Origin of the sequence: Bacillus sp. FSL K6-1033 (assembly GCF_038630765.1) — a bacterium.
In the GTDB taxonomy this organism is placed as follows: domain Bacteria; phylum Bacillota; class Bacilli; order Bacillales; family Bacillaceae; genus Bacillus; species Bacillus altitudinis.
Map to the genome: position 1 here is coordinate 715,344 of NZ_CP152041.1, position 57,671 is coordinate 773,014.

The 57,671-nt window shown below is 42.3% G+C and carries 52 protein-coding genes (2 of these 52 cut by a window edge); 34 read left to right on the top strand and 18 right to left on the bottom strand.

Annotated features, from left to right (window positions below; all coding sequences use genetic code 11):
* Positions 1 to 710 carry the 5' portion of a penicillin-binding transpeptidase domain-containing protein gene (locus tag MHH31_RS03545; protein ID WP_342495290.1) on the bottom strand. The gene continues 1,330 nt to the left of window position 1, outside the view, so 710 of the gene's 2,040 nt are visible here — the first part of the coding sequence; its start codon is at positions 708 to 710; its stop codon lies beyond the left edge, outside the window.
* Between the two features lie 231 nt (positions 711 to 941).
* Here MHH31_RS03545 and MHH31_RS03550 point away from each other — a divergent pair, with 231 nt between their 5' ends.
* On the top strand, positions 942 to 2,372 hold the full coding sequence (locus MHH31_RS03550; protein WP_024718600.1) for a DASS family sodium-coupled anion symporter: 1,431 nt from the start codon (positions 942 to 944) through the stop codon (positions 2,370 to 2,372).
* Here MHH31_RS03550 and MHH31_RS03555 read toward each other — a convergent pair.
* A complete protein-coding gene (locus MHH31_RS03555) occupies positions 2,304 to 2,708 on the bottom strand; it encodes a hypothetical protein (protein WP_056705609.1) in 405 nt (134 codons plus the stop codon). The two genes, MHH31_RS03550 and MHH31_RS03555, sit on opposite strands and share 69 nt — an antisense overlap.
* Before the next feature lie 91 nt (positions 2,709 to 2,799).
* On the opposite strand from MHH31_RS03555, the gene MHH31_RS03560 reads away from it, so the two are divergent.
* Positions 2,800 to 3,027 carry a hypothetical protein gene (locus MHH31_RS03560; RefSeq protein ID WP_142154338.1) on the top strand — a complete coding sequence of 76 codons (228 nt, stop codon included), beginning with the start codon at positions 2,800 to 2,802 and terminating at the stop codon, positions 3,025 to 3,027.
* Here MHH31_RS03560 and MHH31_RS03565 read toward each other — a convergent pair.
* Positions 3,008 to 3,487, bottom strand: coding sequence for an Hsp20/alpha crystallin family protein (locus tag MHH31_RS03565; protein WP_008344182.1), 480 nt, complete (start codon positions 3,485 to 3,487; stop codon positions 3,008 to 3,010). The genes MHH31_RS03560 and MHH31_RS03565 overlap by 20 nt on opposite strands.
* 65 nt (positions 3,488 to 3,552) lie before the next feature.
* On the opposite strand from MHH31_RS03565, the gene MHH31_RS03570 reads away from it, so the two are divergent.
* Both MHH31_RS03570 and MHH31_RS03575 read left to right on the top strand, forming a co-directional pair.
* Positions 3,553 to 3,810, top strand: coding sequence for a hypothetical protein (locus MHH31_RS03570; protein ID WP_008344180.1), 258 nt, complete (start codon positions 3,553 to 3,555; stop codon positions 3,808 to 3,810).
* 6 nt (positions 3,811 to 3,816) lie between these two features.
* Positions 3,817 to 4,050 carry a hypothetical protein gene (locus tag MHH31_RS03575; protein WP_008344178.1) on the top strand — a complete coding sequence of 78 codons (234 nt, stop codon included), beginning with the start codon at positions 3,817 to 3,819 and terminating at the stop codon, positions 4,048 to 4,050.
* A 35-nt stretch (positions 4,051 to 4,085) separates the two neighbouring features.
* Here the strand turns inward: MHH31_RS03575 and MHH31_RS03580 are convergent, their stop codons facing one another.
* Both MHH31_RS03580 and MHH31_RS03585 read right to left on the bottom strand, forming a co-directional pair.
* Positions 4,086 to 5,477, bottom strand: coding sequence for an amino acid permease (locus tag MHH31_RS03580; protein ID WP_008344176.1), 1,392 nt, complete (start codon positions 5,475 to 5,477; stop codon positions 4,086 to 4,088).
* A 179-nt stretch (positions 5,478 to 5,656) separates the two neighbouring features.
* A complete protein-coding gene (locus tag MHH31_RS03585) occupies positions 5,657 to 6,730 on the bottom strand; it encodes a glycosyltransferase family 2 protein (RefSeq protein WP_024718596.1) in 1,074 nt (357 codons plus the stop codon).
* Positions 6,731 to 6,863: 133 nt separating this feature from the next.
* Here MHH31_RS03585 and MHH31_RS03590 point away from each other — a divergent pair, with 133 nt between their 5' ends.
* Positions 6,864 to 8,756, top strand: a complete 1,893-nt coding sequence (locus MHH31_RS03590; RefSeq protein ID WP_079919636.1) for an ABC-F family ATP-binding cassette domain-containing protein — start codon at positions 6,864 to 6,866, stop codon at positions 8,754 to 8,756.
* Between the two features lie 28 nt (positions 8,757 to 8,784).
* On the opposite strand, the gene folE2 is transcribed toward MHH31_RS03590, so the two are convergent.
* Positions 8,785 to 9,681: a GTP cyclohydrolase FolE2 gene (folE2, locus tag MHH31_RS03595; protein ID WP_342495291.1), complete on the bottom strand. Its 897-nt coding sequence runs from the start codon at positions 9,679 to 9,681 to the stop codon at positions 8,785 to 8,787.
* Positions 9,682 to 9,824: 143 nt separating this feature from the next.
* Here folE2 and MHH31_RS03600 point away from each other — a divergent pair, with 143 nt between their 5' ends.
* Positions 9,825 to 10,250, top strand: a complete 426-nt coding sequence (locus MHH31_RS03600; protein WP_144680070.1) for a MerR family transcriptional regulator — start codon at positions 9,825 to 9,827, stop codon at positions 10,248 to 10,250.
* 57 nt (positions 10,251 to 10,307) lie between these two features.
* The gene (locus MHH31_RS03605) at positions 10,308 to 11,498 is read left to right on the top strand and encodes an MFS transporter (RefSeq protein WP_035391389.1); all 1,191 of its coding nucleotides are present in this window, start codon (positions 10,308 to 10,310) and stop codon (positions 11,496 to 11,498) included.
* Positions 11,499 to 11,546: 48 nt separating this feature from the next.
* Here MHH31_RS03605 and MHH31_RS03610 read toward each other — a convergent pair whose 3' ends face one another.
* Positions 11,547 to 13,100, bottom strand: coding sequence for an ABC-F family ATP-binding cassette domain-containing protein (locus MHH31_RS03610; protein ID WP_008343192.1), 1,554 nt, complete (start codon positions 13,098 to 13,100; stop codon positions 11,547 to 11,549).
* A 152-nt stretch (positions 13,101 to 13,252) separates the two neighbouring features.
* Between MHH31_RS03610 and MHH31_RS03615 the strand changes: the two genes are divergently transcribed.
* Positions 13,253 to 14,395 (top strand): DEAD/DEAH box helicase, encoded by a 1,143-nt coding sequence (locus tag MHH31_RS03615; RefSeq protein WP_342495292.1) that lies wholly within the window; start codon positions 13,253 to 13,255, stop codon positions 14,393 to 14,395.
* 35 nt (positions 14,396 to 14,430) lie between these two features.
* Here the strand turns inward: MHH31_RS03615 and MHH31_RS03620 are convergent, their stop codons facing one another.
* Both MHH31_RS03620 and MHH31_RS03625 read right to left on the bottom strand, forming a co-directional pair.
* Positions 14,431 to 15,435 carry an NADP-dependent oxidoreductase gene (locus MHH31_RS03620; RefSeq protein ID WP_024718590.1) on the bottom strand — a complete coding sequence of 335 codons (1,005 nt, stop codon included), beginning with the start codon at positions 15,433 to 15,435 and terminating at the stop codon, positions 14,431 to 14,433.
* 121 nt (positions 15,436 to 15,556) lie between these two features.
* Positions 15,557 to 15,934, bottom strand: a complete 378-nt coding sequence (locus tag MHH31_RS03625) for a YfmB family protein (protein WP_017366799.1) — start codon at positions 15,932 to 15,934, stop codon at positions 15,557 to 15,559.
* Positions 15,935 to 16,156: 222 nt separating this feature from the next.
* Here MHH31_RS03625 and MHH31_RS03630 point away from each other — a divergent pair, with 222 nt between their 5' ends.
* From MHH31_RS03630 to MHH31_RS03685, 12 genes are all read left to right on the top strand, one after another.
* Positions 16,157 to 16,504, top strand: coding sequence for a general stress protein (locus MHH31_RS03630; protein WP_017360406.1), 348 nt, complete (start codon positions 16,157 to 16,159; stop codon positions 16,502 to 16,504).
* 933 nt (positions 16,505 to 17,437) lie between these two features.
* Entirely contained in the window at positions 17,438 to 18,094 is a 657-nt protein-coding gene (locus MHH31_RS03635; protein WP_008343184.1) for a methyltransferase domain-containing protein, read from the top strand.
* Positions 18,095 to 18,611: 517 nt separating this feature from the next.
* Entirely contained in the window at positions 18,612 to 19,337 is a 726-nt protein-coding gene (locus tag MHH31_RS03640) for a GTP cyclohydrolase II (RefSeq protein ID WP_017360404.1), read from the top strand.
* 32 nt (positions 19,338 to 19,369) lie between these two features.
* Positions 19,370 to 20,173, top strand: a complete 804-nt coding sequence (locus tag MHH31_RS03645) for an SUMF1/EgtB/PvdO family nonheme iron enzyme (RefSeq protein ID WP_342495293.1) — start codon at positions 19,370 to 19,372, stop codon at positions 20,171 to 20,173.
* A 4-nt stretch (positions 20,174 to 20,177) separates the two neighbouring features.
* Positions 20,178 to 21,935 (top strand): WD40 repeat domain-containing protein, encoded by a 1,758-nt coding sequence (locus MHH31_RS03650; protein WP_342495294.1) that lies wholly within the window; start codon positions 20,178 to 20,180, stop codon positions 21,933 to 21,935.
* Positions 21,936 to 22,216: 281 nt separating this feature from the next.
* Positions 22,217 to 23,299, top strand: a complete 1,083-nt coding sequence (ribD, locus tag MHH31_RS03655; protein ID WP_342495295.1) for a bifunctional diaminohydroxyphosphoribosylaminopyrimidine deaminase/5-amino-6-(5-phosphoribosylamino)uracil reductase RibD — start codon at positions 22,217 to 22,219, stop codon at positions 23,297 to 23,299.
* A gap of 116 nt (positions 23,300 to 23,415) precedes the next feature.
* Positions 23,416 to 26,580, top strand: coding sequence for a collagen-like repeat preface domain-containing protein (locus MHH31_RS03660; RefSeq protein ID WP_342495296.1), 3,165 nt, complete (start codon positions 23,416 to 23,418; stop codon positions 26,578 to 26,580).
* 141 nt (positions 26,581 to 26,721) lie between these two features.
* On the top strand, positions 26,722 to 28,317 hold the full coding sequence (locus MHH31_RS03665) for a sensor histidine kinase (protein ID WP_342495297.1): 1,596 nt from the start codon (positions 26,722 to 26,724) through the stop codon (positions 28,315 to 28,317).
* 3 nt (positions 28,318 to 28,320) lie between these two features.
* Positions 28,321 to 29,019 (top strand): response regulator, encoded by a 699-nt coding sequence (locus MHH31_RS03670; protein ID WP_212361155.1) that lies wholly within the window; start codon positions 28,321 to 28,323, stop codon positions 29,017 to 29,019.
* Positions 29,020 to 29,021: 2 nt separating this feature from the next.
* Positions 29,022 to 29,999 (top strand): tripartite tricarboxylate transporter substrate-binding protein, encoded by a 978-nt coding sequence (locus MHH31_RS03675; RefSeq protein WP_342495298.1) that lies wholly within the window; start codon positions 29,022 to 29,024, stop codon positions 29,997 to 29,999.
* A gap of 190 nt (positions 30,000 to 30,189) precedes the next feature.
* A complete protein-coding gene (locus MHH31_RS03680; protein ID WP_024719341.1) occupies positions 30,190 to 31,488 on the top strand; it encodes a citrate:proton symporter in 1,299 nt (432 codons plus the stop codon).
* 181 nt (positions 31,489 to 31,669) lie between these two features.
* Positions 31,670 to 33,301 carry a M14 family metallocarboxypeptidase gene (locus MHH31_RS03685; protein ID WP_342495299.1) on the top strand — a complete coding sequence of 544 codons (1,632 nt, stop codon included), beginning with the start codon at positions 31,670 to 31,672 and terminating at the stop codon, positions 33,299 to 33,301.
* Positions 33,302 to 33,374: 73 nt separating this feature from the next.
* On the opposite strand, the gene MHH31_RS03690 is transcribed toward MHH31_RS03685, so the two are convergent.
* Positions 33,375 to 33,860 carry a phenolic acid decarboxylase gene (locus MHH31_RS03690; protein WP_008341777.1) on the bottom strand — a complete coding sequence of 162 codons (486 nt, stop codon included), beginning with the start codon at positions 33,858 to 33,860 and terminating at the stop codon, positions 33,375 to 33,377.
* A 113-nt stretch (positions 33,861 to 33,973) separates the two neighbouring features.
* On the opposite strand from MHH31_RS03690, the gene MHH31_RS03695 reads away from it, so the two are divergent.
* The 3 genes from MHH31_RS03695 (at position 33,974) to MHH31_RS03705 (ending at position 36,268) form a co-directional block, all read left to right on the top strand.
* Positions 33,974 to 34,531, top strand: coding sequence for a PadR family transcriptional regulator (locus MHH31_RS03695; protein ID WP_039168079.1), 558 nt, complete (start codon positions 33,974 to 33,976; stop codon positions 34,529 to 34,531).
* A gap of 104 nt (positions 34,532 to 34,635) precedes the next feature.
* The gene (locus tag MHH31_RS03700; protein ID WP_342495300.1) at positions 34,636 to 35,742 is read left to right on the top strand and encodes a nitric oxide synthase oxygenase; all 1,107 of its coding nucleotides are present in this window, start codon (positions 34,636 to 34,638) and stop codon (positions 35,740 to 35,742) included.
* Between the two features lie 100 nt (positions 35,743 to 35,842).
* Complete coding sequence (locus tag MHH31_RS03705) at positions 35,843 to 36,268, top strand: hypothetical protein (protein WP_024719346.1); 426 nt, start codon at positions 35,843 to 35,845, stop codon at positions 36,266 to 36,268.
* Positions 36,269 to 36,282: 14 nt separating this feature from the next.
* Here MHH31_RS03705 and MHH31_RS03710 read toward each other — a convergent pair whose 3' ends face one another.
* A complete protein-coding gene (locus MHH31_RS03710; protein WP_017358776.1) occupies positions 36,283 to 36,555 on the bottom strand; it encodes an acylphosphatase in 273 nt (90 codons plus the stop codon).
* Positions 36,556 to 36,677: 122 nt separating this feature from the next.
* Here MHH31_RS03710 and MHH31_RS03715 point away from each other — a divergent pair, with 122 nt between their 5' ends.
* On the top strand, positions 36,678 to 37,328 hold the full coding sequence (locus tag MHH31_RS03715) for an MOSC domain-containing protein (RefSeq protein WP_017358777.1): 651 nt from the start codon (positions 36,678 to 36,680) through the stop codon (positions 37,326 to 37,328).
* Positions 37,329 to 37,369: 41 nt separating this feature from the next.
* Here MHH31_RS03715 and MHH31_RS03720 read toward each other — a convergent pair whose 3' ends face one another.
* From MHH31_RS03720 to map, 3 genes are all read right to left on the bottom strand, one after another.
* Positions 37,370 to 37,507, bottom strand: coding sequence for a YflJ family protein (locus MHH31_RS03720; RefSeq protein ID WP_008341771.1), 138 nt, complete (start codon positions 37,505 to 37,507; stop codon positions 37,370 to 37,372).
* 134 nt (positions 37,508 to 37,641) lie between these two features.
* Positions 37,642 to 37,803 carry a hypothetical protein gene (locus tag MHH31_RS03725; RefSeq protein ID WP_008341770.1) on the bottom strand — a complete coding sequence of 54 codons (162 nt, stop codon included), beginning with the start codon at positions 37,801 to 37,803 and terminating at the stop codon, positions 37,642 to 37,644.
* A gap of 123 nt (positions 37,804 to 37,926) precedes the next feature.
* Positions 37,927 to 38,676 (bottom strand): type I methionyl aminopeptidase, encoded by a 750-nt coding sequence (gene map, locus MHH31_RS03730; protein ID WP_008341769.1) that lies wholly within the window; start codon positions 38,674 to 38,676, stop codon positions 37,927 to 37,929.
* 190 nt (positions 38,677 to 38,866) lie between these two features.
* Here map and nagE point away from each other — a divergent pair, with 190 nt between their 5' ends.
* Positions 38,867 to 40,231, top strand: a complete 1,365-nt coding sequence (gene nagE / locus MHH31_RS03735; RefSeq protein ID WP_282916944.1) for an N-acetylglucosamine-specific PTS transporter subunit IIBC — start codon at positions 38,867 to 38,869, stop codon at positions 40,229 to 40,231.
* A gap of 18 nt (positions 40,232 to 40,249) precedes the next feature.
* Here the strand turns inward: nagE and MHH31_RS03740 are convergent, their stop codons facing one another.
* Entirely contained in the window at positions 40,250 to 41,008 is a 759-nt protein-coding gene (locus MHH31_RS03740) for a DUF817 domain-containing protein (RefSeq protein WP_138278235.1), read from the bottom strand.
* Positions 41,009 to 41,202: 194 nt separating this feature from the next.
* Between MHH31_RS03740 and MHH31_RS03745 the strand changes: the two genes are divergently transcribed.
* On the top strand, positions 41,203 to 41,706 hold the full coding sequence (locus MHH31_RS03745) for a DoxX family protein (protein WP_017366814.1): 504 nt from the start codon (positions 41,203 to 41,205) through the stop codon (positions 41,704 to 41,706).
* Positions 41,707 to 41,748: 42 nt separating this feature from the next.
* Here the strand turns inward: MHH31_RS03745 and MHH31_RS03750 are convergent, their stop codons facing one another.
* Entirely contained in the window at positions 41,749 to 42,336 is a 588-nt protein-coding gene (locus tag MHH31_RS03750; protein ID WP_060780873.1) for a YjgB family protein, read from the bottom strand.
* Positions 42,337 to 42,438: 102 nt separating this feature from the next.
* Positions 42,439 to 44,421: an LTA synthase family protein gene (locus MHH31_RS03755; protein WP_008341764.1), complete on the bottom strand. Its 1,983-nt coding sequence runs from the start codon at positions 44,419 to 44,421 to the stop codon at positions 42,439 to 42,441.
* Between the two features lie 578 nt (positions 44,422 to 44,999).
* Between MHH31_RS03755 and MHH31_RS03760 the strand changes: the two genes are divergently transcribed.
* The 8 genes from MHH31_RS03760 (at position 45,000) to MHH31_RS03795 (ending at position 54,898) form a co-directional block, all read left to right on the top strand.
* Positions 45,000 to 46,658: a pyridoxal-dependent decarboxylase gene (locus MHH31_RS03760; protein WP_008341763.1), complete on the top strand. Its 1,659-nt coding sequence runs from the start codon at positions 45,000 to 45,002 to the stop codon at positions 46,656 to 46,658.
* A 31-nt stretch (positions 46,659 to 46,689) separates the two neighbouring features.
* Entirely contained in the window at positions 46,690 to 48,414 is a 1,725-nt protein-coding gene (locus MHH31_RS03765) for a methyl-accepting chemotaxis protein (RefSeq protein WP_050827056.1), read from the top strand.
* 82 nt (positions 48,415 to 48,496) lie between these two features.
* Positions 48,497 to 48,883, top strand: coding sequence for a DUF1992 domain-containing protein (locus MHH31_RS03770; RefSeq protein WP_008341761.1), 387 nt, complete (start codon positions 48,497 to 48,499; stop codon positions 48,881 to 48,883).
* A gap of 162 nt (positions 48,884 to 49,045) precedes the next feature.
* On the top strand, positions 49,046 to 50,479 hold the full coding sequence (treP, locus tag MHH31_RS03775) for a PTS system trehalose-specific EIIBC component (protein WP_008341760.1): 1,434 nt from the start codon (positions 49,046 to 49,048) through the stop codon (positions 50,477 to 50,479).
* A 15-nt stretch (positions 50,480 to 50,494) separates the two neighbouring features.
* Positions 50,495 to 52,195 carry an alpha,alpha-phosphotrehalase gene (gene treC / locus MHH31_RS03780; protein ID WP_342495301.1) on the top strand — a complete coding sequence of 567 codons (1,701 nt, stop codon included), beginning with the start codon at positions 50,495 to 50,497 and terminating at the stop codon, positions 52,193 to 52,195.
* Between the two features lie 19 nt (positions 52,196 to 52,214).
* Positions 52,215 to 52,931, top strand: a complete 717-nt coding sequence (treR, locus tag MHH31_RS03785) for a trehalose operon repressor (protein WP_007496585.1) — start codon at positions 52,215 to 52,217, stop codon at positions 52,929 to 52,931.
* Positions 52,932 to 52,995: 64 nt separating this feature from the next.
* Positions 52,996 to 53,430 (top strand): terpene synthase, encoded by a 435-nt coding sequence (locus tag MHH31_RS03790; protein WP_163116607.1) that lies wholly within the window; start codon positions 52,996 to 52,998, stop codon positions 53,428 to 53,430.
* Positions 53,431 to 53,905: 475 nt separating this feature from the next.
* Complete coding sequence (locus MHH31_RS03795) at positions 53,906 to 54,898, top strand: Two component regulator three Y domain-containing protein (RefSeq protein ID WP_268355662.1); 993 nt, start codon at positions 53,906 to 53,908, stop codon at positions 54,896 to 54,898.
* A 65-nt stretch (positions 54,899 to 54,963) separates the two neighbouring features.
* On the opposite strand, the gene MHH31_RS03800 is transcribed toward MHH31_RS03795, so the two are convergent.
* Positions 54,964 to 57,671: the 3' portion of a multifunctional 2',3'-cyclic-nucleotide 2'-phosphodiesterase/3'-nucleotidase/5'-nucleotidase gene (locus MHH31_RS03800; RefSeq protein WP_342495302.1), read on the bottom strand. Its footprint extends 1,573 nt past the window's final position; only the last 2,708 of its 4,281 coding nucleotides appear in the window; the start codon falls outside the window, past its right edge; it ends in the stop codon at positions 54,964 to 54,966.

The window sequence follows — 57,671 nt, forward strand, 5'->3', positions numbered from 1 at the left end:
AATGTATCATCTGTGACCCATGCTTGTTTCAGCTGATTTTGAATCAGCTCTTCATCTATATCAAAAGCGCTGCTGATTTTTTTGATGTTGCTTTCTTTTTCCGTGTCTGTCCCGAGCTTTCCAGGGATGATGCCAAGTGCGTGTCCACCAGTTGTTTCTGCTAACGTGCGCCCTTTTCGATCTACAATATTTCCGCGTACCGCTGGATCCGTTGTCACTTTGATGGTGTCACCCTTTTCCATTTGCGGGAAGATGAGATTTGGTTTCCAGTCTACTTTCCACTCGTTATCCTCTTCGGAGAGAACGCCCTTGTAAGAGAGTTTGTTCAGTTTTCCAAGTGACGTTTTCATCGTGACTTCATAGGTAAATTGATACCCATTTCCTTTGTCCTGTTTTTCTACGTTGACGTTTGAGACGTTTAGATCATTCGCACCGATGCCGCTAAAGATATGATCGTATTTTTCGGCAAGTTGTTTTTTAGAAAAGTCATTGGCTTTCAGAGAGCCGCTTGTGACCTCATTTGCCAATTTTGTGAATTCTTTTTTCTCCAGATGTTTCGTAAAGGATTCAGCGGCTTTCAGCGCCTCTTTTTCTTTTGAGAAAAGCGTATCTTTTAAGAAAAAGAGAGCAGCAGCAATCGCGATGATGCTAAGAAGGGGAATGATGACTTTTTTCTGTTTCCAAAATGATTTTCGTTGATCTGTATACAATGAAAACACCTCAATTTTTGATTAGATCCTCTATAGTTTACAGTTACTGTGTAGGATTTGTATAGTTTCTCCTATGAATATAGACCAAGACATGAAGTGGAAATATGAAGCAAGACACAGTTGCTGCTTAAGGATCTCTTCATTTTTTCTTATGATTTAAAGGATTTTTTATGTGATCATCGAATGTGAAAAATTAGAAAAAATTAAAAACGTTTTCATGAAGGAGGAATTGTGATCGTTTATAAAAAAGTGAATCTAACTGGACTTGTTCTTGGACCGATCTTCTTTTTGCTTATTTTTTTGCTCATTCCAGAAAGTGAATTGACCTATGCACCAAGAGTGGTACTGGGCGTTACGGCTTGGACTGCGACATGGTGGGTCACAGAAGCTTTGCCTATACCGGCTACCTCTTTATTGCCCATCATCCTTTTGCCAACACTTGGCGGGCTATCGATGGAGCAAACATCAAGAGCTTATGGAGACCCGATTGTTTTTATGTACATGGGCGGATTTATGATTGCCATTGCTATTGAAAAATGGAATTTACATAGAAGAATGGCCTTACATATTTTAAACATCATTGGCACAAGAAGTGACCGCATTGTATTAGGGGTTATGATGGCAACGGCCTTTTTATCTATGTGGATTTCAAATGCAGCCACAGCACTGATGATGCTGCCTGTGGCACTGGCTGTGATTAAAGAGGTGAAGGCGAACGATATTTTGTCTGGTGCATCTCTTGACCGATTCAGCAAAAGCATCCTATTATCGGTCGCTTATTCAGCCTCTATTGGCGGACTGGCGACACTCGTTGGGTCTGTGCCAAATGCTGTTTTTGCAGCGATGTCAAAAAAGCTGTTAGATCGAGAAATTATGTTTTTTGAATGGTTTTTGTTTGGTTTTCCGGTGGCGGCTGTTCTGCTCATTCTCTTATTTCTGTATTTGACCAAGATACAGTTCAAGGTAGAGCACACAGGGGAAATGGGAGCAGCGTTTATACGGAAGGGTTTAGAGGATTTAGGCAAAATGAAACAAGAAGAAAAATGGGTTTTTGCTATTTTTCTTATGACGGCTTTTTTATGGATTTTTAAAATCTTTTTGTTTGGCGGGCTTCCTGTCTCGGATACGTCGATCGCAATCTTTGGGGCGATGCTGTTATTTCTCATTCCAGCGACAAATGGAGAGAGAATACTAGAATGGCAGGATATGAAGCAGTTGCCATGGGGGCTTTTGCTTTTGTTTGGAGGCGGGCTTTCGCTCGCTACAGGATTTGCGGAAACGAATCTAACAGGATGGATCGGGGAAAATTTACAGCATTTAAATGGGCTGTCGTACCTCATGCTGCTAATTATTTTAACGGCTTCTATTTTATTTATGACCGAAATTATGTCTAATACAGCAGTTGCGAACATGATCATTCCAATTACAGTCGGGCTTGGACTTGCAATTGGCATGGAGCCGTACGGCTTAATGGCTGCGGCTGCGTTAGCTTCCTCATGTGCGTTTATGTTGCCAATTTCCACACCGCCAAATGCGGCTGTCTTTAGTGCGGACGTACTGAAAATATCTGATATGGTCAAGGCTGGCTTTTGGCTAAATGTGATCAGTATTGTAGCGATTGTGCTTGCGGTTTATTTCTGGCTTCCTGTCGTGCTGAGATGAAGACTTTGATCGAATGGAGACTTTTGGTGTTTTTGTTTCTTTTGGCTTCGGTACTGAAGCTGCCTTTTTGAGGTGCGGGTCCTTTGGCGTGTAATAGGTGGCCCCAATGTTGAGTCTGCCTTTAAGCTGATCAATGGAAAGCTCACCAAACTCTAAATGGTAGTCAATTTTGTCCACATGCAGTGATTCAATGTGAATGTGCGTATCCTCCGAGACAGGCGGAGCAGGTGCAGACATTTTCTGCTCAAGAGCGGTGAGTCTTTTTTCCAGCTCGACGACAGATGGAGATGGACTGGCTTCGGTTTTTTTAAAGAGTGATTGAATGAAATGTTTCAAGTGGACCACAACCTTTTCTTTCGCCTTGCTCTAGTCTATGGAAAAGCTGCCCGGTATATACTTATAGAGATACATGAAAGGGGAGAAGTGCATGCTGCCTACACGCATTCAGATTACCCATATGAAAACGAATACGATTGGTACAGGGTCCTCGATGACATTCGGTTCAACGATCGTACGAAATCACTGCTCGACGATCAAAAGAAACAATGGTTTTGGTGAACAAAATGCCGATAGCGTGATCACGATCTTGCCGATTGAAACGATTGATGATCGTGATCTAATAGACGCAGTCAGTATCAATATTCGTCATCTATGATTATCGCAGTTGCTTTTCCTTCATCCTTTTGCAGGCGAATGTATAGCACGCCGTCTTTAAAGGCCGCATTCATTTGACCAAGAATCATATCTGGGAGCCGAATTTTTCTTTCAAACGGACCATACTTTCCTTGTTTTTGGCGAAAATCCTGTTCGTTAAAAAAGGAAAAACGCTGTCCTTTCACAACCAAATATTCACCATATGACAGCACCTGAACATCTTCCTTCCGGTAGCCAGGCAGATAAATTAAGTACTGAAATTCAGTAGGGGTTTCCACAATGTCGACTGGTGGAAACGATGCATCTGTTCCTCGCTGATCTTGCTGCGAGAATGTAAATGGAGACGGACCATTTGCCATAAAGGGAGATCTTTGCTCATCATCGAATATCATTTTCCAAAAATCATCTCCATGCATTTGCTGGGCAATGTCCATCCACTGCTTCATTTTTTCGAAGTCCATGTGAAGACCTCCTGTTAACATACTTGATGGGTGCTCGCATATACCTATAAAAAGGAGGTTTATCTGTGGTTCAACCAACTCCGTATATCAATATTAATATTTTCATGTTAAAAATTAATTCCTTTGAAAATGCGTCGGCGGTGAATGTCGGACAAAATTTGTTAGCAGAGTGGCAAAACTCAGATAAAAAAAATCAGGGGTACGGACAGAATTTTGGAGATGCTAGCGGTTTTGTCGGAACAAAGAGCCATGTAGATGATCGAGATCAAGTGGACTCACCTGCCTCTTTTTCGCCAGCAGCTAAACCTATTCCAAGGAAGTGATGTGTGATGTTATTCTCACCCTCAGTCGTCAATGTCGGTGCTTTTAAAATCAATGCAATGGATCGGGGGGCATCACTGACGCTAGGACCTTATCAGCAGATCGATTATTTTCTCTCGATGAAATTGAACCAGGGTTTTGGTGAGGACAATGGAGATTGTTCACCGCTTGTCATTCCAATTTCAAGCGTACTCGATCCAGATATGGTGGATTCGAATTCAGTGAAAAACAGTGTGATTTAAACAAAAAAGAGACCGGGATTCCCCGTGTCTCTTTTCTATTGTGTTTGATTCAGATGGCTTTTTCGTCTTGCGTAGGTAAAATACACAACGACACCAATGGCTACCCAGATGAGGAAGGCTCGCCATGTCTCCCATTTCAGTGTGGCAGCCAATATCATACAAATGACCGCACTAATGATGGGAAGGACAGGGACAAAGGGTACTTTAAACGCTGTCTTCATATTCGGATGTTTTTTCCGGAGTATGATCACAGCGATCGAGATCACCGTAAAGGCCGCAAGTGTACCGATGCTGACTAAATTAGCAAGTGTTGATAAGTTGACGAATCCAACGATACATGCCGCAACAGCGCCTGTCAGCCAAGTGTTGGCAACCGGTGTCTTCGATTTTGGATGAACGTTTGAAAAGATTTTCGGCATGAGTCCATCTCGGCTCATAGCAAAGGTTAAACGCACCTGAGCGTAGACAAGTGCAATTAACACGGTCGTAATCCCGATAATAGCACCTGCCGATATAATACCAGCGACACTATTCAGGCCAACCACTTGAAGCGCAAAAGCGACAGGGTCACTGACATTCAGCTTCGTGTAGTGAACCATGCCTGTTAAGACAAATGAAACCCCGATGTATAAAATCGTACAAACGCCGAGCGCACCGATGATTCCGATCGGCATCGCTTTTTGCGGGTTTTTGACTTCTTCTGATGCATTAGCGATTGCATCAAATCCAAGGTAAGCAAAAAAGACAGTTGCCGCTCCAGCAATCACGCCATGGAAGCCCATTGGCATAAAAGGTGTCCAATTTTCAGGTTTAACGTAAGCAAAGCCTGAAATGATAAAGAGGAGGACAATGGCAATTTTGATGAGCACAATGATGTTATTCAGCTTTGTGCTCTCTTTTACGCCTCTTGAGACAATAAAGGTAATGAGTAAAATAATGAGTGCGCCTGGCAGGTTAAAGATGGCCCCATCAGCGGCTCCGGGTGCAGCCGATAAAGCCTTCGGTATGTGCAGACCAAATCCACTGAGCAGTGATTGAAAATAGGATGACCATCCGCTTGCCACAGCAGAGAGCGCAACAACATATTCAAGCATTAAATCCCAGCCCATTAAAAAGGCGAGGAATTCTCCAAGTGTTGCGTAAGAATACGTATAGACACTTCCTGACACTGGAATGGACGAGGAAAATTCAGCGTAGCAAAAAGCAGCAAGGGCGCATGCGATCGCAGCCAAAATAAAAGATATAATAATCGCAGGTCCCGCATCTTTCGCAGCCGCAACCCCCGTTATCACAAAAATTCCAGTCCCGACCACACAGCCAATGCCAAGCAAGATTAAATCAAATGTATTCAAAGAACGGCTCAGCCGCTTCGTTTGACTTTCAAGCATGAGCTGATCGAGAGACTTTTTTCTAAATAAAGAACTCATGTTGACCTCCTAATGGATAAATCTTTTCGTAAGACGAATGTTAGTATATGCGTAAATGACAATTTAGTCAATTGGTTGAAAAACGCTTTAAATCGCTAAAGTATTAAATGTCACAAAAGGCTAATGTGTATCAAAAGACATCCGCCGGCATGTGACAGGCGGATGTGATAACAGGAGATTTACGTTTGTTCAGCAAATATTTTTTCGTTGTACAGCACACTCGGATGGGTTGGGTAATGGGCTGAGGATGCAAGATGATGGGTTTTGGCTTGAGCCAAATCACCGAGCTGATAATAACAATAGCAAAGCTGAAGGTGAGGATACCATGTTTTATATTGTGTCAGTGTAAAGGCTGTTTCGATTTCAGGTGCCTTCAGTGCCTGCTCATACCAATAGATGGCCGCTTTGTATTTATTTTGTGCTTTGAAATGATCCCCAATCCGGCAGCAAAATTCTGGACGGGGCTGATCATATAAGAAGGATCGCAATAAGGAGGATAAGGCGGCTTCCTCAAAACCCACTGCATAATAGCAGTCAGCTAAATTTTGGCATGTGCGAATTTCATCCTCAATCCAGCATTGTTTTGTGGCTAAAAATTTGTGATAAAAACGAATCGCTTTCACATGCTGCTTGTGATCTCGTAATTCATTAGCGAAGTAAAAGAGATCGCGAGGCGTCATCTCTTCGCCTTTTGCAAGCATGTTTTCATAAATGCGCAGATTGCGTCCAGGCTCTCCAGCGGTTGTTTTCTTACGCTTTTGATGGGTGACGGCGATATCAGCCGGTAAGATGTTGCCATACACCTGAAGAAACTCATGAACGGCCCCATACCACTGAAAGTTCAAGGCACGCTTGACGAGCCGATTTCTTCTATATTTAAAATTCACCTGACCGTCCTCACTAAATCCAACATGGTAAAACATCGAGACGGCATCTACTGCGGGATCAAGCGTCTGTTTGAGCTGAAGAAGTTTTTGCTGGTCCTCTTCAAGTAGGACATCGTCGGCATCCAGCCATAAGATATACTCTTTAGTCGCATGGGAAAATGCGAAATTGCGTGCTTTTGCAAAATGCTGGACCCATTCAAAGTCGAGTACCTTTGCTGAAAAGGAGTGAGCAATGTCCTTTGTTTGATCCGTTGATCCTGTATCAACAATGATCATCTCATCTACAATGTCTTGAACAGAAGACAGGCAGTCAGCCAAAACCTCCTCTTCATTTTTCACAATCATACATAAACTAATGGTTATCATCTTTAGATCACCTCTTCATAGTGTATCGAGCATCAAAAGGAAACATTCTTTTCAGCAGCGGGTTTTTTTAAAACTAGTTTTCTGCTACTGGCTGATTTAAAATAAAGGAAGAATCTATGTAAGGGCTGATAAAATGAGTTTATTGAATGTAGAAGGATTATATAAAACCTATGGCGAAAAAACGCTGTTTGACCATATCTCTTTTCATATAGAACCAAAGGAACGCATCGGGTTAATTGGACCGAATGGAACAGGGAAGTCAACGCTTTTAAAAGTCATTGCAGGACTTGAATCATTTGAGGAAGGCGACATCACAAAGGCAGGGACACTTGATATCGAATTTCTCGAGCAAGATCCTGAAATGAGCGGGGATGAAACGATTCTCGACTATATTTTTTCAGGAACAGCACCAATGATTCAAACGATGAAAGCCTATGAAAAGGCACTGGCTGATTTAGAGCATGATCCACAAAACGAGGCAAAACAAGAAGCGCTTATGCGTATGCAAAATAAAATGGATCAGGACGACGCATGGGATGCGAACCTTTCGGCGAAAACGATTTTGACAAAGCTTGGCGTCAAAGATGTGAGCCGATCTGTTCATGCGTTATCAGGCGGACAGAAAAAGCGTGTGGCGATCGCCAAAAATTTAATTCAGCCTGCGGGTTTGCTGATTTTAGATGAGCCGACAAACCATCTAGACAACGCAACCATTGAATGGCTTGAAGGATATTTGAGTCAATACAGCGGGGCTGTCATTCTTGTCACCCATGATCGTTATTTCTTAAACCGTGTCGCCAATCGGATTTATGAATTAAACCAGGGGCAGCTTTACACATATAAAGGAAATTATGAAGTCTTTTTAGAAAAAAGAGCGGAACGAGAAGCAGAAGCTCAAGTAAAAGAAACGAAACGTCAAAACCTGCTTAGACGTGAGCTTGCATGGCTCAGAAGAGGGGCAAAGGCTCGAACGACAAAGCAAAAAGCACGTATCGGCAGAGTGGAAGAGCTAAAGGATCAAAAGGGACCTGATGCAAAGGGAGAGCTGGATTTTGCGATCGGTTCTCACCGGCTTGGAAAACAAGTGATTGAGGCAGAAGAGATCAGCATCACATTTGCTGGTCAAACCCTTGTGGACCAGTTCAGCGATTTAGTCGTGCCAGGTGATCGTATCGGATTTATCGGACCGAATGGAGTGGGCAAAACGACTTTACTCAATTGCCTGGCGGGTAAAATCGAACCGACGAATGGACAATTGACCATTGGACAAACAGTCCGCATTGGCTATTACACGCAGGACCATAACGAAATGAATGAAGAGCTGAATATCATTGATTACATCAAAGAAACAGCTGAAATTGTCAAAACGGCAGATGGCGTCATTGTGACAGCAGAGCAGATGTTGGAGCGATTTTTATTCCCTAGATCCATGCAGCGCACGTTTATCCGCAAGCTGTCAGGGGGAGAGCGCCGCAGATTGTATTTATTGAAGGTTTTGATGGAAGAGCCGAATGTTCTCTTTTTAGATGAGCCGACGAATGATCTTGATACAGAGACGCTCAGCATTTTAGAGGATTATTTGGAGCAGTTCCCAGGCGTAGTCATCACCGTGTCGCATGATCGTTATTTCTTAGACCGAGTCGTCCATCGTCTGCTTGTGTTTGAAGGAAATGGACGTATTTCACACTTCCAAGGTGCTTACAGCGATTACATGGCGCAAGAAAAAGAACAGAAGCGGACAGAGACAAAACCAGCTGAAAAACAAGTAGAAGCTGCACCGAAAAAGAGGAAAAAACTATCCTATAAGGACCAGCTTGAATGGGATGGGATTGAAGATCGGATACAAGCACTAGAGGACAAACACCAGCAGCTCGAAGCCAGTATTGCTGAGGCTGGCAGTGATTTTGGGAAAATTCAAGAGCTGATGGACAAGCAAAAAGCCGTCGCTGAAGAACTAGAACAAGCAATGGACCGCTGGACAGAACTGTCTATGATGATTGAGGAATTAGAAAGTAATGAAAAATAAAGGCTGGTAAAAAAACTGTAGAGACATTCTACAGTTTTTTTTGATAAGAACATTTGGCATAAGCATCGTGCTGGTGAATGGATTCTTCATTTTGGCACTCAATTTGAAACCCATTAATCCAGTTTTGTTCATATAGCTCTGCGGCAATTAACCTCGCAAAATCCTCTACAAAACGTGGATTTTCATAGGCCTCTTCTGTCACGTGTTTTTCATCTGGTCTTTTGAGTACAGGGTAAAGGGGCGCACTCGCATTAGACTCGATGATCTGCAGTAGATCTGCTTTCATGTCATCAGGGAGTTGACCCTGTTCAAACAGCTCTACCTGAATAGATACAGTGCCGCGCTGATTATGTGCGCCGTATTCACTGATTTCTTTTGAACAAGGACATAACGTTGTCACTTGAGCAGTGCAGCCAATATGACAAATCCATCCGTTTTCTTCATGAAAGTGGATGTCGTATTGCACGTCTGCATGCATCAAACCGGACTTTCCGCTGATGGGACTCTTTTTTTCCATGTACCACGGAAAGGAAACTTGAATCGAGGCAGAAGGCTGATTCATTTGCGTGGCAAGCTGTGCGGTCAATTCTTTTAAGGAATCCACATCAACCGGCTTTCCGCTCTCATAAAATGAGTGAAGCTGCTCGGTGAGACGGCTCATATGAATGCCTTTTTGATGAGCTGGCAAATGTGTACTCAGCGTAAAATTAGCGGAAGCGGTTTGTTGCTGTGGAGCCGTTTTAGACAAAATATGTACAGGGTACGACACACGGCAAATTCCGACCTGTTCCAGATCAAAATAATAGTCTTGTTCGGTTTGTTGGATGTCTATCATGTTCTCTTTTTGACAAGGTTTTGTTCTAGCGCTTGGCGGGACAGAACCGAATTGTGCGTGTCGTTCTTTTTTGGATGGAAATGAACGCATAGGGTACCTCCTTTAAAACGTAATTATTCCTATTTATTCTGCATCAAACCACAATAGAAATCAAGTGATCAAACATTAACGTTTACGTTAAGGTCATAAAGGTGTATAATAAAACATGAATTGATGAGCAGGAGGCACTGGTGATGGAATGGATGAAAATTGATCAAGTGGCGAAAAGAAGCGGTCTGACGAAACGGACCATTCGTTTCTATGAAGAGATTGGTTTATTATCAGCACCAAAGCGGACAGAGGGCGGTGTCAGACTTTACTCAGAGGATGACATGGAAGAACTGGAGAAAGTGATGCAGGCCAAAGAAGTGCTTGGCTTTTCTTTACAAGAGCTTCAGTCGTTTATGGAAATAGGAAAACAGCTTGAGCTGAATAAAGAAGGCTACTTGTTGTCACTTGACCCGAAGGAACGATTAGAAAAACTGTTAGATATTGATGCGCAGCTGACTGTGCAGCATCAATTGATTACAAAAAAGCTTGAAACGATTCAATCCTTTAAAAAGGATCTTGAAACGATGAAAGATAGAGCGGCTCATGCGATTGAGCAATTACAAAAATAAACACCTCAGCGTGTTTATTTTATTTTGTTAAACAACTGTAGGAAAGGTTCTGATGGAATGAAGGAAGAAGAAGTATTGAAACAGCGTACGAGTCTGCTTAGACAGCCAAAAGCCGTCTGGGCGGTGGCCTTTGCTTGTGTGATTTCATTTATGGGCATAGGGCTTGTAGACCCGATTTTGCCAGCCATTGCATCACAATTACATGCATCTCCAAGTCAGGTGTCTCTTTTATTTACGAGCTATTTGCTTGTCACCGGCTTTGTGATGTTTTTTACCGGTTTTATTTCTAGTCGGATTGGTGCCAAATGGACGTTATTATTGGGACTCATCTTTATTATTGTCTTTTCTGCTTTAGGCGGTACTTCTTCAACCATTAATGAATTAATTGGTTTTAGAGGCGGATGGGGCATTGGGAATGCCTTATTTATTTCAACGGCATTATCAGTGATTGTCGGTGTGTCTGTTGGCGGAAGTGCGAAAGCCATCATTTTATATGAGGCTGCACTAGGTCTTGGGATTTCTGTCGGGCCGCTCCTTGGAGGTGAGCTTGGAACGATCTCTTGGCGCGGGCCATTCTTTGGCGTTGCGGTGTTAATGCTTGTTGCTCTTTTAGCCATTACGTTTATGCTTCCGCCTATGCAAAAGCCGCAGAAAAAGGTGAAGTTATTTGAAGCTGTTGGAGCCTTAAAATATAAGGGGCTTTTAACGATGGCATCTGCTGCTTTCTTATATAACTTTGGATTCTTTGTTCTTCTAGCTTATTCGCCATTTGTGCTTCATCTTGATGAGCATGGTCTTGGCTATGTCTTTTTTGGATGGGGATTATTTTTGGCCGTGACATCTGTCTTTTCAGCGCCGGTCATTCATCGCAAATTGGGTACATTAACAGCTCTTGTTGTTCTCTTTGCTTCGTTTGCTGTGATTTTATTCGGCATTGGAATATGGACATCACATGTGGTCGTGGTCATTTGCGGTATTGTCATTGCTGGGGGAATCCTCGGCATGATCAATACGGTGCTTACGACGGCTGTGATGGGATCAGCTCCTGTTGAGCGTTCAATTGCCTCATCTTCATACAGTGCTGTACGATTTATTGGTGGTGCGATTGCGCCTTGGATTGCGGGAGTACTCGCTGAAACTTACACAGCAAGCACCCCTTATTATGTAGGGGCGGCTGTTGTTCTCTTAGGAATGGTCATCCTGCTTCTTGGCCGTAAGCATTTGGTGAATATCCAGGCAGGTCATTAATAGAAAAAAGCCTCATATCTGTTGAAAAGATATGAGGCTTTTTTGTCGTTATAATACTTTGGTTGTCCAGGATTCACAATTCCAAGTTTCAGTGGCCACATCTTGATAAAATTCAGGTTCGTGTGAAATCAATAGGACGCTGCCTTTATATTCTTTTAACGCGCGCTTTAATTCTTCTTTAGCATCGACATCCAAGTGGTTTGTCGGCTCATCGAGAACAAGTAGGTTGGTTTCTTCATTGATCAGCTTACAAAGGCGGACCTTCGCTTTTTCACCACCACTTAAAACAGACACACGGCTTTCAATATGTTTTGTCGTTAAACCGCATTTGGCAAGGGCAGCTCTGACTTCATATTGTGTGTACGATGGGAAGGTGCTCCACACCTCTTCGATACAAGTGTTGCTGTTTTGCTCTTTTACTTCTTGTTCAAAGTAGCCTATATGCAGGAATTCTCCGCGTTCCACCTCACCAGAAATGGGGGAGATTTCTCCAAGAAGACTTCGGAGCAGTGTCGTTTTTCCGATACCGTTGGCACCGTATAATGCAATTTTCTGCCCGCGTTCCATTTTTAAATTCAATGGACGAGAGAGCGGTTCGTCATACCCAATGACTAAATCCTTCGTTTCAAAAATCAATTTCCCTGATGTGCGTGCAGGTTTAAAGTGGAATTCTGGTTTTGGTTTTTCCGCTGCTAATTCAATCATGTCCATTTTATCGAGTTTCTTTTGACGAGACATCGCCATATTTCGAGTGCTGACACGTGCTTTGTTTCTCGCGACGAAATCCTTTAATTCAGCCACTTCTTGCTGCTGCCTTTTATACGCAGCCTCTAGCTGCTGCTTTTTCACTTCGTATACTTGTTTAAATTGGTCATAATCACCAACGTATCGCGTGAGTTCTTGATTTTCGACATGATAAATCAAGTTAATGACACTGTTTAGGAACGGGATATCATGTGAAATGAGGATAAATGCATTTTCATATTCCTGCAAATAGCGCTTCAGCCACTCAATATGCTGTTCATCTAAATAGTTGGTCGGCTCGTCAAGAAGAAGAATTTCAGGCTTCTCTAACAGCAATTTCGCAAGCAGTACTTTTGTCCGCTGTCCGCCGCTCAGCTCTGTCACATCACGATCGAGCCCGAGATCTGTTAACCCAAGACCTCTTGCAATTTCCTCTACCTTGGAATCAATGATATAAAAATCATTGTTCGTCAGGGCATCCTGAATGACGCCTACTTCTTCTAAAAGCTTTTCCAGTTCATCAGGATCTGCTTCACCCATTTTTTCGTAAATGTCATTCATTGCGGCTTCCATTGAGAATAAATAATGGAATGCATCTTGAAGGACTTCACGAATGGTTCTTCCTTTTTCAAGCACGGTATGCTGATCGAGGTAGCCGACACGGACATTTTTTGCCCATTCGACCTTTCCTGCATCTGGCTCAAGCTTGCCAGTAATAATATTCATAAACGTTGACTTTCCTTCACCGTTGGCGCCGATCAAGCCGACATGCTCGCCTTTTAATAACCGGAAGGAGACTTCGTGGAAAATGGCTCTGTCGCCAAAGCCATGACTTAAATCTTTAACAGATAATATCATTTTTTACACCTCAAATAGATTCAAAACGGCTAGTGCCTCTCATGATTATATCGAACTGTACGGCTCGATAAAAGCATCAAAAGAAAAATTGCGTTTCAAAGCTGATTTTGAGATACTTAAGGATAGATTGAATGAGGATAAAGGAGATCAACATGACGGAAAATTGGGCATTTTTGAAAGAAGCAAAGTCATTTATTCAAAAGAACTTTGAAGCGGCTGGCTTTGAGAAGCCAACAGCGATACAAGAACAAACAGCAGAGTGGATTACGGAAAAATGCGATGTGATCGCAGAATCACCGACTGGAACAGGGAAGACACTTGCGTATGTTCTGCCGCTTTTAAATAAAATTGATGTGAGTATCAAACACCCGCAAGTCTTAATCTTGGCACCTTCAAGAGAGCTTGTGATGCAAATTTTTGATGTCGTGCAAGAGTTCAAACAAGGTTCAGACATCAAAGCTATTTCCTTAATAGGCGGGGCAAACATCAAGAAGCAGCAGGAAAAGCTAAAAAAACACCCGAATATCGTGGTGGCGACACCGGGTCGCGTACAAGAGTTAATCAAAATCAAGAAACTGAAAATGCATGAAGTGAAAACGATCGTGTTAGACGAGGCAGACCAGCTTCTTGTCCCAGAGCATATGAAAACGATCCAAGCGATCATTAAATCCACATTAAAAGAAAGACAAATCCTTTGTTTCTCTGCGACGTTGAAAGAGGAAACCGTTCAACTGATCAAAGACATTGCATCTGAACCAGAGGTATTGAGAATTAGCAGAAGCCAAGAAGAAGCGCAGAAGGTAGGGCATTATTACCTGTTATGTGATCAGCGCGACAAGGTGAAATTACTGCAAAAGCTATCACGGCTTGAGGACATGCAGGCACTCGTCTTTGTGCGAGATATTACGAATTTGAGCATTTATGCAGAAAAATTAGCGTATCACCATGTCGACCTCGGTGTGCTTCACAGTGAAGCGAAAAAAGCAGAGCGTGCTGTCATCTTAAAGGCTTTTGAACAGCGTGAATTCCCGCTTCTTCTTGCAACAGATATCGCAGCAAGAGGGATCGATATTGACGATCTGCCTTACGTGATCCATGCCGACCTGCCAAACGAAGAAGGCTATATCCACCGTTCAGGCAGAACCGGTCGCGCAGGAAAAGAAGGGGCTGTTATCAGCCTAGTCACATCTCAAGAGCATTCAATGCTTAAAAAAATGGCGAAAAAGCTAAATCTTTCGCTTCAGGAAATTGTTTATAAGCAAGGTCAGCTGCACCTTGCGCCCAAGCAAGCATAAAAAAGGACCCTGCCGTTTGGCGGGTCCTTTTTGTGTTATGAAATTTTGACAAGTTGTTTTCCGACGTTTTCCCCTTTGAATAGTCCAAGGAATGCATCTGGAATATGGTCAAAACCTTCGATAATGGTTTCTTTGTAAGTCAGTTTGTCTTCTTTTACCCATTGTGCGAGATCTTTTGCCGCCTCTTCAAAACGATCAGAGTAGTTGGCAACAATGAAGCCCTGCATCAATGCACTTGTTTTAATGAGTTTTGTTTGCACACGAGGGCCAATGTCTTCGCTTGCACTAATGTTATAAGAAGAAATAGCGCCGCAGACTGGAATACGTGCAAAACGGTTTAAATGATTCATCACTGCATCAGAGATTTCGCCGCCCACATTGTCAAAGTACACATCGACACCGTTTGGACAGGCTTTTGCAATGGCGTCATCTAAATCATTTGTTGTTTTATAATTAATGGTTTCGTCAAAGCCCAGTTCTTTTAAATAAGCCAGCTTATCATCAGATCCGGCAATTCCAACGACGTGGGCACCTTTGATTTTAGCGATCTGTCCGACAACAGAACCAACGGCACCTGCGGCTCCAGAAATGACAACAGTTTCGCCTTCTTTTGGCTGACCAATCGCAAGAAGTCCAAAATAGGCGGTTTGTCCTGGCATGCCCAAAATCCCTAAGTAATAAGATAACGGCGCAATGGATGGATCAATTTTTGTCAGAGACTCTGCTTTGGCAGTAGAATATTCCTGCCAGCCAAGGAATCCAAGTACAAAATCACCTTTCTCAAATTGAGGAGATTTGGACTCCACGACTTCTCCGACCACACCACCTTGAATGACTTCATTCAGCTTGAACGGAGGTGTATAGGATTTTGTATCTTGCATTCGACCTCTCATGTAAGGATCTACAGACACATATTTCGTTTGAATCAAGACTTCGCCATCTTGCGGCGTTGGTATATCAACTGTTTCAAAATGAAAAACATCTTTAGTAGGTAACCCTTTTGGACGTTTTGCTAATTGAATTTGTTTTTGTTGACTCATGTCAAATCCTCCCTTTCACTTGCAACCTAGATTTACATTAACATGATGCTTCTTTTCGTTCAAAACATACGGTCTTTTCCAAGCACATACAAAAAAGCAGCCACCATCTAAAAGAAGGGGACTACTTTTTTTGAAGAGAGACAGAAAGGAGCGGCGGGAGACAACCAAACAGTTGATACTCATCCGCATCACGTTCTTTTAATAAATATTCATTTGCATTTTGCATGGAGGCTTTCATCATATCGTGCGTCACAAAAGGAAAAAGGATATTTAAATATGAGGACAACAGGTCTTGTGGATCTTGTTCGATTGACTCGATATCTCCAATGTTAATAATAATAGAAAAGAGATAATCGATGCAGATGTGAAAGTGCTGTTCAGCAAACAAAGTAAGCGGCTTTGCTTTTGATTCTTCAGGATTCCATTTTTGAAAAAGCTGTTTCACCAAATCACTGACAACCCATGCATTAAACTGCTGCTCAGCTGAAAAATAATACATCAGCTCCACCCCATTTCTAGCCTCCAGTATAAGAATTGTACAACAAATGACAAGGAATGAATACAATTTTTCAGAAAATTTAGTCATATTCACAGTCTTTTTGTCAAAAATAAGTCCATAGACGCATTAAGTTCACAGAGTAAAAATGGATGTGCTGGAGGAAGGTTTAATGACAAAAGTGACGGGTAAAAGATTCGTAAGACGTTAAAGGAGGAATAATAAATGAAACCTGTTGTAAGAGAGTATTCAAATGATGAAACACTTCAAAGAGATGTGGAGCAATTAAAACAACTCGGTGTTGCAAGAGAGGACATTTATGTTCTGTCCCATGACGATGATCGAACTGAGCGTATTGCAAGCAACACAGATGCCAATACGATAGGTCCAAAAGAAGTTGGACTCAAGCATGCGGTTGGAAACATCTTTAGCAAAAAGGGAGATGAACTCCGCAATAAGATTCATGAAATTGGTTTCTCAAAAGAAGAAGCTGAGACATTTGAAGAACATTTAGACGAAGGAAAAGTTCTTCTCTTTGTGACTGACCATGAAAAAGTGAAAAATTGGGCATAAACGCCATTGTAAAAAGCCCCTTACTTTTGTAAGGGGCTTTTTTTCATGCTGCGATAATTAAAATCTACCATCTGTCTTTTTCACTATAATAAGAAAGGTTGAAAAATTGGGATAAACAGTAAAATGTCTAATTGAAAATATAGAAATATCAAAGGATACCATCAAAAAAATGAAAAAGTAGTGAAAATATCACAAAAAAACATTCGGGAAATAATTATGATATCTTTATTTTTATTTCAAAATGAAATAAAAATCTTGTGTAATTTAGTAGATAAATTTCTTAGTTCTATTGGTTTAAGTTGTATTTTTGTGTAGAAATAAGTGTTTTAAGGTCAAAAAACCACGAAATATACCTGTATTTTCAATTAGAAAATCATTCTAATGTTTAGGAAATAATTTGTTGACAAAATAATCTAAAAACAATATATTTGGCTTAATCAAGTTATTATGGAAGTAGTTGTTAAATTTTCGATAGGTGGATTTCAGGATCAATTCGGTAAATGATGATGCATTAAGACCTAAGGAAGAGCGCTTCTGAGGCAAGGCGATACTGAAGAAATATCTATTAGACAAAAAGAAATGGATGATAGATAGCTTAGAATGGTAGATTCGTTTTTCTACTATGCCTATTTCTCAATGATATGATTCAGGGTATTCAGAGGATCATCATAAAGAAAACGCTTTCTAAACACTGTTAAGGAGGTGAACCCATATGAAGAAAATGTATAACAAACTAAGGCGCTGTAACAGTTGAATGGCTGGGGTTGTATGTGAAGATGAGTGCTGAAAAAGAAGAGTGACATGTGGGATGCTTCTCTCCTTTTTCAGAAAACAGATTTCCTAAAAAATCCATCTTTCATTTTATCATAAGGCTTTTTGCTTGAAAACCACCTTTATTAGGAAAGGTGATTGTGAATTGAAGGAGGTCACGTGATGAAAAAGGCTTTGTATCATGAAGACAGCGGGTTGTATTTAGAGAAAATGCGCATGGCTTTTCAAGAACACTATGAGCAAAGAACAGATATGTGGTCCACTGATCCATCATTAACAGACGCTGCTGTGATGTCTCTGAAGGCATGGCGTTCCAGGGAAAAGGATGCACTTGCTTCGGTGCTGGATATCGGCTGCGGGAACGGCCGGGCTCTTGAACATTTACAAGGACTGTCGGCATATACCGGCATTGACCTTTATGAGCATGAGGAATGGCAAGGATTAAAGAAGAGAAAAGAGGTTCCTGTCCATTTTTATCATCAAGATTTTATGTCCTGGTCGATGAATCAAGGGCGCGAGCTGACGTTTGATTTGATTTTAGATCATGGCTGCTTTCACCATCAGCACCCTGATGACCACGAACGATACTTAAAGCAGATTTCCTCGCTGCTTCATGAAGGTGGTGTGTTTTCCCTTGTTGTATGGGGAGAAGAGTGGAAAACAGGCTTAATCGGAGAAGATGGACGCTTCCATTTTTCATTCTCAGATACTCAGCTTGGAGAAAAGATTTGTACATCAGGACTTGAGCTCGTTTCGATTACACCATTACAAGCGAAGGCTGGGATCAGCCAGCATCATGTCATTGCTGTCAAAATCTAGTGCAAAGGAGGATAAACGCGATGTTTGATGTGATGGTTCTTGGTGCATACCTAGGCGGGTGTCATGCTTCAATCAATGTAGCTGAATTGAAGTACGGACTATTCATCCAATCAAAGGGTACAACCGGATGACGTGCATTTGAAGAACCAGAGCTTCTAGTAAAGGAGAAAGCAGCTCGAAGCTAGCAGAGATATTCTTTTAGAGAAAGAGCATGTCAGTTTCCATTCAAGAATCATCCAATGGTGTTGCTCTCTTACAGAGAATACAGCGTATGAAGCTCGATTTCTGCTCCTTTGTACTGGACAAGTGACAGCCTAAAAAGAGTCTTTATGAAAGGTACTGATGGATGATTGGCATCGCACATCTATTCAGCCAGTATGACAGGAAATTTCTCCTGAGCCATGATTCTAGCTGGAACCGGTGCTCAGGATGCAAAGGGAGTGCATACACATATTCATCACGCCATCACTGCGCTGAGAGAGTTCAATGGGGTGCAGTGATGAATAGGGGGAGACAAATGAACAAGTTTGTAGCTGAACTACAATCAATGATTCATCATTTTACATTTCAAGAAAAACACTATTTGCTCGTGGGGCCAGTGAACCTGCCGATCTCTATTGAACATGAAGAAGTGCAGTTTACATGGTATGCCTTTGCGTCTGTAGAAGCTGATACAACGCCAACGGTTGAGTCTATTGTACAAATGAGTACCGAGCAGCAAACATTTTCCTCTTGTCTCCTTTTTGGCGACTTTGAAAATGAAGTGCCACCGCTTGTGCGAATTCATAGTGTCTGCCAAACAGGGGATGTGTTTGGGTCACTGAAATGTGATTGCGGTCCACAGCTTGCATCATCGCTAAAAAAAATCACCGATTACGGAAAAGGCATGCTTGTGTATATGGCCAATCAAGAAGGGCGCTCTATTGGGTTAATGGCCAAAGCCTTCACGTATAAATTACAGGAAATGAAACTGGATACATTTGAGGCGAACAGGTTGATCGGATGCGGAGATGATGATCGGCATTACGAGGAAGCAGCGGCTGTCTTGCACTATTTAAACAAAGGTAAACCATTGCATCTCTTAACCAATAATCCAGATAAAGTCGATTCCATTGCTGCTTACGGTCTTCCGGTTTTACGGTTTGATCATACGGTAGAAGCCTCTCTCTATAATGAGGCGTATTTAAAGGCAAAAGCAGCATCAGGGCATATGGTCGATGAGAAGAAATTAATTAATCAGTAGATGAGTTTATTTAAAGAAGGCGGGAGAAAAGCGTGAAACTTGATATCAATTGGATTCAAATCCCAAGCGGCTATGCGACGATTGGAAGTAATGAAGAAGATATGAAAAAGGCATCAGAATTTTGGAAGGACAAACTTCTGAATCCAGCCTATGGCCGTGAGAAAAAATTTCAAAAATGGCTGTACAAAGAATTTCCATCTTATCAGCCGTATATGAGCGAATTTTTCATTTCAGATACGGTCGTCACCAATGAATGGTATCAAAGCTATTGCGACGAGACAGGAAAGCCTTATCCAGAGAGCTTGACGAACCTAGAACTTGGCGGGGGAAAAGACCATCCAGCTTGGGGCATGGACATCGAGGAAGCTTTCTCATTTTGTCAGTGGCTGAGCGGGAAGCTTGGATATGAGGTATCGATCCCTACTGAGGAAGAATGGGAATATGCTGCCAGGGGCAATACGAGACATCAATATCCTTGGGGAGATGAGTTTAACCCCTCTTACTGTAATACACACGAATCAAATATTGAAAAAACGACACCTGTCCGTCATTACGAAAAAGGAAGATCTCTATTTGGACTATATGATATGGGTGGCAATGTTGAAGAATGGGTCAACACCAAGTATCACATATATGAAGGCGGAATTGAGGTTGTAGATGATTTAACCGAGACACTCGGCAGTGATTACTACATTTTAAAAGGTGGCTCCTTCGCAAGAGGCGGAGATTTATGCAGAGTCGCAAGAAGACACGGGAAACACCCAGACCCTGTTTTTCGATTTACTGGTTTTCGTGTAGTTACTCGTCAAAAACAACATATAAAGGTGGGAGTGTAAAACCATGCATAGAGGACCGATTACATCCGTTTTATCAACTCAGCATGACCAAATTGTCTACACAGGTGGCTATGACCGCTGTATTTATAAATGGGACCGTGAAACGGGAGAAGGAACATTCATTGGCAGTCACGAGCATATCATCAACTCTTTATCCCTTTCGGAAAATGGAACGTATTTAGCGAGTGCATCGTCAGACTATACCATTCAATTATATGATACTGGCACACATACAAGAATTCGTACGCTATATGGTCATGCGGATGACGTGGAAGCTGTCGCATTTGCAAAGCAGGATACGCTTCTTGTATCGGTGTCCAGAGACAGAAGATGCTTAGTTTGGGATATTGAAACGGGAGCGATTTTAAGAGAATTTCATGGACATAGCAAGGATGTATTAGCTGTATGGATTCATGAGGATAAAGCTTATACAACTGGTGACGATGGCTATGTCCTTGTATGGCTCTATGAAACAGGAGAAATTGTAGGTGAAATTGGCCCGTTTGATTATGAGCTGGATACCATCAGCGGCAGCAATCAAAAAGAAGTATTCGCCCTTGGTAGAGACGATGGCACGGTCATCATTTATGATGCCGCTACATTACAGGAGAAAAAAATCATTAAAGCTCATTTACAAGGTGTGAAACGTGTGAATTTTTCGCCGAGCGGTAACTACTTGCTCACAGCGGGATATGACCATTTAATTAAGCTCTGGAATTATGAAACCGGTGATTTAATTGATACGCTGCTGCCTCATAAATATCAATGGGAGCGCTCGCTTGTTTGGACAGAAGATGAGCAGGCCATTTTAGGAGCCAGCTTTGGGAAAACGTATTGTGAATGGTCCATTCAAGAAGGAAAAGTGATTTCTGATGAGCAGGAATTGGCGACACCTTCTATTAATGATATTGCGTTGACTGAAGCGGGTGATATTATCACTGCATCAGATGACGGAAAATTCAGAAAAAATGGAATCGAAATCGCAAAGTCAACAGGTGTTCTCACAAATGGAGTGGCTGTTGCACGGGATGGAAGCTATTATGCATGGGGCGATCATGCGAGTCAGGTGCATATTGTACACGAGTCATTGCAGCAAATGGTCTCTTTTGATCTCAACACAGGTCCTGTCAATAGTGTGTATTTCCATGAGGAGGATCGTCAATTTTATATCGGCACTTATGGCGGTTATGTGCATGTCATTTCGACAGAACACTTAAAGGAAATTGGCCGTTCTAAAGCACATGATTGCGCAGTCAAAGCATTAAAGGTAGAAGGAGATCATATCATCACAGCGGCAGTTGAAGGAACCATCTGTCTTCTCGATAAAAAGAGTTTGTCCTTAACAGCAGAATATATCGGGGCGACAGAGCTGTTAAATGATGTATTTATTGATAGCAAAAGAGATCGTATTGCCATTGTCAGCCGGGATAAAAACGTCCGATTGTTTGATTTGCATACAGGCAGAATTTTAAATCAGCACAACGAGCATCAATATTCCATTAAATCCATCACTGTGACAGACTCTGGCTATATTGTGAGCGGAGACTATTGGGGGTATATTATGGTATGGAATCCAGAGCTAGATGTCAATACAGGTCCGATTCGAATTGCTAAGAATGGTATTAGTGCCATTAGACAACTAGGAAATGATGTGTATGCAAGCTCATATGACGGTGGTATTTATCATATTCGAGAAGATGGCACACATACGGAAGTACTGCGCTTATTTGAACAATTTCCGAAAGAAGTAATCTCTCATTAAGAAAAAGAATGTAAGCGGGGGATTCTCATGATAAGTGTTTGCAAGGAACATATGAAAAAAGGTCTGACTGTACTCAATTGTCCGCATGTGCTCCTCATTAATAAATATGAATGTCGCAAATGCTGTTTTTGTAAACAACGAGCATCATATAAACTGTTTTATTCCTTGCCTTACTATGATCGATCTGAAAAGAAACGGCTTGAGAAAGTATAGCACATGAGAATAGAACTCCTTCATTTTCTGAAGGAGTTCTTTCCCTTGAGAGAAGAAAGGAGTCCGAGATGAAAGACGATGTTTTTTATATGAAACTAGCGATTGCCAACGCAAAGGCGATGAAAGGACAAACCTCACCCAATCCGCTTGTTGGTGCAGTAATTGTTCAGAGCGGTGAGATCGTTGGGATTGGTGCGCACATGAAGGCTGGCGAGCCTCATGCTGAAATTCATGCGCTACAAATGGCAGGAGAAAATGCGAAGGGAGCTGACATGTATGTGACACTCGAACCTTGTACACATCACGGAAAAACAGGCCCTTGCACCGAAGCGATCATTAGCAGTGGTGTGAAGAAAGTGTTGATTGCCACCCAAGATCCGAATCCGGTTGTTGCAGGTAAAGGAATTGCCTTTTTGAAAAAGGCTGGAATTGAAGTGGAGCAAGGGATATGTAAACAGGAAGCAGATCGTTTAAATGCTCCTTTTTTTCATTTGATGCAAACAAACCTTCCTTATGTCATTTTAAAATCAGCTATTTCGATAGATGGGAAAATTGCCACGGCTGATCAAGAAAGCAAATGGATCACTGGAATAGAAGCGAGAACAGAAGTGCAGCGCTTACGTCAAGAAGCAGATGCGGTGCTGACAGGAGTGGAAACGATTATTCAAGATGATGCCGGCTTAATTGTAAAGGATTCATTCAACCATCAGCCCATTCGTGTCATTTTAGATTCAACATTAAGGATACCGCTTCATGCCAAATGCTTAACCGATCATAGGGCAGAAACCATAATTTGTACATCACAAGATTATGATCATCAAAAGTATCAACAGTTGATACAAAAAGGTCATCAAGTATTTGTCACAAGCGGAGAACACCGGACAGATCTTCAGGATGTGTTACACATGTTGAAGAAGCGCTCTGTGATGTCAGTGCTTGTAGAGGCAGGGGGCAGTGTGAGTGCGTCATTTTTAGAAGCATCCCTTGTGAACGAAGCTGTTATCTATATGGCACCTTTGTTGATTGGAGGGAAAGATGCACCTACTTTTTTTGAAGGAGAAGGGGTAAAAAAACTAAAAAAGGCGATCCGTCCAGCGGATATTGAATATAGTATGGTAGGAAAAGATTTAAAAATGACGATGACATTTTAACGATGGAGAGAGGGCCTTGCACGTAGAGTGCAAGGCCTTTCAAATTTTTTGATAAAAATAAAATTGTACATACACCTTTATCGATCATGATGAATACGATGGATTGGGGTGATTCTATGAGAAAATGTAGACAATGCGGAAAGATATACCCAACTCATTCGACAGACCACTACCAAAAAGGAAGCTGGTATGATGCGTATAAGGATGATGGCTGGGAATGTGATAGTTGTAAGAAAGGTAAATCAGACAAACCAAGGAAACCAGTAAAAAATCCATGCTGTGGAAAAGATCCTTGTGTGTGTGTCATTCAAGGACCGCCAGGGGGAAGAGGAAGGAGAGGCCCAGCAGGTCCGGCGGGTCCAGTGGGTCCAGTAGGCCCAGCGGGTCCAGCAGGAGCAACGGGCGCCACGGGAGCAACCGGCGCAACCGGTGTAGGCTTAACTGGTATCGTAGCATTTGATCCAGCGGATGCCCCATCCTATCCAGTAGGTCAAGTGGTGACATTTGATGGAAGTACGTATGTGGTGAATACAGCTTCACCAACAGGTACGCCAGGTACGTCTCCAGATTATACATTGTTAGCAGCTGCGGGAGATACGGGCGCCACGGGTGCCACAGGAGCAACAGGAACCGGAGCCACCGGTGCTACTGGAGATACAGGTGCAACCGGAGCGACCGGAGCCACCGGAGATACGGGCGCAACGGGAGCAACAGGAACCGGAGCCACCGGTGCTACTGGAGATACAGGTGCAACCGGAGCGACCGGAGCCACCGGAGATACGGGCGCAACGGGAGCAACAGGAACCGGAGCGACAGGAGCCACCGGAGATACAGGTGCTACTGGAGCGACCGGAGCCACCGGAGATACGGGCGCAACGGGAGCAACAGGAACCGGAGCGACAGGAGCCACCGGAGATACAGGTGCTACTGGAGCGACCGGAGCCACCGGAGATACGGGTGCCACGGGAGCAACAGGAACAGGAGCGACCGGCGCTACTGGAGATACAGGCGCAACCGGAGCGACCGGAGCAATAGGAGATACGGGTGCCACAGGGGCAACAGGAACAGGAGCGACCGGCGCTACTGGAGATACAGGTGCTACTGGAGCGACCGGAGCCACCGGAGATACGGGTGCCACGGGAGCAACAGGAACAGGAGCGACCGGTGCTACAGGAGATACAGGCGCAACCGGAGCGACCGGAGCCACCGGAGATACGGGTGCCACGGGAGCAACAGGAACAGGAGCGACCGGTGCTACAGGAGATACAGGCGCAACCGGAGCAACCGGCGCCACAGGAGATACGGGCGCCACGGGAGCAACAGGAACAGGAGCGACCGGTGCTACAGGAGATACAGGCGCAACCGGAGTAACCGGAGCAACGGGTGCAACGGGAGATACAGGAGCGACTGGAGTAGCCGGAGCCACGGGTGCAACGGGAGATACAGGAGCGACTGGAGTAACCGGAGCTACAGGTGCAACAGGAGATACGGGAGCGACTGGAGTAACCGGAGCTACAGGTGCAACAGGAGATACGGGAGCGACTGGAGCAACCGGAGCCACGGGTGCAACGGGAGATACAGGAGCGACAGGAGCAATCGGAGCTACAGGTGCAACAGGAGATACGGGAGCGACTGGAGTAACCGGAGCTACAGGTGCAACAGGAGATACGGGAGCGACTGGAGTAACCGGAGCTACAGGTGTAACGGGAGATACGGGAGCGACTGGAGTAACCGGAGCTACAGGTGCAACAGGAGATACGGGAGCGACTGGAGTAACCGGAGCTACAGGTGCAACAGGAGATACGGGAGCGACTGGAGCAACCGGAGCCACGGGTGTAACGGGAGATACGGGAGCGACTGGAGTAACCGGAGCCACAGGAGCAACGGGAGATACCGGGGCAACCGGAGTAGGGTTAGCTGGTATTTTGGCATTTGACCCAGCAACAGCTCCAACCTATCCAGTAGGTCAAGTGGTGACATATGAAGGTGGAACTTATATCGTAAATACAGCGCCACCAACTGGCACACCAGATACGTCTCCAGATTATACTTTATTGGCAGCCGCAGGTGTGACAGGCGCCACGGGAGATACAGGAGCGACCGGAGTAACCGGAGCCACGGGTGCAACGGGAGATACGGGAGCGACCGGAGTAACCGGAGCCACAGGTGTAACGGGAGATACGGGAGCGACTGGAGTAACCGGAGCTACAGGTGTAACGGGAGATACGGGAGCGACCGGAGTAACCGGAGCTACAGGTGCAACAGGAGATACGGGAGCGACTGGAGTAACCGGAGCCACAGGTGCAACGGGAGATACGGGAGCGACCGGAGTAACCGGAGCCACGGGAGCGACCGGAGCCACAGGTGCAACAGGAGATACGGGAGCGACTGGAGTAACCGGAGCCACAGGAGCAACGGGAGATACCGGGGCAACCGGAGTAGGGTTAGCTGGTATTTTGGCATTTGACCCAGCAACAGCTCCAACCTATCCAGTAGGTCAAGTGGTGACATATGAAGGTGGAACTTATATCGTAAATACAGCGCCACCAACTGGCACACCAGATACGTCTCCAGATTATACTTTATTGGCAGCCGCAGGTGTGACAGGCGCCACGGGAGCAACCGGTGTCACCGGAGATACAGGTCCAACAGGAGCGACCGGAGTCACAGGCGCCACAGGTGTAACAGGAGATACGGGTGCAACAGGGGCTACAGGAACAGGTGCCACGGGAGCAACCGGTGCAACAGGCGTCACAGGTGTGACAGGATCAAGTGCGATTATTCCATTTGCATCTGGTACGCCAGCTGTTTTAACCACAATCGCAGGCGGTCTAGTTGGAACATCTAGCTTGGTCGGATTCGGTAACTCGGCGACAGGTGTCAGTATTGTAGGAGGAATCATTGATTTAACCGGAGCAGCAGGAACATTGTTAAACATGGCATTCTCCGTTCCAAGAGCTGGAACCATTACGTCATTTGCCGGCTATTTTAGCACGACTGCAGCCCTTTCTTTAGTTGGCACGAGTATTACTGTAACTGCTAGTCTGTTTGCTTCACCGACACCAAATAACAGCTTCACTCAAGTAGCGAGCGTCACATTGGCTCCAGCGTTAACCGGGATTTTAACGCTAGGGGCTATTACAAACGGCATCGCTACTGGTTTAAATGTACCAGTCACACCAGAAACAAGATTACTTGTCGTATTCTCGGCATCAGCTACAGGTCTTTCTTTAGTGAATACTGTAGCAGGCTATGCAAGTGCTGGTTTATCCATCACGTAATAGGCACACAGGGATGACTCAATACTGAGTCATCCTTTTTTGTCTGTGTGAATTTTCTCTTAACTTCATGAGAAAAAATGATATGATTTTCTTAGAGTCTATTCGGGTGAATCTACTGAATTAGGGGTTGTGGCGGTGAGGATGGGCAAAAGGAAAGTCACTTTACAAACAAAAATTTTGGGGTTAATTATTGGTCTTTTACTTGTTGTTATTGCCTTATTGACCATTTGTTTTGGTTTTTTGCAGACATCAGAAAGGCAGAGCCAAGCTGAACAGCTGGCGGTGCAAACTGCTAGAACGATATCTTATATGCCGCCTATTAAAACATCGGTGGCCACGGGAGATTCGCAAAATGAAGAACAGGCTGTGCTTGAGCAAATGAAAGAGCAAGTAAGAGCGCATGCCATTTTTATCACCAATCAAAAAGGAAAGGTTCTTTTTCATACGAATCATGAGGATGTAGGGAAAACCATCAGTGTGTCGGAAGGGAGAAGTACACTGCTATTTGGAGGAACTTCCATATCAACGGGTGATTCTGATGGTGAAACCGTTGTCAGAGGAAGTGCTCCGATCATGAAAGAAACTGGCAGTTATGAAGAGATTATTGGGACAGTCAGTGTCGAATTTTTAAAAAGAGATATCGACCAAGCGACAGCTCATCAACTATTCAAATTAAGTTATATTGCCCTTCTTGTGCTCTTGCCTGGGGTTTTTGGAGCGATTTTTTTAACAAGGAGTATTCGAAAAGATATATTAGGGCTTGAACCGCATGAAATTGCTTCATTATATCGAGAAAGAGAAGCGATGCTGCATGCGATTAAAGAGGGAATCATTGCATTTGACCGTAAAGGTGCCATTACGATGATGAATACGTCAGCTGAACAGATGCTGCGCGTCTCTTCAACGCTGCCTCTTCATATTGATCAAGTGTTGCCAAATGCCAATCTTCTTTCCTATCTAAAGGTAGAGACGATTGAACCTAACATAGAATCAGTCGTCAATGATAAAACCTTCGTGCTAAATGTCAAAAAAGTGGTGCAGGACAATCGAGTATTTGGAGGAATTGTGAGCTTCAGGGAGAAAACAGAGCTGACAAAGCTGCTGGATACATTGACAGAGGTCAGTCAATATTCAGAAGACCTTAGAGCACAAACACATGAATTTTCGAATAAACTGTACGCTATTTTAGGCTTGCTTGAGTTGAAACAAGTGGATGAAGCCATTGAGTTAATTAAAGAAGAGTATACACTTCAAAATCGCCAGCATGATTTACTCATAAAGCAAATTCGCTCTCCGAAGATACAAGCCATTTTACTTGGGAAGTTAGGAAAGGCATCTGAGAAAAAGGTTCATTTCCACATTGATGAAAATAGTTCATTGGAGCCGCTCCCAGCCCATTTAAGTTTATCTCACTTTATTACCATCATTGGCAATCTCGTAGACAATGCGTTTGAGGCTGTATTGAATAAAGAGAAAAGAGAAGTCAGCTTGTTCATCACAGATATTGGATTTGATATTATCATAGAGGTATCTGATTCAGGGGACGGTGTAGATGAAGGAGCCATTTCACAACTTTTCACAAGAGGACATTCATCAAAGGGAGAAGGGCGAGGTTATGGACTTGCCAATGTCAAAGAAGTGCTAGATGAACTTGGGGGCTGGATTGAAGTTGCGAACCAAAAAGAAGGCGGTGCCATCTTCACTGTTTACATACCGAAAGGCACAAAGGGGGAATAGGTTGTGATAAAGGTACTCATTGCGGAAGATGATTTTCGAATCGCTGCGATTCATGAATCTTATATCCAAAAGGTACAAGGCTTTCAAGTGGCCGGCAAGGCAAAGAGTGCAAAGGATCTGTGGGAGGCACTTCAAAAAGAACAAGTGGATCTCATTTTACTTGATGTCTACATGCCTGATGAGCTCGGCACGAACCTTTTGCCGCTGTTAAGAGAGCGCCATCCTGAAGTGGATGTGATCATTATCACGGCTGCAACGGAAACGATGCTGTTAAGAGACGCACTGCATTATGGAGTCGTTCATTATTTAATCAAACCAGTGACCGCCCAAAAATTCACGCAGGTTTTAACCGAATATAAAGAGAAGAGAGAGTTAATCAATTCAAAAGAGGAAGTCAATCAAACGATGATTGATCTGTTTTTTGGTCAGATGCAGGAAGAATCGCAGCAAAAGGATGAGCGAGACTTGCCAACAGGCATTAATTCATTGACTTTGGACAAAGTGAAAACATTCATGGCAGCAGAGATGAACGGAATTACAGCGGAAGAACTCGGAGAAAAAATGGGCGCATCACGCACAACAGCAAGACGATACGTAGAGTATCTTGTGACAACGGGAGAATGCCGGGCAGAGCTGGCGTATGGAATCATTGGTAGACCAGAACGGAAATATTATCCCGCCAAAAAACAAACGGAGTCATAAAAATGAAAAAAGGAATACTCTTACTCATTTTGGTCTGCCTTTGTACAACGCTCACCTTTAATGAAAAAACAGCAAAAGATTCTTTCCTGGAGCACAGCCCATTATACATTGTGGTATCAGGTGTACCTGATGGCGGATTTGACCAAACAGCTCAAGTGATGAAAACCGTGCTAGAACAAGAAAAGCTAGTGGAAGAGCCTGTGCATATTCTTTATCAAAGAGGCGGAACGGTTGATAAAGGATGGACCTATATGATGGAGCGAGATGCCAATTATATTAGTTTAAATTCAAGCTTATTATTAAGCCGTAATTTGCTGGGCAGCAGTAACGTGACCATGAATGATGTCACCCCGCTCGCTATTCTTGCGGAAGAGTGGCAGGTAGTTGCAGTGCCAGTTGATTCTCCTTTCTCAAATGGAAAAGCGCTATTACAAGCATTAAAAAAGAAACCAGATTCCTTAAAAATTGGGTTTGCCCCGGACTTTGGAAATGATGATCAAATCTCATTTGCACGGGCTGCCGAAATGGCAGGAATTGATCCGTACCGCATTCAGTTTTTAAAATTTGATAGTGCAGATGATTTATTCCAAGCGCTCATTGACCATGAGGTAGATGCGGCAACCACGACCATTACAGAGGTTCGTCATGATTATGAAAAGAATAGGCTGAAGCTTGTTGCGACCACAACGAATCAGCGTTTAGAAGGATTCAAAGACGTGCCCACTTGGAAAGAACAGGGGATTCCGCTCATCTTCTCTCATTGGCGTGGTGTGATGGGACCAAAGCAAATGAATCAGCACGACATTCGAGCATGGGATCAGCTTCTTCAAAAAATGACGCAAACGAAGTCATGGAAAAATCAGTTAAAACAAAAAGGCTGGACAAGCCGTTATATGAACAGTAAAGAAGCAAAGGTCTTTATGGAAGATCAATTAAGGCGATATGAGCAATTTATACAAGGAGAACAAGCGGTCAAATGAGACCGCTTTTTTCATGGAACCAACAAACAACAACAATTGCACAAAATGAACAAAAAGCATTTATCGACCAAAAAAGAATTAAAATTCATAATATTTACTTCAATTCAGGCGTCAGATATCATGACAGAAAGGGTTGGAAATGGGATACCAACATTTAATGAAAGCGTATACAACATAAGGGGTGAACAAAATGTTAGCGATCTTAGGATTTCTTATGATGGTTGTATTTATGGTTTTAATTATGACGAAACGTATGTCTGTTCTAACGGCATTAGTATTAACACCGATTGCATTTGCTCTTATTGCAGGTTTTCATTTTACAGAAATTTCAGATATGATTGTTAAAGGTGTACAGCAAGTTGCACCAACGGCGGTCATGATCATGTTTGCCATTTTGTACTTCGGGATTATGATTGATGCAGGTTTATTTGATCCGATGGTGGCAAAAATTTTAAACATCGTCAAAGGCGATCCATTAAAAATTGTGGTCGGAACAGCTGTCCTGACGATGCTTGTCGCACTTGACGGTGATGGAACCACAACGTACATGATTACAACAACAGCGATGCTTCCGTTATTTACACTGCTTGGCATTCGTCCGATTATTTTAGCGGGTATCGCCGGAGTCGGCATGGGGATTATGAATACGATTCCATGGGGAGGGGCAACACCTAGAGCGGCAAGTGCACTTGGCGTTGATCCATCACTTTTATTTGGCCCGATGATTCCAGTCATTGGCGCAGGGGTTTTGAGCATGATTGTGGTGGCATACTTTCTTGGGAAGTCTGAAAGAAAACGTCTTGGTGTTATTGAGCTCGAACAGCCGATTCATGCAAATGAAATGGCAGCGGCACTGCAAGATGATATTAAGCGACCGAAACTTTGGTGGTTTAACCTGACACTGACTTTGCTATTGGTTCTCTTGCTAGTGTCTGGAAAAGTAAGCTTAACGGTTCTGTTTGTTCTTGCCTTCTGTGTTGCCATTATCGTGAACTATCCGAATTTAGAGCAGCAGCGTGAGCGGATTGCGGCTCATTCAACAAATGTTTTGGCGATTGCTTCGATGATTTTTGCGGCAGGTGTTTTTACAGGCATCTTAACTGGGACGAAAATGGTTGATGAAATGGCGATTTCGATTGTTTCGGCTATTCCAGAGCAGCTTGGCGGGTTTATTCCAGTCATTGTCGCGCTAACAAGCGGGATCTTCACTTTCTTTATGCCGAATGATGCATACTTTTATGGGGTACTGCCGATCCTATCAGAAACAGCGGCAGCATACGGTGTCGATAAAATTGAGATTGCGAGAGCATCTATCATTGGTCAGCCGATTCACATGTTAAGCCCACTTGTTCCATCGACTCATTTACTTGTTGGACTCGTTGGGGTATCACTAGATCAGCATCAGAAATTTGGCATGAAATGGGCGGTTCTTGCAGTCGTCGCCATGACAGTGATGGCGGTTCTCATTGGAGCCATTTCGATCTGGTAATGAGAAGAGTGTCTGCTGTTCATGCAGGCGCTCTTTTTTAGGTCCTATTGCAGGGCAAGATCCATTCATTTGCCCTATATAAAGACATACATGATTCCTCCAAAAGATATATTTTTGAAAAATGCTGACACTTTTGCTGTTTTTTTCTTTATAATGCAAATCAACGAAGGGAGAGGATAGCATGTCCAAACAGAAAAGTACCATTCTTTTTGCTGCTGTATGCCTCATGGCAGGAAGTTTGTCGATGGTGACCCCAGCTTCAGCGAATGCAGAGACCCCTTATTATGGAAAAAGCTATGAGCAGCCAGCCTCGGTTCAAAAACTGTATCCTGAGCCTGACGAAACGTTTGATACCCCTGCTTTTCAGAAAAAAGGAAAAGCATTTACCACACAAGAAGAGCTTCAAGATTTTTTACGTGACATTGTCAGTAAAAGTCCTTACGCCACGCAGAAACAGATTGGAACATCCATTGAAGGCAGGTCCATTCCAGCCCTCTATTTTACAAAGGATCGTCACATCTCTCCACTGTCAAAAAAGCCAACGATCTGGCTTCAAGCACAAATACATGGAAATGAACCAGCCTCCGGTGAATCTGCCCTTGTCATCGCTAAACGACTAGCAGGTGATGAAGGAGAGCGTATCCTGAGCCATGTCAACGTCATCATTGTCCCAAGAATCAACCCAGATGGTTCTTATGCATTTGACCGCAGGCTTGCAAACGGAATGGATGGCAACCGTGACCACATGACACTAGAATCTCCAGAGCTGACAGCCCTTCATCAAGAATTTAATCGCTATGCGCCCGAGGTCGTCATCGATGCCCATGAATATGATGTCGGTCAAAAGCAGTTCGAAGACATCGGTGCATCAGGTGCTCTCAAGTATCACGATTTGCTGATATTATCTGGTAAGAATTTAAACATTCCTGAAAGCATTCGATTAACGTCAAATGAATTGTACGTCAACGGAGTGCGTGAAGCATTGACGAATAAGGGATTTTCCAACGATTTATATTATACAAACACAAGAGGGAAGGACGGAAAGATCGACCTTTATGAAGGCGGAACCGATGCACGAATTGGCCGAAATGCCCTGGCGCTTTCCCCAGCTTTATCCTTTCTTGTAGAAAGTAGAGGGATTGGAATTGGCAGAGAGGACTTTACCCGGCGCGTGGCAGCACAAGTCACCACTCATGAAAAAATCATTGAGACAACAGTGAAGCATGCTAAGCAGGTGAAGCAGCAAATGGTGACGGAGCGGCTGAAACTTGTGAAAAAAGGTCTTCAATCCAACGATGATGATCAAGTGGTCATTCAAGATGCTTTCAAAGCGCCTGTGAACGATTCACTTGAAATGGTGGATATTGAGAAAGGACAAACCACCAATGTCCCAGTGCGTTTTCATAGTGCAAGTGATGCGGTTCCTGTATTGACAAGAGAACGGCCGACAGCTTATCTCATTCTCCCAGGACATGAAGGAGTAGATAGAAAGCTCAGAACTTTAGGGTTAAAAAGTGTGACACTTCCTGTTGGCATGAAAGTACCAGTTCAAGCCTATGAGGTGACAAAACGAGCAGAAACAAGCAAAACAGATATTCAGCTTGAAACGAGACTCGTTGAAAAGAAACGTCAGCTGCCAAAAGGAACAAAGGTATATGTGACTGCACAGCCAGAGACCAATTTGTTGTCACTTGCCCTTGAACCAGAATCAAAAGACAGCTATATGTCATCAGGTTTTATTGCATCAAAAGTAGGCGATGAACTACCAGTTTACCGATTCCTGTTATCTCAAAAGACGTTAGGTATAAAATAAAAAGGACTAAAATCAAGTTCATTTTAGCCCTTTGTCAACCACCCTAGAAGCGGCACAGTGCGTGCCGCTTTTTCTATTTTCGTCCAGCTCTGATCTCATCGGTCATGCCTTCATACGGCGCTTCTGCGATAATCGTTTCATCGTTTACCCCAGCATGGTGGATGTACGTAATGTCTGCGAATTCTGGTACGACATACTTCGGATAGGTCTCATATTTTTCACGGGATTCTTTCATGAGGTCGATATAGTCATTTTGATAGCAAACGGTGATATCTGGACGTTCATGCACCCATTTTGGGAAGAAAATGACGCCATGCATGCGTTTTTCCTCAGGCATAAAGTTCAAAGACACGTCTGTCCCAGTCGGTTCCGTCCAGGAAACTTTGTATACCCCTTTTGTCAGTTTCACAATATTCACTTCTTGATCACGAACCCAGCGGCCTCCAACCATTCCGCTATGAATGCGGTAATCAATGGTGTGATCATTTTTAATGTAAATCTCATATTCCCAGCCATTTTCATACGTATAAATCATATGAAGTCCAACGAATTGATCCATGTTTATTCCTTCTTTCAATTAAAATGATGTTGTTTCAAACATGTCATGATTTACATGTTTATTTTAGGGTGTATGGTATACTATTGTCAAAGAATATGCGTTGGAGGCATGTCATGAGAGTACTGAAATATGCCATTCTTGGCTTACTAGATCAGCGTGAGCTGACGGGATACGATATGAAGAAACACTTTGAAGATTCCCTTGGACAGTTTTGGAGTGCGAAGCATAGTCAAATATACCCTGAATTAAAGCGGCTAACAGAAGAGGGTTTTATTGAATTTGATATTCACATACAAGGAAAGAAGCTAGAGAAGAAGGTTTATCAAATCACTGATGCAGGAAAAAGAGAACTGCATGAGTGGTTAAGGAAAAAAGGCCCGATTCCAGACACAACAAAAGATGAATTTATGTTAAAAACGTTCTTTATCTCATCTATGGATCAAAAAGAAGCGGCCGGTCTCTTCTCACATCAGCTGCAGGAGCGAACAAAGAAAGTAGAGATGCTTGAACAGAAACTGAACGTTTTAACAGAAGAAGATCCATCTGCCCAATCACTGCATTCAACACAATTCGGGCATTATTTAGTGCTGACAAGAGCAATTGAAAGGGAAAAAGGGTATGTTCGCTGGCTCCAAAAGACCCTTGAAGTCATTGATTCATCCATTGTCTAAGGACAATCGTCGCACGATATGATAAAAAATGGTTTGAAACAAGTGAATTTATCAATAGAAACCGCTACAATGGATATATTCGTATTAAAGTGAGGCGAGTATGTTTGAGTAACCAAGAAGCGTTGTGGAATGAAGCAGAAGCTTTTATTTCTGTATGCTATGAAGAATTAGGCAAATCAAATGAAGAAAAAGCAGCACGTCTGCATGAAATAAAAAAAGAAATTGAGTCTGACGGGATGTATACTCATACGCAGGAAGAATTAGCTCACGGGGCAAAAATGGCATGGCGCAACAGCAACCGGTGCATTGGGCGCTTGTTTTGGTCAACACTGCATGTGCATGACTGCCGGCACGTGACAACAGAAGATGAGGTGAAAGAGGCACTCTTTCATCATATTGAGTATGCGACAAATGGGGGTAAAATCAAACCGTCCATTACCATCTTCCCACCAGAGAATAAGGGACGGAAGGAAGTCGTTATTTATAATCATCAACTCGTTCGTTATGCGGGATATGAGTCGGAATATGGCATCATTGGGGACGAGGCATCACTTGAATTAACCAAGTTGTGTGAAGCGCATGGCTGGAAAGGCGAAGGCTCGCATTTTGACCTTCTGCCACTTATGTTTCAGCTAAAAGATCAGCCGCCGGTTCTGTATGATCTTCCGAAAGAGATCGTTCAAGAGGTAGAGATCACTCATCCTGAATATGATGAGTTCGGTGATTTAGGACTGAAATGGTATGCTGTTCCGATTATTGCTGATATGAAATTAGAAATTGGTGGCATTCATTACAATGCGGCACCGTTTAATGGATGGTATATGGGAACAGAAATTGGCGCACGAAATCTAGCTGACGAAAACCGCTACAATATGCTGAAAAAAGTTGCTTCTATTTTAGGACTGGACACGACAAAGAATGCGTCACTTTGGAAGGACAAAGCCATTGTCGAGTTGAATGTGGCGGTTCTTCATTCTTACCGGGAAGCAGGGGTGACCATTGTGGATCATCATACAGCTGCCCATCAGTTCAAACAATTTGAAAAACAGGAAGAAAAGGCTGACCGTAAGCTGACTGGTGATTGGACATGGCTGATTCCGCCAGTATCACCAGCTGCTACGCATATCTTCCATCGTCACTATGACAATACGATCGTGAAACCGAATTATTTTTATCAGGAAAAACCCTACCACGGGACGGAAAGAGCCTAGCGAAAAGCTAGGTTTTTTTGTATGAAATGAGTCTTTTGAATGTTGTTTGATTTGGAAAATGATGGTTTAATGTCGGTGAAATCAAAAAGGGGGAATATAGATGAAAAAAATAACGTTGCTCATATTTTTGGCTGTATTCAGTTTCAACGGATTTCTACCACTAGGTAATGAAAGAGCTAAAGCAACTACTGGAACAATGGTTCAGAATGTCATCGATTTAAAGGTGACAACCGATCGTTCAACTTATACTTCGCTCCATCCTCAGGTCAACGTCAACATGACCGCAACAACAAATGAAACACTTTATTATACAGCTGCTATTCGAAAACTTACTTTCCCAGTGACACCAGTCTTTACACACGAAGGGTCTATCTCTGGACAAAACGCTTTCGCAGCACCTACTCGTTTATTACTTCCTAACAGTGGGTCAGCCAACTATGATGTTCATGTGAGTCTCTACAAAGATGCTTCACGTACAACCTTGATTGGTTATTATGTTGCAAACCCATTTACTGTTGTGAAATAAAGAGTACACATCAACTATCCTCTAATCCGAAAGTCTTGATAATGGGCGAACTCGGTGAGCGGCTCCATGTCCAAATGTGTGACTTTTGAAAAAGGACTACCTTTACGGACGGTCTCTAAAAAGTCAAAAACCTCCTGCTGCTCTCCTTCTACTTTTAACTCCACGTGACCCTCATCTGTGTTGCGTACCCAGCCTTTTATCCCTCGATTGACGGCCTCTCCTTGAACAAAATATCGAAAACCGACTCCTTGCACTCGTCCTTTTACAATAGCGTGATAATGAACCAATGTCATCTCTCCTTTTTTCTCATCGTACCATAACCTGCCTCGTTCCTTCACGTACCGACTATGATTTGACTGTCAAACCATGTAAAATAAAAACAATCAGACAATCAAAGGAGATGGCAAGAGTGGGGCAGACAAGGTACGACATTGAAGGAATTCAAGTAGGACAACCTATCACCACCTATGTGAATGGTAAAGAAATCAAAACAGCCATCAACAAAAAGCGTATTCACGAGCCTGTTTATTTGAGTAAGCTCAATTTTGATGGAGATGGTCAGGGTGATTTGGTCCATCACGGAGGTGATGATAAAGCCATTTGCGTCTTTCCATATGATCACTATACTTATTTTGAGCAATTTTTAGGAGTGTCGTTACAGGAGGCAGCTTTCGGTGAGAACGTGACCGTGCATCAGCTTGTAGAGACAGAAGTCCGTATTGGAGATGTATTTCAGTTTGGGGAAGCGATTGTTGAGGTCAGTCAGCCAAGACAGCCGTGTGTGAAGCTCTCTCTTAAGCATGGAAACATGAAGCTTGTGAAGGAAGTGCAGCAAACGGGATATACCGGTTTTTATTTGCGTGTGCTGAAAGAAGGAATGGTCTCTCCTGATGAAGCTCTTGTGTTAGTCGAAAAAGCGCCCCATCCCATCACTGTCCACGAAGTCAATGAAGTTAAATACCGTCAAGTAGATCAAAACAGGCTGAAAGCAGTTCTTGACGTAGATGCCTTAGCAGATGTGGTCAGGAAGTCTTTAGAAAAACGTGTTCAGCCCATATAAAAAAGCCGTACATCTGATATGGATGTACGGCTTTTCAACATTTAAGAGCTCGTTTTCTTTTGCTCAAGAAGATTTGCAAGGAAATAAGTTTTAAAGCTTTGAAGCTTTCTTCCTTCATGCTTGGTCACACCAAGCTTCTTTAATTCTTCGACATACCAGCCTTTGCTACCATAATGCATGATAGAAAACTCCTTTCAATGGAAACTGCCTGCATTGTAACATCTCAAAAAAGGACGTGAAAAGTGTGCAGGTGTTTAGAAATGAAAACTGATTCTATCTGCCTATGATCCATGTATATGCTGGAAATAATTATTTATGAATTTGGCGGGTTGAGGGTAACAATGATCATGCCGACTGTCATAATCATGATGACAATACCGAGGTAGGTCATCATGGATTGTTTTTTCTTAATACCTACAACCGTTAAAATAATACTTTCAATAAAGAAGATAACACCGATGATGATGAACCACATATCAAATAAGACCCCTTTCGCATATCTTTGCCTATTTTACCACAGGCATTTTTGTTTAGTCGTGACAGATTCGTGAAACGGGCATGAAAAAATCCCCTCCAGTGAAGGAAGGGACCCGCTTGCTTACAGCTTTGTTAAAATAATCGGTTCGTCTTTTGTGATCACAATCGTATGTTCAATCTGTGCGACCAGGCTCTTATCAGGTGTTTTAAATGTCCAGCCGTCATCCGCTTGATATATCGATTCAGCATTTGTTGAAATGAAAGGTTCAAAGGCGATGACTGTCCCATTCTTAAACAAAGCATTATCGAATGGATCATAATAGTTCAAAATATGGTTAGGTGCTTCATGCAGGCTTTTCCCAATACCGTGTCCTGTCAAGTTCTTAATGACGGTAAATCCTTGTTCTTTCGCTGTATTGTAGACCGCACGGCCAATTTGATTTTGTCTTTTACCGGCTTTCGCATGCTTTAATCCTTCAAGGAATGCATCCTCTGCACACTGGCATAATGCTTCAAGACGAGCATCTCCTGTACCTAAAACGAATGAAATCCCAGTATCGGAATAATATCCATCAAGCTCTGCTGAGATATCAATATTAATGAGGTCGCCCTCTTGTAAAATGGTTTTTTCACTTGGAATGCCATGTGCGACTTCATCATTGACACTGATGCAAGTCGTACCGGGGAAATCATATTCTTTTTCAGGAGCTGAATTGGCTCCATGCTCTTCTAATATTTTTTTCCCAATCAAATCTAATTCTTTTGTAGACATGCCTGGTTTCGCTTGGCTTTTCATTTCTTCTCTTGCCAAAGCGACAATTCGGCCGACTTTTTTTAAGGCTTCTAACTCATGATCATGTTTGACAATCACTGTTCATTCCCGCTTTCTATAACTTCATTCTATTCAATAGCTTACCACATTTTACGCCAAAAGAGTAAAGGCTGAGATTCGGGTGAGATGTGGACAAATTGGTATAGATAACTAGATGTTCATATGATATATTTTTTATGAACATCATGAGAGATTTGTTCATGATGATGACGAAGGGGGGAGAAATAAGATGGTGTTTCAGTTTTTTCAAAAGTTAGGAAAATCATTTATGCTTCCAATCGCTGTGCTTCCTGCAGCGGGTATCATTTTGGCTATTGGGCGTGAAGATGTATTCAACATCCCGTTTATTCATGCGGCAGGAAATGCAATTTTTGCGAATTTGGCTTTAATTTTTGCTATGGGTGTAGCGATTGGTATTTCAAAGGACGGTAACGGGGCAGCGGCGTTATCTGGAGCGATTTCTTATTTTATTTTGTCAGCTGGTACCACGTCGATCAATTCGACCAACAATATGGGGGTATTGGGTGGTATTTTGTGCGGACTTTTGGCAGGTTACGTTTACAATAAATTTAAGGACACGAAACTGCCGGAATACTTAGGTTTCTTTAGTGGAAGACGGCTTGTGCCAATTATGACAGCACTTTTTACCATTCTATTAGCAGCCGTTTTTGGATATGTATGGCCTCCAATTCAAAGTGTGATCAATGATTTGGGAGAGTGGATTTTAAGTCTTGGAGCAACGGGTGCCGGGCTGTTTGGCTTCTTTAACCGCTTGCTCATTCCATTAGGACTTCACCATGTGTTGAATAATCTATTTTGGTTTCAATTCGGTGAATTCAGCGGAGCGACAGGTGATTTAGCACGGTTCTTCAAAGGTGATCCAAGTGCAGGTGTCTTTATGACTGGTTTCTTCCCAGTGATGATGTTCGGACTGCCAGCGGCATGTCTCGCGATGGTTGTGACCGCAAAGCCTGAAAAACGAAAAGCAACAGCCGGTCTTATGATTGGAATGGCACTGACGTCATTTATTACAGGAATCACAGAACCAATTGAATTCTCATTTATGTTTTTATCTCCACTTTTATATGGTGTTCATGCGATATTAACTGGTCTTTCGCTCTTTATTGTCAACACCTTAGGCATTCATAGCGGTTTCGCTTTTTCAGCCGGTGCGATTGATTACGTTTTAAGTTTTGGAATTGCGCAAAAGCCCATTCTGTTACTTGTGGTTGGGGTCATCTATGGCGTGATTTACTTTGTTGTTTTCTATTTCCTGATTAAATTGTTAAAGCTAAAAACACCAGGCAGGGAAGATGATGACATCGAAGATATCCCAGGGGATGATACACATACTGCCGGAGCAAGTATGCTCGTAGAGGGACTAGGCGGCAAAGACAATATCACCACAATTGACCATTGTGCGACCCGTCTTCGTTTAACAGTAGAAGATACCAATTTATTAAATGAAGGTACATTGAAAAAAGCAGGTGCCAAAGGGGTACTGACGTCAGGAAAAACTTCCGTACAAATCATCATTGGAACAAATGTCGAATTTGTCGCCGATGATCTTCGTAAGGAAGTCGATCGGGACTAAAAAAAGCGTTCAGCCAGATCAAATGGGCTGAACGTTTTTTTGTTTTCGCTGTTCGATTACCAGTACAATGCTGATGACAACAAGTAAAAACCATGAACTGATTTTACCAAGATGGACGAGAGACCAAGCATGCTGCTGATTTGGATATTGCCATGCTCCTAAAAAGGTCGTGACATTTTCGGCCACCCAAATAAAAAAGCCAATCAGTAAAAACGAGATAACAAGCGGCATGCGAAAGGTCGATGAACCGACCTGAAAGGACACGGTTGTTTTTCGAAACACAACCACTAGGAGTAATGTCAGCCACCAGCGTAGATCATAAATCCAGTGATGAGTAAAGAAATTGAGGTAAATACATAAACTGATCCCAATCGAAAGATACGGGTGAGGCCACGCATTCACCTTCACGCGAAGCCGAGTCAGTGCCTGATAAATATAGCTTGCCACACTGGCATACATAAAGCCGCTATAGAGCGGAACCCCAAAAATTTTCGTATAAGCTTCTTCAGGATAGGACCATGAACCCATATGTACTTTGTAGATTTCTAAGCCTATTCCAATCACATGAAAGAGACAAATAACCTTCAACTCTGTCAGTGTCTCAAGCCGCAGCATCAGCATGAGGAGCTGTGCGATAAGGCAAAGCAGAAGAATAACATCATATCGAGGAAGAAAAGGAATAGACACGATCTTTGATAGGGCAAGCGCTGTAAAGATCATGACGGGGAATAGACATGAAATAGCCTGTAAATAAGCAAAATGAAATAATGTTTTCATACAAAATGTAACCCCTTTTTACTGTCTGAAATAACTTAGACGGAAATAGCAAGGGAAAAGTTTACCTCGACTAGATATTCATGAACAATTTGTGAATATATATGTGAAAAGGATCACAAATGATATTTACATAGTATAATAAGATCATAAAGAAAATGTGAAATATTTCACATAATTTAAAAGGAGGCATCATCATGTTTACAAAATTCTTACAAACGAATGTATGGGCAGCGGTTATCCTTTTGGCAGCAAGACTTTATATCGGATGGACCTGGCTGACATCTGGTATTGGAAAACTAACAGGCGGATTCGATGCATCAGGATATTTGCAATTTGCCATAGCTGAACCTGTTGTGAAAGATGGACATCTTGTTTATCCGTTCTATGTCTGGTTTTTAGAAAATGTCGCGTTGCCAAATGCCGGACTCTTCAGTGTCATGGTCATGTGGGGAGAAATCTTAGTTGGTCTAGGACTAATTGTTGGATTGTTCACAACAACGGCAGCCTTTTTTGGAAGCGTGATGAATGTCTCTTTCTTACTAGCTGGAACCGTCTCTGTTAACCCGCTTCTTCTTCTGATCGCCGTCTTTATCATAGCAGCGAAAGGAAATGCCGGAAAATTTGGTCTTGATTATGTAGCAGGTCCAGTCCTTAAGCGAAAACTGAAAAGAAAGCCGCATTTAGAAGTGGCATCATAATAAAGAAAAGCATCCTGAGCAAAAATTCAGGATGCTTTTTATTTAGGAACCGGCTTTGATGAGGTTAATATGCACCACAGTCAGCTCGTGCTGACTGATATCTGGATCATGTCCGACGATAAATTCGAGCTCATAATCACCGGTCTGATAAACGTATTTTTTCTCTTTTGTTTGCGGGATGGTGCTGACTGAATCTGCTGATCCAAGCTGTTTCTTTAATAGGGAAGGAGTCATTCCTCCGATATTCGTTTCTTTTTCTACATTTGTTCCAAAATAACGGATTTCGTTAATCTTGCCTTTTTTGTCATAGTGAAAAGCAAATCCAGGGTTGCCCATCTCAGCATGATACAAATCAAAGCCGCTTTGACCCGTTTCTGGATAAGGCTGTCCTAGTTTATGCCGAACGTCTTTTTTTGTTTGAACCCCTATTTTGAGTCCTTCTGCATAGTATGGCATTTGTCCTTGATGTGCTAGCTGATAAATGCTGTTTAGCGCTGCTTTCGGCCCTTGAGGAATGGACTGTTCTGCCTGCGTTTGGGTCAGGGCGTGCGCTGAAATCGCCGGGCTAAAACCGAATAAGGTGGAAGAAGCGAGTGAAGCGGTCACGACAAAAGCTGCTGTTTTTTTCATGATTAATCAATCCCTCCTTCTTCAACTATACCCGGTGCCATGTGGATCAAACGTAAAAAGCCCCAGCTGATCTTGGATCGGCTGGGGCCTTAAATGAGAAAGTTATTTGGAAGACGAGCTGGATTCATCTTTGGCGGAAGAGGAATCTTTTTCATCCTGTACTTTCTTTGTGTAGTCATAATCATTGCGCTCAATTGGTGTAAAGCCTTTAGGTTTGTAGAAACGGAGTAAATCTTCCGTGACAATCTTATCAGATGTCTCTAACATCTTTTTCACCGTTTCGTTTTCTTGTGATGCCTTTTCAGTCGGCTCGATTTTTTCACCTGTTTTGTTGCTGTAATAGTTGTTGCCTACTTTCGTGTAGTCCTTCGACACGAAGTCTCCATTTCTAAATGGCACAAGCTCTTTAAAGTTCTTCGATAAGATATCAGAACCAGACATTAAATAGTTCTTCGTATCATCTCCGAGCAGGTGGAGAAGGGTAGGCGCAACATCCACTTCACCAGAGTATTTATGAATCTGTCCGCCTTTTACGCCTGGCACATGGATAAAGAGCGGCACACGCATAAGCTGGGCATTTTCATAATCTCCAATTTTTTCACCAGTCACTTTTTCCATCGCTTCATTATGGTTTTCTGAAATGCCGTAGTGGTCACCGTACATAATGACGACGGTATTGTCATAGAGACCAGATGTCTTCAAGTCATTAAAGAACTGTTCAATGGCTTCATCTAAATAATGAGCAGATTGGAAGTAGTTATCAACGACGGAGTCTCCGAAGTCGCCAGGTTCAAAATCAGTATCACCTTCATCCATACCAAATGGGAAGTGGTTTGACAGCGTAATGAATTTTGAATAAAACGGCTGTTTCAGATTTTCAAGCATTGGCATGGATTCTTTGAAGAACGGTTTGTCTTTCAATCCATAGTTCTTCGTATCTTGTTCATTCATATCGTAGTATTCAGAATCGTAAAATCTGTCATATCCAAAGGACTTAAACATTTCATTTCGGTTCCAGAACGTTTTTGTATTCCCGTGGAATTCTGCGGACGTGTATTGGTCCTTTTTCAAAATGCCAGGAAGCGCCTGATATGTGTTTTGAGCTTTGTTAATAAACACAGAGCCTTGTGATAATGGGAAAAGCCCCGTATCCATCATAAATTCCGCATCAGATGTCTTTCCTTGTCCTGTTTGATGGAAGAAGTTATCAAAATAAAACGTTTTGTTGTCATGGGCTAATGAATTTAGGAAAGGAGTGACCTCTTTTCCATTCACCTTGTAATCAATGACAAAGTTTTGCAGTGATTCAAGAGAAATCGTAATGACGTTCATGCCTTTCGCTTTCCCATAATAAGCCGGGTTAGGATCAGCGCTGTTCGCCTTTAGATAATTCTCTACATCTGTTACGTCACTTGAATTTGCCAGGGCACGCTGGCTGTTTGATTTCACATTTTGAATGGCATCAAACACCGTAAAATTATAAGCACCCAAGTATTTGACTAAATAATTGCGGTCGAACGATCTTGATAAAAGCTCTGGGCGATCAATTTCTGCTGCGATTAAGTTGACAACAAAGATCAGAACAGAGGACACAAGAACGAGTCTAAACGATTTTGTTTTTTGAACAGGTACAGTCGCTGTACTTGTTTGCTGCTGTCTTTTCATGCGGACTGCGAGTACGATCAAGATGATGGTATCGAGAAAGTAAAACATATCAGTCCAACGCATGAGTGAAAATGCACTATCACCTAATTGTCCGCCATTCGTTCCTGCCTGCATCACTGTAGGCAGCGTGATAAAGTCATTGAAGAATCGATAGTACACGATGTTTGCGTAAAGTAAAAAAGACATGAAAAAGTGAATCACAATGATAGCGGCAGGCTGCCATTTTTTCTTGAACAATAAAGCAAAGCCAAGAAAGAACAAGCTGGAGCTAATAGGATTCACAAAAAGCAAAATATGCTGAAGCACATTTGATATACCAAGTTTAAATTCGATTAAATAAGCTGTATACGTCTTGAGCCATAACAAGATGGCTGCAATTACAAAGAAGCCGAGGCCCCTTTTTTGAATAAATGTTTTCATTTAAACACTCCTTTTCTCCGTTAAACGGAAGAGGCGGAACGAAAGAAAACGAACCATTAGAATATACCATGAAATGCACAAATAGAAAAGTCATAACTGGTGAGCACCTAAGGCAGCCTGTCCGAGCTAGAGTTGGGAAGACATCGAAAACATTCGATTTCCGAAAAACTTTTTGTGAAATCTATCCTAATAATTACAGAAAATTCTGTATTTTTCCTGTTGTTATATCAATAAAACAGGTAAAAAGACACAAGTCTAAAGAATTAATTTGATTTCTACAATGGTGCATTTAGGCGGATTTCCAGTGTTTATTAATGTTTATGCAGGTTAAGTAAAAAAAATGAATGAATAAGCAGCTGAATTGTCTGGATAATAATTCCTTCATGGAAGTATATTAATATATTTTATTGTTTCACAAACATAATGGTTTTGATGTGTATTGTAAGGGTTTTATTCGTTTTGACGAGCGAACAAATTATCTAAATATACTTAAGCGAACAGTTCGACACTATAAACTTTTGAAACGGGGTCGATATAGACAGTGACAGGAAATCTTCCATTGAAAGGATTGATAGTATATGACTGTACGAGCACAGAACCTCGTTCAGAACTGGTTTCCGAGTGAGGACGGAAATGCAGAAGAGCGGAAAGAACTCATTAAATTAATGGAACAGATCATTTCAGGGGTCGATGACCTGAAGGATCCGAACCGTGCTCACCTAAAAGGTGAAAAGAATCGTGAGGAGGACTTTTACAAAAAGCTCACTGAAACAAGTCAAATTCCGATGAACGGACAACAAGCGGAACTTGTGAATGAAGAATTACTGAAGCTTTTACATAATCATCCATACCACACGAAGTATTTCTTCACGAACATTTTGCCAATGGCAAGTACACCAGGAATTCTAGGCATGCTGACGGCTATGCTGGTTAACGGAAACAACCTATGGGATGTGTATGGACCAGCAGGCGCAGAAGCTGAGGTCAGAGTGGTCTCAATGATGTCTAAGCTCATCGGATATGATCCAAATGTGAGCGGGGGCTACACAACATGGGGAGGTCAAGGGGCTATTTTCTCGGGGCTTCGTTTAGCAATTTCGAAAGTTGCACCGGAGTCATTACGAAAAGGTGTCCCGCAAAATCTTTATGCGTTTTGTTCTGATGCAGCACATTACAGCTTATTTAAGTCAATGGAAGCAACAGGGCTTGGCACAGACAACTTAATCAGAATTAAGACGAATAAAGATCATTCGATGGATATGGAAGATTTGCGTTGTCAAATGGAACGTGTTGCCCAAAATGGCGGAATTCCCGTTTATATTGTGGCAACAACCGGAACAACAGATGCCATTGCAATTGATGATGTAAAAGGGGTACGTGAAACGGCAGAAGCCATTGCTGAGGAGTATGGTCTCAAGGTGCCGCATATTCATGCGGATTCGGCGCTTGGTGGATTCTTTGCTTTCTTTAATGAGTATGATGTATCTGAAAACCCGCTGCAATTCTCAGACGGTGTTCTTCGTATGCTAAAAGAAATCAAAGCGAAATTCCAGCATCTTTCTCTTGCTGACACGATGTGCTTTGACTTTCAAAAGCTCGGCCAAACGCCTTACACATCTAGTTTATTCTTAGTGAAAAACGCAGCAGACCTAAAGCGTTTAGATCTGGAAGAACAAGAGACACCATACGTTGGTCATAGAGGCTACGGCGAATACCATACGGGTTATACACTGGAATGCTCAAGAATGGGAAGCTCCATCAGCATGCTAAGTGTGCTGCTAACGTTTGGAATTGAAGGATACCAGCGCTTGCTCGGTCAATTTTTAGAGGTGAACCTTGCATTTAGAGAAGCACTTCGTCAGGAAATTCCACAAGCAGAAGTCGTCAATGATGACAATGTCGGAATGGCTACATTGTTTAGAATTTACCTAGACGGCTCTCCTCGTTTTAAGGAAGAAGTGTCTGGAGAAGCAACTGCTATGGAAATTGAGCGCAACAATGATTTGAACAAAATCCTCTTTGAAAAGCTTGGAGAGAAAAGAGACGAAATGTTCTTTGGCGATACAACGAAGTTTTTACAAGTCAATGCCAAAGAAGGTCAAGAATTCTATCTAAGTGTGAGTAAATTTTTTGTGATTTCACCTTATACGTTACCGGAGCATATCCCTCATATCGTATCTTATTTAAAAGATGTGATTGCATCTGTTTGTGGACAATTTGAAAGTGTAGAGGCTTAAATTAAAATTGAGAGTGGAGATGTAGAAAAAAATGGCGAAACAAAGGAAGTTTGGAGGACTTACGATATCCTCCAAAATCATGTCAGTCGTTGTCGTAACATTACTCGCAACCGTTGCATTATTCGTTCTAACATTTTATTTAGTTAGCCAGGATTTATCTTCCCAATTATTAAAGCAATTTGATTATCGATTAACAACAGATATTGATACAGCGAAAAAAGAAATCGATAATATGGATGGAAATGTCCTTAGCATTAGCGGGAAGGATGATCCTATTTATGTGGAGATCAAAAAGAAATTCACAGAACTGAAAGAAGATCATACGCTTGAGAACTTATACGTGTTATCAAATAAGGGCGGCAAAGAAAGAATCATCGTACTAACAGGGGAAGACAATGATTTTGATCAAGATTATGTCTTTTCAGATGAAATGAAACAAGCTCTTTCTGAAGATAAAATGGTCAAAAGCGACATTTACGTTGATTCGTATGGGACTCATAAATCCGTCTTTTTACCAATTAAAGATTCAGGCGGTGAACTCACGGGGATTTTAGGAATTGACTTAGATGCGTCTGTTGTTCCAGCAACAACGAAAAAGCTGACAATTTATATTACAGTAGCATCTGCGATTGTGCTCATCGGTGGATTACTCTTCTCATTCTTCATGGGAAGAAGAATTGCAAAACCAGCACGTTCATTAATGGAATCAGCAGATCGAATTGCAGATGGTGATTTAACTGGCATGGTAGAAGTTCAAAGTAAAGATGAGATCGGTCAATTAGCAGCTTCCTTCCAGAAAATGCAGGGACGGATCAAAGAGCTTATTGGAAAGATCTCAAACTCATCAAGTGAAGTGTCGAAAATGTCTTCACAGCTTCGCACAGTGACAACGGAATCTAGTCAAAGTGCACAACAAGTGTCAGAAGCGATGACGAATATGAGTGAAGGAATCAATGATTCAGTCGCAAACATTACAGACTGCACAACATCTGTTGCGGAAATTGATACTCAAATCGAAGGCGTGACAAAAGAAGTGGATGAAATGAAATCTGTTTCATCAGAAGTACAAGAGCAGTCAGAATCTGGTCAAAAATTGGTGCAGCATGTGCTTGAACATCTCAACATGTTACACGACATGATGACAAGTTCAAAGCAGGCGGCAGAAGAATTGCAATCACATTCAACAGAAATTGAAAGTGTCATCTCCATTATTACGGACATTTCAGCGCAAACGAATCTGCTTGCACTGAATGCTTCTATTGAAGCAGCCCGTGTAGGAGAAGAAGGAAAAGGATTTGCTGTTGTGGCTGATGAAGTCCGTAAGTTAGCTGAACAGTCAGCTGATGCAGCTAAAACGGTCTCAGACTTAGTCATTGGCACACAGGAAAATAGTCAGCGTGTCCTTGAAAGCGTGGAGGAAAGCAGTAAAGCAGTGGAAGAAGGCCGGGAGCAAATGAAAGGCACCTCGCAGAACTTCGCTGGTATTTATGATGGAGTGTCTCAATTTGCAAGCAGAACGAACAATTTGCTTCAATCTATTCAGCAGGTAGAACGCGCTTATCAAACAATTTCTACATCGATTGAACAAATTTCGGTCGTGTCAGAAGAACATGCGGCAAGCTCTCAAGAAGTAGCGGCAGCAACAGAACAACAAAGTGCTGGCATGCAGCAAATTTCAAGTGCCATTGAACAGCTCTCTGACATGTCAGAGGACTTGGCACAAATGGTATCTACTTTTAAAATCGACAAAAAATAACGAGAAAGCTGGCTCTTGTGAGAGAGTCAGCTTTTTTGCTATGCTTAACCAAAATATCAGACGATCTGAAAGGAGACGTGTCATGGATTTTGCGCAGAGATTGTCAGAAGAACGGATCAAAAAGGCGATGGACCATGGAGCTTTTGAAGGACTAGCAGGTTTTGGGAAACCTCTGCCAAAGGATGATGCTGCTCATGTACCTGAAGAACTGAGGATGGGCTATCGAATCATGAAAAATGCTGGCTTTGCCGGGGAAGAAACAGCTTTGAAAAAAGAACTAATGACGGTCAAAGAGTTACTGAAAACGAGTATAGATGGAGAAGAAAGAAAAAAACTCTCTCTCGTATGTGAGGAAAAACAAAAACGCCTCGATGAACTCACATCCAAGCGCCAAACGTTTGCTCGACCAGCCTCCTCCTTTTATAAGAATAGGGTCTACGAAAAACTAACGGAGCATAAAAAAAGATGATGACACGCTGCCTCTTTGAGCACATTGAGGGAGCTTTTTTTATGAAAGCGCTACATTTTCTTATTGACTACATGTATATACAAATATAAAATATGAAGTGAACATGTATATACAAGTTTTGATTCTTTTTTCTTATAAAAAAACGATCTCGGAGGGGATAGCATGGCTGATTATCAGACAGCGGCAGATCAGATTGTAAAAGCTATTGGTGGGAAAGAAAACATTGATCAAGCCACACATTGTGTGACAAGACTTCGTTTTGTGCTAAAAGATGAAGGTAAGGTGGATGAGAAAGCACTAGAACAAATTGATGAAGTGAAGGGATCTTTCTCAGCGAATGGCCAATACCAAGTCGTCATTGGTCAAGGAGTGGTGAATCGGGTTTATGCCGAAATGGTCAAACAGACGGGAATCGGCGAAGCGACAAAAGAGGATGTCAAGCGTGCCTCTGATCAGAAATTAAATCCACTTCAGCGTGCGGTGAAAACGCTTGCAGATATCTTTATTCCAATCCTTCCAGCTATCGTGACAGCCGGTTTATTGATGGGGATTAATAATATTTTAACAGCTCCTGATATTTTCTTTGATCAAAAATCCATTGTGGATGTGTATCCGGCATGGGCGGATTTAGCAAATATGATCAACTTGATTGCAGGTACTGCCTTTACCTTTTTGCCAGCATTAATCGGCTGGTCGGCTGTCAAGCGGTTTGGAGGTAATCCGCTTTTAGGGATGGTCCTCGGACTGATGCTTGTACATCCAGATCTGTTGAATGCGTGGGGGTATGGAGCGGCGGAAAAGACAGGTGACATTCCTGTCTGGAATTTGTTTGGACTTGAAGTACAAAAGGTAGGTTACCAAGGGCAGGTTCTTCCGATACTTGTCGCCTCCTATTTACTCGCAAAGCTCGAATTATTTATAACAAAAAGGACACCTGAAAGTATTCAGCTGTTAGTTGTTGCACCAATTACATTACTACTCATTGGATTTTTATCATTTATCGTCATTGGTCCCGTTACATTTGCGATCGGAAACGTTTTAACATCTGGACTCGTCACAGTATTTCAGCAATTCGCAGCACTTGGCGGCCTTTTATATGGCGGATTATATGCAGCGTTAGTCATTACAGGCATGCACCATACGTTCCTAGCAGTCGATATTCAGCTGATTAACTCAAAACTGCACGGCACGTTCCTATGGCCAATGCTCGCCCTGTCTAATATTGCTCAAGGATCAGCGGCACTTGCGATGATGTTTGTCTTAAAAGATGAAAAGCAAAAAGGGCTCTCGCTGACATCAAGTATTTCTGCTTACTTGGGGATTACTGAACCGGCGATGTTTGGGGTGAACTTGCGCTATAGATTCCCGTTTATTTTTGCCCTGATCAGTTCAGGGATAGCTGGTATGTTTATTGCCTCACAAGGGGTACTGGCAAGTTCAGTCGGCGTTGGAGGCATTCCAGGAATCTTCTCGATCATTCCGAAATATTGGGGGGCATTTGCCATCGGAATGGTGATTGTGCTGATCGTCCCATTCATTGGTACCCTTTTATATGCAAAACTTAAGAAGAAGGATGTATCACAAGAACTTAACTAGTGGTGGTGAAGGAAATTGAATCAACAAACAAACGAACCGTGGTGGAAAAAAGCCGTGGTCTATCAAATCTATCCGAAGAGCTTTTTAGACACAACAGGCTCTGGTACAGGTGATATCAATGGTGTGACGAAAAAGCTCGACTATATTAAAGAGCTAGGGGCGGATTGTATTTGGCTGACTCCTATGTATGAGTCACCACAGCATGACAACGGTTATGATATTAGTGATTATACAAAAATCCATGACATGTACGGCACAATGGCCGATTTTGAGCACATGCTGAAAGAAGCACATGAACGAGGGATTCGTGTCATCATGGATCTCGCTGTGAACCATACATCTATTTTCCATGAGTGGTTTCAAGCCTCCCGAGAGTCGAAGGAAAACCCGTATCGAGACTATTATATTTGGAAGGAGCCGAAAGCGGACGGCTCTCCTCCGAATGATTGGCAGTCAAAGTTTGGCGGGCCAGCGTGGGAATTAGATGAAGCGACAGGTGACTATTATCTTCATTTATATGATGTTACCCAGGCAGACCTCAATTGGGAACATGATGAAGTGCGCAGGAAAGTATATGCCATCATGCACTTTTGGTTTGAAAAAGGGATCGATGGATTCAGATTGGATGTCATCAATAACATTTCAAAGGATCAACGCTTTTTAGATGATGCCGGGCAATCAGTGCAAGGTGACGGGCGTATGTACTATACAGATGGGCCGAGAATTCATGAATTCTTGCATGAAATGAACCAGGAAGTGTTTTCGAAATACGATAGCATGACCGTGGGGGAAATGTCTTCAACGAATATTGCAGACTGCATTCGGTATACAAGACCTGATCGGCAGGAGCTGGATATGACGTTTAATTTTCATCATTTAAAAGTTGACTATCCTAACGGTGAAAAGTGGGCCATTGCGCCATTTGATTTTCTAGAGTTGAAATCAATTCTGTCAGAATGGCAGACGAAAATGCATGAGGGCGGCGGCTGGAACGCACTATTTTGGTGCAACCATGATCAGCCACGCATCGTGTCTAGATACGGTGATGATGGCACGTACCATCAGCAATCAGCGAAGATGCTGGCGACCACCATTCATTTGATGCAAGGCACTCCTTATATTTATCAAGGTGAAGAAATTGGGATGAAGAATCCTCGTTTTGAGGACATTTCGTCATACCGTGATATCGAATCACTGAATATGTACGAAGTCATGCTTGAAAAAGGGAAAACAAAGGAAGAAGCTTTGGCGATTTTACAGGTCAAATCAAGAGATAACGCAAGGACACCTATGCAATGGACTTCGGGAAAAAATGTGGGGTTCTCAAAAGGTACGCCTTGGATTGAACCAGCTCAAAACGGCATTTCAGTAGAAGCTGCCTTAAAAGATGAGACGTCGATTTTTTATCATTATCAAGCCCTTTGTAGACTTCGCAAAGAACTTGATGTGATCACCTATGGAAGCTTTACTTTACTGCTTTCAGATGATCCAAAGGTGTTTGCGTATGTCCGAGAAGGCAAAGATGAGAAGATTCTCGTGATCAACCATTTTTATGCAGGCGAGACGGACTTTACACTTCCAGATGAGCTTGCAAAGGATGTAAATGAAATGGAAGGGCAAGTCCTGTTGTCCAATTATGAGGATGTGCCGGCAGATATCAAGGGATTTACGTTGCGCCCATATGAGTCAATCGTTTATCATTTAACCAAACGCTAGTAAATGGGGCGGAAGGAAAATGAAAGAGAATAAGTTTCGAGTGATTTATGATCAGCTCGCAAGACGAATTGAACAAGGTGAATGGCAGGATAAAGGCATCCTCCCATCAGAACATGAGCTGTCTGTCATGTATGACACATCCCGTGAGACGGTGAGAAAGGCATTAAACATCCTTGTGCAAAATGGCTATATCCAAAAAATTCGTGGGAAAGGCTCAGTATTGCTGAATCGAGAGAAAATGCAGTTCCCAGTTTCGGGTCTTGTCAGCTTTAAAGAGCTTTCCCAAACGCTTGGACGCAAGACGGTAACAACGGTTCATGAGTTCGGTTTAATCAAGCCAGATCAGTATATTCAGTCTCAGCTGAAAATCAGTGGGCAGGAGGACGTTTGGGAAGTCATTCGCTCTCGCAATATTAGCGGAGAAGAAGTCATTTTAGACAAAGATTACTTTTTGCAAAAACATGTGCAGGTCTTGTCTAAGGACATTTGTGAAGGATCGATCTACGAGTATATTGAAGGAGAACTTGGGGTCTCGATTAGTTATGCTCAAAAGGAATTTGTGGTCGAGCCATGTACTGAAGAAGATGAGAGGTATCTCGATTTGAACGGGTTTGATCATGTGGTGGTGGTGAAGAATTATGTGTTCTTGGAGGATACGAGTCTATTCCAATACACCGAAAGCCGCCACCGGCTAGATCGTTTCAGGTTCGTGGATTTTGCTAGAAGAGAGAAATAGACAGGGCCGAGGCTCTGTCTATTTCAGGTTGTAGGGAAACAAGAGCAACATTCTAGGAGGACAAATGATCAGACTGAATAGACCATTAAAATTAAGAGATTTAGAAATTTTTAGCGTGATGAAAGATCACAGGATTTTATGTTATGTCATCATTGAAGACACGCGAAAACCGTTTACGGAAGAAGATAGAAAATTAGAGCCATTATGTTATATGGATGAAGAAGACATTCAAGCGATTTTGAATGTATTTCATATTTCAATTATCAGTGATGAAACATTAAATGAAGAAGATTTAACCCTTGTGAAATCGTACTTTGCTGAATTTGTGAATAACACGAACTTAACGAATTTCATTACGAGAGAATATGTTCAAAAGGATTTATATGCCGTTGATGATGAAGATGATATCACGTTCTTTAATAGAATGCTGCGTCATATAGGGTCAGATGATGTGAAAGAATTTGATGACCGTAATTGGATGTATTTATCCCAAGATTGATAGTGAGATGCAAAAAAGGACAGAGCTTCGGCTCTGTCCTTTTCTTTTAGGAAGACATCTTGATTCGTATATTGAAAGTCATTCAAGATACATAAAAATCCAATGATATCAAAAGATAATGTGGTTATCAGCGGAAGTCACCGATTTGGAAACCATTTTACCCAGTCTGATACTTATACCAGAAAATGAATTAATCTAGAACATGAAGACAGTATGCAAAAGAGTTTCTGCTATTAAATTAGTAGAAAAAAAGGTTGCTGGGTCTCGAATTCTGTATATTATTTTGTAATGAAATGATAATATATATATAGGATTTAGGGAGGATGTACTAATAGAAGAAAAATTTGTGTATTCTATTTTATAAAAAAGTGCATTAAAAGAAGATCAAGAAATTGAAAGTAAGAACGAGGAAGTAGTGTCCCTCCTAAATATAAAAGAAAATAACATAATGAAAAATTTTGTGGAGAGTGAATGAATGTTTAAGGATGAAAAAACTTTCGATAGTGAAAAGAGTGTAAAGTATGTATTTAGAAAATCTTTCAAAGAAACAGATGCGCTTGTCATTGTCTTTTCTGCATTCCAAAAAATTGGTTCACCACCTAGCTATAACTATGTTCGAACGATAGAAGAGTTTGATTGCAATAAATTGTTCATACTAGATGATTTCGGGGCAAGGGCTTCTTATTATTTGTGTGAAAATAGGGACTTTTCGATTGAACGCTCGGTAATAAAATTGATCAGGAAAATCATCGAAGAAAATGACATAAAGACAGTCATATCTGCTGGATCTAGCAAAGGTGGATACGCTGCAATGTATTATGGAATAAAATACGGATTCGATTATATAATTTCTGCTTCTCCGCAATATTTACTAGGTGACTATTTACTAAAACAAACGAGAACGAACGAAGTTGTAAAATTTATGGCCGGGAATGACTTAGAGGGAGATCATATTTTTTTAAACACGATAATGAAAAATATGATAATCAAAACTCACAACAAGCCAAATATTTTAATACATTTAGGTAAAGGCGAAATGCATTATCAAAAACATGTACTGCCTTTAACGAAAGATCTAGATGATGCTGGATTACAATATAATCTCGACCTAGGAGATTATGATAAACATAGTGATGTAGCAAAGGCATTTCCACCAATATTAAAGGGGAAAATAAGGGAATATATAGGATACCCAAGTCTGGATATTGAGATTCAAAGGAACAATGTTGATGGTAGTTGTAAATTTATTGCAAAAACAGAGACTGATAATAAAGTTGCTTGGTATGTCTATCAAAACAATAAAAAGATAGATGCAAAAAACTATTCACTAGACAAATTTTATGATTTAAAGACAACAAATCATGGGGAATACAAAGTTAAGGCATTTGCACAAAATGAGAAAGGGCTAAAGGTATCTTTATTTTCCGAGCCAATCATTATTCAAATGGAACAAACTATTCAGTCGTAATTAGTTAAAGGAAGACAAAATCATTGCATGAAAAAAGACAGAGCCGAAGCTCTGTCCTTTTTCTATTAAGATGATACTTTGTCTCGTGTGCGCTTGCGCTGGTAGTAATAAAGGATACCGCCTGAGGCGAGCATGAGCAAGCCAATTAATACCGCTGTATACATCATCGTTGCAGTATTCGGCAGTGTGCCGCCTGGCATGCCGCTTCCATCCTGACTTGGATCCGAACCGCCTGGAGCAGAAGTTCCACCGTCTCCGCCATTTTGGTCTGGAGCTGTTCCAGCAGCTTCACTTTGATTGAGTACGGTGTATTCACTAAAGTGCTCCGTTTTACCTGAGACAATCCCGTTTTCGAATGAACCGTTACTTGTTTTGGCATAGCGGTTTTTCTCACGATCGACATAATAGACACCTGGTTTTTTCGCTTTTTCAGGCGCATCTAATGTAAAGAACAGTGTGACGGGATCTTTAAAGGTAGACACATTTTTCTGATCTTGTTTGATTTGGAAATCGTATGTGTCGGTTAATGCGTTTTTCACCTTATTTGTTTTTGCCATTGATATATCTGCTTGTTGCTCTGACAAATTGGAGAGCGGTAATGCTAGACCGACTTTGTCATGATAGATGGTGACGTTTGGATCTTGCTCTCGTTTCTTCAATTCAGCTACTTGCCCTTTTGATAGAGACAATCGAACCTTTTTCGCTTCGGTTGCTTTGTCTAAATAGAGCAATGCTTTGTTCGTATGCTGCACATACGTTTGGAATTTCTCATCATCTTGAATGTCATAGACGCCTTTTCCTTTCAAGCGAGGAAGGAATACTTCTTTCACTCGATGGTCGATGACTGGAGAGATATGACCGTCTGCCTGTTCAATTTGTTCTTTGAAGATTTCATAGTCAACATAGCCTAAGTCTTCACCATGAGACGCTTCTGTAAAGACGCTGTAGCCATCACCGCCTGTGCCGACGAATGCGTTAGTCGCCACGCGGTATGTTTTCTGATCATCAATGTCAGTCAGATTGCCCTTTTGATCTTTCAATTTGACATCAATCAGTCTGCTGCCAGCTGGTTTACTCAGTGTAAACGTATATTCAATACCGGCTACATGAGGGAATGCGCCTCCGCCTTCTTCAATGCCTGAAAGACCTTGTTCAAGCGCTTTTTTAATTTGACTGCCTTTTAAATCTGCGACATATAGTGTGTTTCCAAAAGGCATCACAGTTAAAATATCCCCTAATGTGATATCTCCTTTTTCAATGCTGCCTCGAATACCGCCGCCGTTTGTAATGGCAAGGTCAGCCCCAGCAGATTCTTGTGCTTTCTTTAACATGCCATCTGCAATAAAGTTTCCTAGGTTTGTTTCCTTTGCACGGACGTGTTCACGCTGTCCATCTAAGAAAACATCTGACGTCCCGACTTTTTCGGTTTTTAAATCTTGGATATCTGCCTTGTACTGATCAAGAATCGCTTTTGCGTCCGCATCTTCTTTCACAGAGTCGTCGATCGTGATGAGGTCAAAAGTAGATTCTTTTGGCTGTACGACGCCTTTTTTGTCAAAGGCCACGTCTACTTTTCCTAAAAATTGTCCGTAGTCTTTTACTTGCGCAACAATCGTTGGTTCTTTTTTATTGATGACCTTTAATTTTTCAACAAGGGTGTGGGTATGACCACCAATGATGAGATCAATGCCATCTACTTTTTGAGCCAGTTCTAGATCACGGTTATAGCCAATATGTGTGAGCGCAATAATTTTATTGATTTTTTCTTCAGTTTGAATGGTTTTGACTGTTTCTTTTGCTTTTTTGTATGCATCTTGAAATTGAATGTTGGGACCACTGCTGGATGTAATCGCTGTGTCTTCAGTGGTTAGACCGAATACAGCGACCTTTTCACCATTTACATCAAGTAGAATGTAAGGGTAAATGCCAGCTTCTTTTTTCTCACCAGCTTTAAATGTTGCTGGTTTTTTCACTAAGTCGCTTAACTGTTTTTCCTTAGAGACATTCACGTTTGATGACACGATCGGGAAGTTCGGTTTTTCAAATTGATGACGGTTTTTAGCATCTACGCTGGATGCGTCACCTGTCAGGAATTGACGAAGGACAGATGGACCTTTGTCAAATTCATGATTCCCAAACGTCATGACATCGTATTTCATTAAGTTCATCAGTTTCAGATCGGCAAGTCCTTGCCATTTTGTGAAATAGAGATCACCAGAGAAGACATCTCCAGCGTCTAATAGAATATTGTTTTCGCTTTGGTTGCGAACTTCTTTGATCTTGGTTGCGCGTCTTGCTGCATCATCCAGATGGGCATGTGTATCGTTTGTATGCATCACCGTTAAATGCCAATTGTCTGTTGCAGGTGGTTCTGTTGTACCATCATCTTTAAACGCTAGCTTGTACACGCCAAGTCCGTCTGTGCTGGCATTCCGAATAAAGTCGACGCTGCTTGATTTCTCTGCGAACGGTTTGGCTAAAAGAGAAGATTCAAAAGTGACGGTTGCGCCTTTGATCGGTGCAATGGACCAGTTTTGATCTGCGCTTGGGTTAATGGTTTTTTGTTCAATAATATAATCCATCAGCACTTGGCGGTTCTCATCTGCTGAGGCGAGCACGACTTTATCTTGTGTGAGGTGCGGGAAGCCTCCGCCGCCAGATGCACGGTAGTTGTTTGTCACGACTAAAAATTCTTGATTGTCAGAAACGGGTTTTCCGTTGTAAGACAAGTTTTTGATGCGGTTCGCACTAGCGTTAACAAGTGTGCCTGTTG

Coding starts and splice junctions, on each gene's coding strand:
- MHH31_RS03675 (WP_342495298.1), top strand. CDS start 29,022: ATGAAAAAAGGAATACTCTTACTCATTTTGGTCTGCCTTTGTACAACG.
- MHH31_RS03580 (WP_008344176.1), bottom strand. CDS start 5,477: ATGAGTTCTTTATTTAGAAAAAAGTCTCTCGATCAGCTCATGCTTGAA.
- MHH31_RS03755 (WP_008341764.1), bottom strand. CDS start 44,421: ATGAAAACATTTATTCAAAAAAGGGGCCTCGGCTTCTTTGTAATTGCA.
- MHH31_RS03720 (WP_008341771.1), bottom strand. CDS start 37,507: ATGCATTATGGTAGCAAAGGCTGGTATGTCGAAGAATTAAAGAAGCTT.
- MHH31_RS03650 (WP_342495294.1), top strand. CDS start 20,178: ATGCATAGAGGACCGATTACATCCGTTTTATCAACTCAGCATGACCAA.
- MHH31_RS03585 (WP_024718596.1), bottom strand. CDS start 6,730: ATGATAACCATTAGTTTATGTATGATTGTGAAAAATGAAGAGGAGGTT.
- MHH31_RS03790 (WP_163116607.1), top strand. CDS start 52,996: ATGATCAGACTGAATAGACCATTAAAATTAAGAGATTTAGAAATTTTT.
- MHH31_RS03610 (WP_008343192.1), bottom strand. CDS start 13,100: ATGATATTATCTGTTAAAGATTTAAGTCATGGCTTTGGCGACAGAGCC.
- ribD (WP_342495295.1), top strand. CDS start 22,217: ATGAAAGACGATGTTTTTTATATGAAACTAGCGATTGCCAACGCAAAG.
- MHH31_RS03625 (WP_017366799.1), bottom strand. CDS start 15,934: ATGTATTATTTTTCAGCTGAGCAGCAGTTTAATGCATGGGTTGTCAGT.
- MHH31_RS03740 (WP_138278235.1), bottom strand. CDS start 41,008: ATGAAAACATTATTTCATTTTGCTTATTTACAGGCTATTTCATGTCTA.
- MHH31_RS03690 (WP_008341777.1), bottom strand. CDS start 33,860: ATGGATCAATTCGTTGGACTTCATATGATTTATACGTATGAAAATGGC.
- MHH31_RS03765 (WP_050827056.1), top strand. CDS start 46,690: ATGGCGAAACAAAGGAAGTTTGGAGGACTTACGATATCCTCCAAAATC.
- MHH31_RS03795 (WP_268355662.1), top strand. CDS start 53,906: ATGTTTAAGGATGAAAAAACTTTCGATAGTGAAAAGAGTGTAAAGTAT.
- folE2 (WP_342495291.1), bottom strand. CDS start 9,681: ATGCGTTCATTTCCATCCAAAAAAGAACGACACGCACAATTCGGTTCT.
- MHH31_RS03605 (WP_035391389.1), top strand. CDS start 10,308: ATGAAGGAAGAAGAAGTATTGAAACAGCGTACGAGTCTGCTTAGACAG.
- MHH31_RS03705 (WP_024719346.1), top strand. CDS start 35,843: ATGAAAAAAATAACGTTGCTCATATTTTTGGCTGTATTCAGTTTCAAC.
- treR (WP_007496585.1), top strand. CDS start 52,215: ATGAAAGAGAATAAGTTTCGAGTGATTTATGATCAGCTCGCAAGACGA.
- MHH31_RS03685 (WP_342495299.1), top strand. CDS start 31,670: ATGTCCAAACAGAAAAGTACCATTCTTTTTGCTGCTGTATGCCTCATG.
- MHH31_RS03560 (WP_142154338.1), top strand. CDS start 2,800: ATGCTGCCTACACGCATTCAGATTACCCATATGAAAACGAATACGATT.
- MHH31_RS03615 (WP_342495292.1), top strand. CDS start 13,253: ATGACGGAAAATTGGGCATTTTTGAAAGAAGCAAAGTCATTTATTCAA.
- MHH31_RS03600 (WP_144680070.1), top strand. CDS start 9,825: ATGGAATGGATGAAAATTGATCAAGTGGCGAAAAGAAGCGGTCTGACG.
- MHH31_RS03565 (WP_008344182.1), bottom strand. CDS start 3,487: ATGGACTTCGAAAAAATGAAGCAGTGGATGGACATTGCCCAGCAAATG.
- MHH31_RS03750 (WP_060780873.1), bottom strand. CDS start 42,336: ATGAAAAAAACAGCAGCTTTTGTCGTGACCGCTTCACTCGCTTCTTCC.
- MHH31_RS03640 (WP_017360404.1), top strand. CDS start 18,612: ATGAACAAGTTTGTAGCTGAACTACAATCAATGATTCATCATTTTACA.
- MHH31_RS03620 (WP_024718590.1), bottom strand. CDS start 15,435: ATGAGTCAACAAAAACAAATTCAATTAGCAAAACGTCCAAAAGGGTTA.
- MHH31_RS03665 (WP_342495297.1), top strand. CDS start 26,722: ATGGGCAAAAGGAAAGTCACTTTACAAACAAAAATTTTGGGGTTAATT.
- MHH31_RS03760 (WP_008341763.1), top strand. CDS start 45,000: ATGACTGTACGAGCACAGAACCTCGTTCAGAACTGGTTTCCGAGTGAG.
- MHH31_RS03680 (WP_024719341.1), top strand. CDS start 30,190: ATGTTAGCGATCTTAGGATTTCTTATGATGGTTGTATTTATGGTTTTA.
- MHH31_RS03590 (WP_079919636.1), top strand. CDS start 6,864: ATGAGTTTATTGAATGTAGAAGGATTATATAAAACCTATGGCGAAAAA.
- MHH31_RS03770 (WP_008341761.1), top strand. CDS start 48,497: ATGGATTTTGCGCAGAGATTGTCAGAAGAACGGATCAAAAAGGCGATG.
- MHH31_RS03575 (WP_008344178.1), top strand. CDS start 3,817: ATGTTATTCTCACCCTCAGTCGTCAATGTCGGTGCTTTTAAAATCAAT.
- MHH31_RS03660 (WP_342495296.1), top strand. CDS start 23,416: ATGAGAAAATGTAGACAATGCGGAAAGATATACCCAACTCATTCGACA.
- MHH31_RS03695 (WP_039168079.1), top strand. CDS start 33,974: ATGAGAGTACTGAAATATGCCATTCTTGGCTTACTAGATCAGCGTGAG.
- MHH31_RS03725 (WP_008341770.1), bottom strand. CDS start 37,803: ATGTGGTTCATCATCATCGGTGTTATCTTCTTTATTGAAAGTATTATT.
- nagE (WP_282916944.1), top strand. CDS start 38,867: ATGGTGTTTCAGTTTTTTCAAAAGTTAGGAAAATCATTTATGCTTCCA.
- treP (WP_008341760.1), top strand. CDS start 49,046: ATGGCTGATTATCAGACAGCGGCAGATCAGATTGTAAAAGCTATTGGT.
- MHH31_RS03630 (WP_017360406.1), top strand. CDS start 16,157: ATGAAACCTGTTGTAAGAGAGTATTCAAATGATGAAACACTTCAAAGA.
- MHH31_RS03745 (WP_017366814.1), top strand. CDS start 41,203: ATGTTTACAAAATTCTTACAAACGAATGTATGGGCAGCGGTTATCCTT.
- MHH31_RS03635 (WP_008343184.1), top strand. CDS start 17,438: ATGAAAAAGGCTTTGTATCATGAAGACAGCGGGTTGTATTTAGAGAAA.